The 57,671-nt window shown below is 46.3% G+C and carries 40 protein-coding genes (1 of these 40 running past the window's edge); 13 read left to right on the forward strand and 27 right to left on the reverse strand.

The features are described from left to right. Positions 1–143: 143 nt before the first annotated feature. The 6 genes from H5336_RS19475 to H5336_RS19500 all read right to left on the reverse strand — a co-directional run bounded on the left by H5336_RS19475 (position 144) and on the right by H5336_RS19500 (position 9,296). On the reverse strand, positions 144–1,769 hold the full coding sequence (locus tag H5336_RS19475) for an ABC transporter ATP-binding protein (protein ID WP_185236189.1): 1,626 nt from the start codon (positions 1,767–1,769) through the stop codon (positions 144–146). 37 nt (positions 1,770–1,806) lie between these two features. Continuing rightward, entirely contained in the window at positions 1,807–2,700 is an 894-nt protein-coding gene (locus H5336_RS19480) for an ABC transporter permease (RefSeq protein WP_185236143.1), read from the reverse strand. A 5-nt stretch (positions 2,701–2,705) separates the two neighbouring features. After that, positions 2,706–3,635: an ABC transporter permease gene (locus H5336_RS19485; RefSeq protein WP_185236144.1), complete on the reverse strand. Its 930-nt coding sequence runs from the start codon at positions 3,633–3,635 to the stop codon at positions 2,706–2,708. 4 nt (positions 3,636–3,639) lie between these two features. Beyond that, positions 3,640–5,271, reverse strand: a complete 1,632-nt coding sequence (locus H5336_RS19490; RefSeq protein WP_246439422.1) for a peptide ABC transporter substrate-binding protein — start codon at positions 5,269–5,271, stop codon at positions 3,640–3,642. A gap of 3 nt (positions 5,272–5,274) precedes the next feature. After that, positions 5,275–6,918 carry a peptide ABC transporter substrate-binding protein gene (locus tag H5336_RS19495; RefSeq protein ID WP_185236145.1) on the reverse strand — a complete coding sequence of 548 codons (1,644 nt, stop codon included), beginning with the start codon at positions 6,916–6,918 and terminating at the stop codon, positions 5,275–5,277. A gap of 362 nt (positions 6,919–7,280) precedes the next feature. Then, entirely contained in the window at positions 7,281–9,296 is a 2,016-nt protein-coding gene (locus H5336_RS19500) for a M3 family metallopeptidase (RefSeq protein ID WP_185236146.1), read from the reverse strand. Between the two features lie 223 nt (positions 9,297–9,519). On the opposite strand from H5336_RS19500, the gene H5336_RS19505 reads away from it, so the two are divergent. Next, positions 9,520–10,887 carry an HDOD domain-containing protein gene (locus H5336_RS19505; protein WP_185236147.1) on the forward strand — a complete coding sequence of 456 codons (1,368 nt, stop codon included), beginning with the start codon at positions 9,520–9,522 and terminating at the stop codon, positions 10,885–10,887. Between the two features lie 28 nt (positions 10,888–10,915). Here H5336_RS19505 and H5336_RS19510 read toward each other — a convergent pair whose 3' ends face one another. Both H5336_RS19510 and gloB read right to left on the reverse strand, forming a co-directional pair. After that, complete coding sequence (locus tag H5336_RS19510; protein WP_185236148.1) at positions 10,916–12,565, reverse strand: lytic transglycosylase; 1,650 nt, start codon at positions 12,563–12,565, stop codon at positions 10,916–10,918. Between the two features lie 123 nt (positions 12,566–12,688). Beyond that, complete coding sequence (gene gloB, locus H5336_RS19515) at positions 12,689–13,468, reverse strand: hydroxyacylglutathione hydrolase (protein WP_185236149.1); 780 nt, start codon at positions 13,466–13,468, stop codon at positions 12,689–12,691. 150 nt (positions 13,469–13,618) lie between these two features. Between gloB and H5336_RS19520 the strand changes: the two genes are divergently transcribed. Genes H5336_RS19520 through dnaQ form a run of 3 tightly spaced genes read left to right on the forward strand, consistent with a single transcriptional unit; the run spans position 13,619 to position 15,614 of the window. Further along, on the forward strand, positions 13,619–14,455 hold the full coding sequence (locus H5336_RS19520) for a class I SAM-dependent methyltransferase (protein ID WP_185236150.1): 837 nt from the start codon (positions 13,619–13,621) through the stop codon (positions 14,453–14,455). Positions 14,456–14,468: 13 nt separating this feature from the next. Then, positions 14,469–14,900, forward strand: coding sequence for a ribonuclease HI (gene rnhA / locus H5336_RS19525; RefSeq protein WP_185236151.1), 432 nt, complete (start codon positions 14,469–14,471; stop codon positions 14,898–14,900). Beyond that, on the forward strand, positions 14,901–15,614 hold the full coding sequence (gene dnaQ, locus H5336_RS19530) for a DNA polymerase III subunit epsilon (RefSeq protein WP_185236152.1): 714 nt from the start codon (positions 14,901–14,903) through the stop codon (positions 15,612–15,614). It abuts the gene before it with no gap. Positions 15,615–15,689: 75 nt separating this feature from the next. Here dnaQ and nhaB read toward each other — a convergent pair whose 3' ends face one another. Further along, on the reverse strand, positions 15,690–17,192 hold the full coding sequence (gene nhaB / locus H5336_RS19535) for a sodium/proton antiporter NhaB (RefSeq protein WP_185236153.1): 1,503 nt from the start codon (positions 17,190–17,192) through the stop codon (positions 15,690–15,692). A gap of 599 nt (positions 17,193–17,791) precedes the next feature. On the opposite strand from nhaB, the gene H5336_RS19540 reads away from it, so the two are divergent. The 4 genes from H5336_RS19540 to sohB all read left to right on the forward strand — a co-directional run bounded on the left by H5336_RS19540 (position 17,792) and on the right by sohB (position 22,369). Further along, complete coding sequence (locus H5336_RS19540) at positions 17,792–19,522, forward strand: FimL-related protein (RefSeq protein ID WP_313558026.1); 1,731 nt, start codon at positions 17,792–17,794, stop codon at positions 19,520–19,522. Continuing rightward, positions 19,509–20,306 (forward strand): NAD(+) diphosphatase, encoded by a 798-nt coding sequence (gene nudC, locus H5336_RS19545; protein WP_185236154.1) that lies wholly within the window; start codon positions 19,509–19,511, stop codon positions 20,304–20,306. Before H5336_RS19540 ends, nudC begins: the two co-directional genes overlap by 14 nt. Positions 20,307–20,584: 278 nt before the next feature. After that, positions 20,585–21,241, forward strand: a complete 657-nt coding sequence (locus H5336_RS19550; protein ID WP_185236155.1) for a multidrug transporter — start codon at positions 20,585–20,587, stop codon at positions 21,239–21,241. A 27-nt stretch (positions 21,242–21,268) separates the two neighbouring features. Further along, positions 21,269–22,369, forward strand: a complete 1,101-nt coding sequence (gene sohB, locus H5336_RS19555; RefSeq protein ID WP_185236156.1) for a protease SohB — start codon at positions 21,269–21,271, stop codon at positions 22,367–22,369. Positions 22,370–22,406: 37 nt separating this feature from the next. On the opposite strand, the gene H5336_RS19560 is transcribed toward sohB, so the two are convergent. The 6 genes from H5336_RS19560 to metH all read right to left on the reverse strand — a co-directional run bounded on the left by H5336_RS19560 (position 22,407) and on the right by metH (position 31,334). Further along, positions 22,407–23,573 carry a cation:proton antiporter domain-containing protein gene (locus tag H5336_RS19560; RefSeq protein ID WP_185236157.1) on the reverse strand — a complete coding sequence of 389 codons (1,167 nt, stop codon included), beginning with the start codon at positions 23,571–23,573 and terminating at the stop codon, positions 22,407–22,409. A 205-nt stretch (positions 23,574–23,778) separates the two neighbouring features. Next, complete coding sequence (locus tag H5336_RS19565; RefSeq protein ID WP_185236158.1) at positions 23,779–24,267, reverse strand: DUF934 domain-containing protein; 489 nt, start codon at positions 24,265–24,267, stop codon at positions 23,779–23,781. Beyond that, entirely contained in the window at positions 24,251–25,915 is a 1,665-nt protein-coding gene (locus H5336_RS19570; protein ID WP_185236159.1) for a nitrite/sulfite reductase, read from the reverse strand. Before H5336_RS19570 ends, H5336_RS19565 begins: the two co-directional genes overlap by 17 nt. An 897-nt stretch (positions 25,916–26,812) precedes the next feature. Further along, positions 26,813–27,019 (reverse strand): DUF2970 domain-containing protein, encoded by a 207-nt coding sequence (locus H5336_RS19575; RefSeq protein ID WP_185236160.1) that lies wholly within the window; start codon positions 27,017–27,019, stop codon positions 26,813–26,815. A gap of 167 nt (positions 27,020–27,186) precedes the next feature. Then, a complete protein-coding gene (locus H5336_RS19580; protein ID WP_185236161.1) occupies positions 27,187–27,480 on the reverse strand; it encodes a hypothetical protein in 294 nt (97 codons plus the stop codon). 158 nt (positions 27,481–27,638) lie between these two features. Then, the gene (gene metH, locus H5336_RS19585; protein ID WP_185236192.1) at positions 27,639–31,334 is read right to left on the reverse strand and encodes a methionine synthase; all 3,696 of its coding nucleotides are present in this window, start codon (positions 31,332–31,334) and stop codon (positions 27,639–27,641) included. 262 nt (positions 31,335–31,596) lie between these two features. Between metH and nfuA the strand changes: the two genes are divergently transcribed. Beyond that, a complete protein-coding gene (gene nfuA, locus H5336_RS19590) occupies positions 31,597–32,181 on the forward strand; it encodes a Fe-S biogenesis protein NfuA (protein ID WP_185236162.1) in 585 nt (194 codons plus the stop codon). Between the two features lie 162 nt (positions 32,182–32,343). Here nfuA and H5336_RS19595 read toward each other — a convergent pair whose 3' ends face one another. The 6 genes from H5336_RS19595 to H5336_RS19620 form a co-directional block, all read right to left on the reverse strand. Then, the gene (locus H5336_RS19595) at positions 32,344–32,754 is read right to left on the reverse strand and encodes a hypothetical protein (protein WP_185236163.1); all 411 of its coding nucleotides are present in this window, start codon (positions 32,752–32,754) and stop codon (positions 32,344–32,346) included. Positions 32,755–33,260: 506 nt separating this feature from the next. Then, on the reverse strand, positions 33,261–34,328 hold the full coding sequence (locus H5336_RS19600; RefSeq protein ID WP_185236164.1) for a 3-deoxy-7-phosphoheptulonate synthase: 1,068 nt from the start codon (positions 34,326–34,328) through the stop codon (positions 33,261–33,263). Positions 34,329–34,470: 142 nt separating this feature from the next. Beyond that, positions 34,471–38,004, reverse strand: a complete 3,534-nt coding sequence (locus H5336_RS19605; protein ID WP_185236165.1) for a UvrD-helicase domain-containing protein — start codon at positions 38,002–38,004, stop codon at positions 34,471–34,473. After that, entirely contained in the window at positions 38,001–40,793 is a 2,793-nt protein-coding gene (locus H5336_RS19610) for a PD-(D/E)XK nuclease family protein (RefSeq protein ID WP_185236166.1), read from the reverse strand. Before H5336_RS19610 ends, H5336_RS19605 begins: the two co-directional genes overlap by 4 nt. Positions 40,794–42,373: 1,580 nt before the next feature. Further along, positions 42,374–42,706 carry a hypothetical protein gene (locus H5336_RS19615; protein ID WP_185236167.1) on the reverse strand — a complete coding sequence of 111 codons (333 nt, stop codon included), beginning with the start codon at positions 42,704–42,706 and terminating at the stop codon, positions 42,374–42,376. Between the two features lie 44 nt (positions 42,707–42,750). After that, entirely contained in the window at positions 42,751–43,611 is an 861-nt protein-coding gene (locus H5336_RS19620) for an acyl-CoA thioesterase (RefSeq protein ID WP_185236168.1), read from the reverse strand. A gap of 77 nt (positions 43,612–43,688) precedes the next feature. Between H5336_RS19620 and H5336_RS19625 the strand changes: the two genes are divergently transcribed. After that, the gene (locus H5336_RS19625; RefSeq protein ID WP_185236169.1) at positions 43,689–44,288 is read left to right on the forward strand and encodes a DUF4823 domain-containing protein; all 600 of its coding nucleotides are present in this window, start codon (positions 43,689–43,691) and stop codon (positions 44,286–44,288) included. Between the two features lie 13 nt (positions 44,289–44,301). On the opposite strand, the gene H5336_RS19630 is transcribed toward H5336_RS19625, so the two are convergent. Next, positions 44,302–45,927, reverse strand: coding sequence for an electron transfer flavoprotein-ubiquinone oxidoreductase (locus tag H5336_RS19630; protein WP_185236193.1), 1,626 nt, complete (start codon positions 45,925–45,927; stop codon positions 44,302–44,304). A gap of 312 nt (positions 45,928–46,239) precedes the next feature. Here H5336_RS19630 and H5336_RS19635 point away from each other — a divergent pair, with 312 nt between their 5' ends. The 3 genes from H5336_RS19635 to H5336_RS19645 all read left to right on the forward strand — a co-directional run bounded on the left by H5336_RS19635 (position 46,240) and on the right by H5336_RS19645 (position 50,302). Further along, positions 46,240–46,989, forward strand: a complete 750-nt coding sequence (locus H5336_RS19635) for an electron transfer flavoprotein subunit beta/FixA family protein (RefSeq protein WP_185236194.1) — start codon at positions 46,240–46,242, stop codon at positions 46,987–46,989. Further along, positions 46,989–47,927, forward strand: a complete 939-nt coding sequence (locus tag H5336_RS19640) for an electron transfer flavoprotein subunit alpha/FixB family protein (RefSeq protein ID WP_185236170.1) — start codon at positions 46,989–46,991, stop codon at positions 47,925–47,927. The genes H5336_RS19635 and H5336_RS19640 overlap by 1 nt, the downstream gene beginning before the upstream one ends. 191 nt (positions 47,928–48,118) lie before the next feature. After that, the gene (locus H5336_RS19645; RefSeq protein WP_185236171.1) at positions 48,119–50,302 is read left to right on the forward strand and encodes a histidine kinase; all 2,184 of its coding nucleotides are present in this window, start codon (positions 48,119–48,121) and stop codon (positions 50,300–50,302) included. Between the two features lie 55 nt (positions 50,303–50,357). Here H5336_RS19645 and xthA read toward each other — a convergent pair whose 3' ends face one another. From xthA to H5336_RS19670, 5 genes are all read right to left on the reverse strand, one after another. After that, entirely contained in the window at positions 50,358–51,170 is an 813-nt protein-coding gene (xthA, locus tag H5336_RS19650; RefSeq protein WP_185236195.1) for an exodeoxyribonuclease III, read from the reverse strand. An 85-nt stretch (positions 51,171–51,255) separates the two neighbouring features. After that, positions 51,256–53,364 (reverse strand): carboxy terminal-processing peptidase, encoded by a 2,109-nt coding sequence (locus tag H5336_RS19655; RefSeq protein WP_185236172.1) that lies wholly within the window; start codon positions 53,362–53,364, stop codon positions 51,256–51,258. A gap of 1,463 nt (positions 53,365–54,827) precedes the next feature. Next, positions 54,828–55,610, reverse strand: coding sequence for a hypothetical protein (locus H5336_RS19660; protein WP_185236173.1), 783 nt, complete (start codon positions 55,608–55,610; stop codon positions 54,828–54,830). Between the two features lie 46 nt (positions 55,611–55,656). Then, complete coding sequence (locus tag H5336_RS19665; protein ID WP_185236174.1) at positions 55,657–56,040, reverse strand: DUF4280 domain-containing protein; 384 nt, start codon at positions 56,038–56,040, stop codon at positions 55,657–55,659. Between the two features lie 24 nt (positions 56,041–56,064). Continuing rightward, positions 56,065–57,671, reverse strand: the 3' portion of a protein-coding gene (locus H5336_RS19670) for a hypothetical protein (RefSeq protein ID WP_185236175.1). The gene runs 76 nt beyond the window's last position; only the last 1,607 of its 1,683 coding nucleotides appear in the window; the start codon falls outside the window, past its right edge; the stop codon is at positions 56,065–56,067.

Raw genomic sequence — 57,671 nt, forward strand, 5'->3', positions numbered from 1 at the left:
CGCAGCATGCAGTAGATACTACTCACCATGAAAAAAGTATCGAACCATTGGGACGCTGGCGTAGAAACCTAATCTAATGTCGTGAACAAGACATTTATTTACTGAAACTATAACCCGTTTAACATTTGCTCGGTTATAATTTCCTAAGATACGCTGGCTTGGATATCCAGATGCGGGATGGCACTCAAAAGCTGTTGTGTATATGTGTGTCGAGGGCTGTTAAATAGTGACTCTGTTTTTCCTTCTTCTACTATCTGACCAGCATTCATGACGATTATGCGGTCGCAAAGGTAGCGCACAACACTTAAATCGTGCGAAATAAACAGCATAGTTAAGCCGCGCTTACGCGTCAGCGCCAAAATCAATTCTAATATCTGTGCTTGTATGGTCACATCCAGCGCAGACACCGGCTCATCGGCCACGATAAATTTAGGTTCTGGCGCCAACGCGCGGGCAATCGCAATACGCTGGCGTTGCCCGCCAGAAAATTCGTGTGGGTATTTACGCATATGCTGCCGCTCCAAGCCGACATCATCAAGTAATTCGTTTATTTTTTGCAGTAAATTTTGCTTGGTCGCGATTTTATGCTGCATAAGGGGTTCGGCTAAGGTATCAAAAACAGTGTACCGGGGATTTAGTGATGCAAAAGGATCTTGAAATATTATTTGAAAATCTTTTCTTGCTAGGCGTAACTTGTTTTCGGTTAGGGTATTTAGCGGTATTCCAGCGAGCTTTATGGATTTAACATCACTTTCAATTAAACGAATAATGCTTCGTCCAAGCGTTGATTTCCCCGAGCCAGATTCGCCCACGAGGCCTAGAATTTCACCTTTTTTAATTTCAAGGCTTACATCGTCACAGGCCTTAAGCGCATGTGATTTTCGACTATAAAATGGCCCAGAAAGGGTTTGATACACCTTTGTCAGGTTTTCTACCGTTACTAAAGGCGGTTCGTTGGTAAGCGTTTTCGCTTCCGTTGGTTTTGCGCAGTCCGGTACTGCAGCAATGAGCTTTTGTGTGTAGGGGTGCTTGGGGTTTTGGAAAATTGAATGTGTTTCGCCTTGCTCAACCACTTCCCCGTTTTTCATCACCAAAATATTATCAGCAAGTTTTGAAATAACAACCAAATCGTGGCTAATAAAAATAACGGTAAGGTTGTGGGATTTTTGCAGTTTTTTAATCAGCTCTAGTATTTGAGCCTGAATAGTAACATCTAGTGCGGTAGTGGGCTCGTCGGCAATTAAGAGCTTGGGTTCTGTTATAAGCGCCATGGCGATCATCACCCGTTGGCGCATACCTCCAGAAAACTCATGGGGGTAGGCGTTTAAGCGCTGCTCTGCGTTTGTGATACCAACTTCCTCTAGCGATTGTAATGCGCGTACTCGTCCAGCACTCTTAGACCCTTTACCGTGTACCCGATAGGCTTCTATTAACTGATCGCCTATTGTCATATAGGGGTTTAGCGAAGTCATTGGGTCTTGGAATATTAAGCTTATTTTGTGACCGCGAATACGCAATAAGTCCCGCTCACTAAGCTGCAGTAGGTCTTGGCCTTCAAACATGGCAGATCCACTTTCTATCTTCCCGGGTGGCATGGGCACTAACCCAAGAATACTGTAGCAACATACCGATTTACCAGAACCGGATTCACCCACAATACCCAAAATTTTACCGGGCTCTACACTAAAGCTGACATTATTAACAGCCGTACCAACGCCTTCGCGGGTGTAAAATTTGGTGGTTAAATTGGATACAGACAATAAACTCATACAAAAACCATAAAGGGTTGCAACACGCAGAAAAAATTTAGCTCGACGATCTAGGGTCGAAGGCATCCCGCAGTCCATCACCCAAAAAGTTAAGTGCGAAAAGCGTAAGAGATAGAAATAAACTTGGGTAAATCAACAGCCAGGGATACTCTTCAATAGTTTCGACACCCGATGAGATCAATGACCCCCAGGAACTCTGGGGTGGCTGTATACCTAAACCCAAAAAGCTAAGAAAAGATTCCAATAAAATCACACTAGGTATTGTGAGTGTCGTATAAACAATCACCGGCCCAAGGATATTGGGAATAAGGTGCCGAGTCATGATTTGCCAACGGCTTAGCCCCATAGACACAGCCGCTTCTATAAATTCCTGATGTTTCAGAGCCATCACTTGGCCGCGAACAATACGGGCCATGGTTAACCATTCAACCGCGCCAATCGCTAAAAACAACAGAAAAATGCTGCGACCGAACACCACAGTTAGCAAAATAATGAATATGGTAAAGGGTAGGGCATACAGTACATCGACCAAACGCATCATGGCGTTATCGGTTTTACCGCCAATAAAGCCGGCCGTAGTACCCCAGAGAACACCAATTAACAGCGCTACCGCGGTTGCGATAAAGCCAACCATGAGTGATATACGGCTGCCATAAAGAATACGCGTTAGCTGGTCGCGACCGAATATGTCGGTGCCCATCCAGTGGGCAATAGAAGGTGGCGTTGCTCCTAAGTCTAAATCTTGTGTTTCGTATGAGTAGGGAGCAATCCAAGGTGTTACTAAAGCTAGGGTGATAATAATACTCAGAAAAATAAGGCCCGACATGGCCAGTTTGTTTTTCTTTAAGCGCGCGTAGGCATCCTGGGAAAGCGAGCGTCCCGCTTCGTAACCTTCGAGCTTGTCTTTTAAATAGGGCTTACTTAACAACATTGCAATTATTTACTCAGAGATTGACGCAACTTTGGGTTCATCCAGGCCTGTAAAATATCGGCTAAAAAATTGAACAGAATAATTAGTGAAGCAAAGAAGATAGTTGTACCTAAAATCATGGTGTAATCGCGATTAAATGCGGCCTGCAAATAGAATCGCCCTAAGCCGGGTATTTGATAAATGGTTTCGACAACAAAAGAACCCGAAAGAAGCCCAGCCGCAGCAGGCCCAGCAAACGCTACTACGGGTGTTAGTGCTCCTCGTAAAGCATGAAATACGACCACCTTAAATTTTGAAACACCCTTAGCCCTGGCGGTACGAATATAATCCTGCGACATAACTTCTAACATACCACCCCGAGTTAAACGGGCGATATAGGCCGCGTAAGCGGCCCCGAGTGTAATAGCGGGTAGCACTTTGTCGCCTGATGAAACACCCCAGCCCGAAACAGGAAACCACTCTAAGCCAATACCAAAACTTAGGATAAGTAGTGGTCCCAAAACAAAGGAGGGTAAACAAATACCGATCATAGCGATAGACATGGGTACATAATCTTGCAATGTATTGGGCTTTAGCCCCGCAATTACCCCCGACAGTATGCCTAGGCAAGCAGCAAACAATAGTGCGTACAAACCCAGTTCAATAGTGGTAGGCAAGCCCGTTGCAATAAGCTCTGTAACTGTACGTGTGGGGTACTTGTAGGATGGGCCAAAGTCGCCCTGTAATAAATTCAGCACATAGTCTTTAAATTGAACGGTAATGGGATCGTCGAGGTGGTAGCGTTTATTGAGGTTTTCGAGTACCTGCGGGGGTACCGCTCGCTCCTCATCGAAAGGCCCACCTGGCGCAAGGCGCACCAGGGTAAAGGTAATGAGGATAACGAAAAAAAGAACAGGTATCGCCGTTAGTAAGCGTATTGCAATATATTTCAGCACGGAATTACTTCACTTCACTTTCTAAAAAAACATATTTATATGGATGACGCTGTAAGACGTTGCCATACCAGCCCCTTACGTTCGGTTGAATTAGATTTATGTCCGTTGAAAAGTACAGGGGGATCACCGGCATTTCGTCTGCCAAAATTTTATTGGCTTGCTCAAACAAAGCAAATCTAGCAGAAGGTTGAGTTTCTTCTTGCGCTTGTAAAATGAGCCGGTCGTAATCGGCACTCTTCCAGCCACTATCGTTGTTGCCCCCATAAGACAGCATGAGTTCATAGAAGTTGCTTGGGTCGAGATAGTCGGCTATCCAAGCCTTACGCGAAACATCGTGATACAGGTTGCTCTGCGTATCGAGGTACACTTTCCATTCCTGATTCAATAACTGAGCATTAACATTAAGGTTTTGCTTCCACATCTGTTGTACCGCAAGCGCTACTTTGCGGTGGTTGTCGTTTGTATTAAACAAGATCTCAAATGAAGGGAAACCTTCTCCGTTTGGAAAACCCGCTTCCGTCAGTAATTTTTTAGCCAAAGCAGGGTCATATTCAATGTAAGTGTTAGGTTTGTGGCCATTGGGGTCGGGCGGAACAAAATGGAAGGCGGGCACTTCACCGCCTTTGGTAACGCGCTTCACCAGCGCATCGCGGTCCACGGCATAGGCAAGCGCTTTACGAACACGCACATCATCAAATGGTTTGCGGGTTGTATTGAGCACATAAAAATAGTTGGAGTAACCCGGATCTTTGTGGAGTACGTCTGGGTTTTCTTTTTCGAAAAACGCAATTTTTTCGATGGCCATTTGTGGCGAAAAAGTCATATGGATTTGCCCGCTTTTAAAAGCCCGAACTTCTGCTTGTTTATCTTCAATCGGCAAAAAGTGGATGCCGTTGAGTTTCACATTCTCAGCATCCCAATAGTGCTTTTCTTTTACGACTTCAATAACCTTGTTGATTTCCCAGCGTTTAAGTGCAAAAGGTCCATTACTGACCATATTCCCCGGCAGCGTCCATTTCGATACGGGGTTATCTATAACGCCATGAGCTTCAATTGTTTCTGGATGAACGGGGTAGTAGGTATGGTGCGCAAGCACCTCAAGAAAATAAGGGGTAGGGTTGGTCAACTTAACTTCTAAGGTGTGGCTGTCTAGTGCTTTAATGCCCACTGCTGAGAAATCCTCTGTCTCGCCCGACGCAAAGGCCTCGGCATTAACGAGATAAAACATCATGTAGGCATATTGGTTTCCCAAAGCAGGCGACAAGGCGCGTTTCCATGCGTACACAAAATCGCTGGCGGTAATGGTTTCGCCGTTCGACCACTTTGCGTTTGATCGAATGTTAAAAGTATAGGTGAGCCGGTCTTCTGAAATAGCCCAGCTTTCAGCCGTAGCCGGCATGGGCTCTAAGGTTTTAGGATGGAGGCTAGTTAAGCCTTCAAATAATGCCGAAATGACGTGAAAATCTGGATTGCCGGTGGTTATGCTTACATCGAGACTTTGAGGTTCAGACGCATTTGCAACATATAAAATTTTGTTTTGGTTTCCGTACTCAACATTTGTGAGTTCATTTTTCCCACAGGACATCACAAGTAGCGACGTTAAGCACCATAAAAAACCTGTTTTGACTTTACGCATAAGCTATTTTTCCCGTGCCGAGTAATCGATATAGATGGATTTATAATTGGGTACTTCTATGCTATTGAATTCCATACCCTTCACCTCAGGTGCGATCAGATAGCTGTAGGCATAATAGTAAATAGGGAACACCGGCACTTCACGGGTAAATATTATTTCCGCCTTTTCGAGCAGCGCCAAACGGGTTTCCACATTCAATTCTGTTCTGGCGCTTGCCAATAAACGGTCATATTCGGCATTACTCCAACCGGCTGTATTCATAACATGGGCGGAAGTAAAGCTATTTAGCATATCCATTGGGTCGGCGAAGGTACTGGAAGATCCGTCACGAGATATATCAAAAACATGCTGCCTGCGATTGGAAAGAAATACCTTCCACTCCTGATTGTCTAACTGTACATCTATATTAAGGTGTTTTTTCCACATTTGCTGAAGCGCCACAGACACCTTCCTATGGCCTGCGTCGGTGTTAAATGTAAGGGTTACAGGCGGAAACCCATCGCCGTTAGGGTAGCCGGCATCAGCCAGATATTGTTGCGCAAGCTTGGGGGCGAAACGAATGGGGGAGTCGGGGCTGTATAAGCGGTCTTTTGGCGAGAGCGTTAATGCCGGCGTTTGGCCTGCTTTGGCTATACGCTGAATAATTGAATCCCGATCTACCGCGTATGTGAATGCGCGGCGCACGTTGACGTTATCGAAAGGTGCTCGCAGGGTGTTGAAATTATAATAATAGGTTGCGTAACCTTGCACAATCACTAGCTTTTCTGGCGATTCTTTCTGGTAGGTTTGTATTTTTTCCTGGGGAATTTTTCCACCGTAAAGCAACTGAACTTTTCCGGAGCGGAACATACGCTCTTCGGTAGCCATGTTTTCTATGGGGTAAAACACAATCTTTTCTAGCTTGACGTTTTGCGCATCCCAGTAGTGTGGGTTTTTTTCCACTACGATCATTTTATTCAGCTGCCAATCAACTAAGCGAAAGGGGCCGTTACCCACCAAGTTTTTACCCTGTGTCCAGGCGCTTACAGGGTTGTCGAGTTCGGTGAATGCTAATAGGTTTGCTTTTTGTATTGGAGACGTTGACGCATGGGTGAGCCTTTTTAAAAAAAGTGGGTCGGGAGCTTTGAGTTTAAACTCCACTGTTTGCCGATCTAATGCTTTTACGCCCACTCGCGTAAAGTCGCGATGTTCACCTAAATGGTAGGCTTTAGCTCCCGCAATAGCGTAATAATCCTGCGCGAATGGGTGGCCAATATTGGCTGCAAAAATACGCTGCCAGGTAACCACTATGTCGTCAGCCGTTATTGGGCTGCCATCACTCCATTTCAGCTCATCTCTCAGTATGAACCTGTAAGTTAAGCCTCCATCGCCCATGTGCCAGGTATGAGCGAGCCCGGGCGCTGGTTGATTGCTCTGGGCATCCATAGTGAGAAGGGTTTCGAACAGCGCGGCAACCACCTTCATTGCCGGTACACCGACGATCAAATGTGGGTCTAGCGCCTGTGGTGCGGCGCCAATACTGACATGGAGCGTTTGTTCGGGGTTATGCTTGCTGGTATTGGACGGGCTGCAACTAGAAAAAAGAAGGGTAAGACCTGTAATTATCAGTAAAAGCTGGGTGGACTCTACGATCTTGCCGATGGCCATAGTTGGGGTCTCAAAGCATTAGTATGCAAAACAACCGTTTAAGGATGCTTTTTACGCAATTGGCAGACAAACGTACCTTCGTGGCATGGATACGCATCAAGCATGCCTGTTAGCTAGGCTTGGTCTGTAATTCAGTAGATTCTAAACGACTTTAATGTAGGCATCACTATGCCTTAACGCCTTTAGTGAGGCTAATTGATTACTGTGTCCACAATTGTGCTTAACATCGGTGTGGCGTTGGCACAAACCCTAGGCTTAAAGTGCGCCTATCCAGATTCAAACGCGCTCCATATGCGTACAAAAAGCGCTCAATAGAGGATGGGGTAGGTAACCCGAGTTTCCGTTGTGGTATTGCATCTGGCCTATTGAGCCGTAATAAGACGACGGTAATTTAACGGGCGGTCCAAAAAATTTTCTATCCTCAACTCAATGGGCTCAGCATTTATAGGCCTTAGTAGGTTTTCGAGGTAGAGCTGGAAAAACGCCGTACTGTTAAGTTGATGGGCATCGGCATAAACAAGTAAATCAGCCGCAACGGCTTGTGCCCAAAGGAAGCGGTAATAGCTTGAAGTCATATCCACTAACAATGTAAAGCTACAATATATACACGTATCATTTACGGGGGCGAAAGGTGAGTAACGCAATTGGCTGGATTCAAACATTTTGTCGAATTCAACCGTATCGGCCGGCTGTGAATAAATAGCCAGTGCGAAATGAGCATAATAGAGCTGCTGGCTAATGAATAATGCCTGACCCTTATGTTTTCGCTCTAGGATGTTTTGAAGCAAGTCTTTTGGTGGAGGTTGGCCATTATGGGTAAGAATGGTTTGAATGTTCGATTCCTTCCATAGAAACCTTTGTAGCATGTAGGGAAACACATCGGCTAAGTCCGTTTGAGCGGGTAAGCCTGAAAACACTATTTTGTCTTCGGCAATGTTAAATAATACGCTTAGGAGTTTGCCATACTGGAAGAATAAAGCGTTTAGCTGATCAACTGAAATCACCGTAGTCGACGGCTCTTCCGCTGAAAAACTGGCGGAAAGTACGGCAATGGCTGGTTGCCGGTTTTTCACACCCTTTTGCAAAGTAAGCGCACGCGTTTGATTTATTTTCCCGGCTCTGGCGTACAAATCAAAATAGATTTCACCAAGAGGGTTTCCCTCGCTAGCAACGCTGTAGGTTAAGACATGGCTATCCCAGACCGGTGCGTCTGTTTTTTCAATGGTTACATTGAATAACGATTCGGTTAGAGATAGGAGGTTATCCAGTAGAGATTGCAGCTTAAAAAACGCTGCTTTTTGATCAGCCGTAATGGCGGGGATGCTTTTTTTAAGGCTGGATATTAACCCATATTTTCGCCAATCTTCCACCACCGTAGCGTTGGGCGACGATATTTGCAGGGCTTTTAGGTACTCGTTGTATTCGTTTTTAGCCGTTGCTTCAATGCTGCTATGTACCTGCTCTAGAAACTCTAAGCTTTGATTTACATCCCTTAAGGTCAGTTTTGTCTGGGTGTGTTGCGCAGCCGATCCAAACTGCAGCAGCATAGCCGCATCTTCTCGATTGCGAATAATTTTATTGAGGATTTTGTTATTTTTCGGTGAACCTCGACTGAAATGATTTTTGTAGAGATCTTTCTTCATGCCGTCGTGTTTTATCGTCGACATAATTGCGCCGTAATGAGCGCTACCCGTTGGTACAACCAGGCGTCCCTCTTTATCTCGCTTTAATTGTTCAATGAGTTCATGAGCTACGCCGTCTAACAGTGCTTCTGACGCAACGGTAATGCTTTGATCATCCCGCAGTACGTTCCTCTTAAAATCGGAACTTAGCTCCGCTAGCTTGCTATCAAGATGCTGCAGCTCTTCGAGTGCATCATCGGATAAGTGAGCTCCAGCCAATTGAGCCGCGTCAATCTTAACTTTCAGAAAGTGCTCGTCCTGGGGGGTTTTAAAGGTGTTTTTTAATGCTAAAAGGCGACCATAGAGAGCCCGAGACGACTCAATTTGCGCTCGAATACGAACGTGTTTCCCTGCGCATTCGAACGCAGCCGCTCGGTACTCAGGCGTAGGATGTAAGTTACGGTAGACACTGGAGCTACCGGCAAGCCTGTCTAGCACAATATCAAGCTGATTGAATTTGTATACGAATAACTCAACTGTAAGTGCAGCCCCTGGGTCCTCCAACTCGTTTAGAAGCTTCCGGGCCTCGTGCAGCCATTGCCGGCAATCGGCTTGATATTGCCGGGCAGGCTCGTTTGGGTACCATAACCACTGCTCTTTCTGTACCTGTTTTTGCCCACTAAATACACAGCCAACGTTAAGCAGCAGCACATACACCAACACCATGTACTTGCTGAACGCGCTAAGTTTTGACAAAGATTCACAGCTACAACAGATCATAAGCGTAACAGAAAGGGAGACAATCAAAAGGGCTAAAAAGCGTGCCGTAACAGTATAGCGCTGTATCGGGATTGGTACGTCATAGCATCAGCCTTGAGCTACACTCATTTATATCTCCTTTATCTCCTTTATCTATATAGGGCACGCAATGGTAGCAAGGGGCCTTAAGGCTTGGACAGAAAAGCTCAGAAAACAGGATATGCCTGTTTTAGGCGATGTTATTGCTGAACTAAACGAGATTACCGGCGACGATGACGCCAATGTCAACCAATTAGCCGAGGTTATACTTCGCGACCCTCAGTTAACATCGCACGTTTTACGCGTCGCCAATAGTGTGCAGTATAACTATTCAAAGGCCCAAATAAATACCGTTAGCCGCGCAATCGTTTTGATTGGCCTAAAGGGTGTAAGAGCCATCTGTATATCCCTATTGGTTATGGACTCTCTATTGGGAGACCAACCCAAAGACCAACTCTTAAAGCTAATCGCTAGAGGCTTTCATGCCGCAACGCAAGCAAGAAACCTTATCCAAAAAACAGACGAAAAAGCAGCTGAGGAAGTATTTGTTGCAGCGCTTTTGTTTCACCTAGGTGAAATGGCCTTTTGGTCCACGGACGATGGAGACAAAAGCAACCCAGGCTTGGTGAGCGATGACCCGCGGACGCGCAAGGAAGCCATGGAGGATGAGCTGGGTACTACATTTAAAGCCATCACCCGAGAACTGGCAAAGCAGTGGAAACTGGGAGACACGCTGCAGGAATCGCTAAGTTCACGGGGGCCTAAAACCGATAAGGCCCGCGCCGTTGTTATTGGGGAACGGCTTAGCCGTGCCGCTCACTATGGCTGGAGTAGCCCACAAATTAAAAAGGTGCTTCGTGAGGTTATGGAGTACACCTCTTTTGATGCCGAAGGTGCGCTAACCATCGTGCGGGAAAGTGCCGATCAGGCAGCGGAAGTTGCACTCAATTATGGTGTTTCCGAAGCTTGCCCGCTGATCCCTTCTTCTCGAAAACTGGCAGCGGGCGAAACGATTAAACCTGTAAGCAAGATGCTTAAGGGCGATCCCAGTATTCAGCTGAGCATACTGCGAGAGCTATCGTCAGCCACCCAAGAAAGACTTGATGTGAACACCATTTTTCAAATGGTATTAGAGGGCATGCACAGAGGGGTTGGCCTTGAGCGTGTTTGCGTTGCACTCATCGAAAAGCATAAGCTTAAAGCGAAATACATGCTTGGCGAGGGCACAGAGCATTGGCGTAACAGTTTTTTGTTTGATATTGGCCCTTATACCGAAAACCTGTTTACCTATGTAATAGAGCGGGGCGGTGCACATTTTTTTAGCCACGAAATAATTTCTTCGAGCGCCCAGTTACTTAACCCGGAGGTCACTCGGATTATCGGTAAAATGCCTTCGTTTTTATCGGTGTTACAAATTGGCGAACGAAAGGTAGGGCTGTTCTACGCAGACCGCTGGACCTTTGGGGGCAAGCTTGACGAAGAACAATTTGAAAGTTTTAAACATTTCTCTAGTCAGGCGCAAATGAGCCTGACAATTCAAGCCAAATAACCTTGCTTAGGCACCAAATTATAGCGCACTAATTTACGCGAGTTACGTCCACAAAGAGCGTTAGCGATTGACCCGGCTGCAGGTATTTTGACGAATTTATACCGTTCCAACGCAGTATATCGTTTACTTTCAACTGAAATTTATCGGCAATTCGATGAAGTGAGTCGCCCTGACGCACCCTATAGGACACTTTACGGATAACAGAGCTTCGTTGTGTGTTTGCACTTGCGAGGTCTTTACTGTTCGTCCAGATGGCCAGTTTCTGTCCACCGTATATTGGGTCGGCTGGCGCCATGTTATTCCAGCGCGCGATTTTTTTTGTGGATACATTATAGCGCTGACCTATGGCCCACAGGCTTTCACCTTTTTGTACTCTATGATCAACCCGTGTACCTTTTTCCGTTTGTGCGCTAGCACTTTTGCGGTTATGCAGGCGCTGCTCTAGGCTCTGACTATAGTGACGAACATCGGCGGCAGCCACTGGTACCATTAGGGTATTTCCTGCTCGAATAAACGAATTGTTCATATTATTTATCGATTTAAGCGAACGAATACTAATTTTATATTTAGCGGCAATAGTGGATAGTGAATCGCCATTGCGAATAGTGTAGCGCTCCCAGGTCACGCGGTTTTCGCGTGGGATTGCATTCAAATTTTCAATGAAGGACTGTTCGCGATCGATAGGCACCAATAATTTATGTGGGCCCTGAGGGTCAGTTGCCCAGCGATTAAAGGCAGGGTTAAGGTGATAGAGTACATCCATATCAACATTGGCAAGCTCGGCCGCTTGCGCAAGATCGATTTGGGCTTCGGTATCCACCTGGGCGAAGTAAGGCTGGTTCGGGATTGAATGTAAGTCTAAACCGTATTTCTCCGGCTCACCAATGAGCAGTGAAAGAGCGATCAGCTTTGGCACGTAGGCCTCGGTTTCCTTCGGTAGCTTTAAATTCCAGAAGTCTGTGGGCTTACCCTTGCGCTTATTTCTACGCATAGATTTAGATACATTGCCCGAACCGCTGTTATATGAAGCAAGTGCGTGCATCCAGTCCCCACCAAAACGGGCATTTAGGTTCTCTAGGTAACGCAGTGCCGCATCCGTAGAGGCGGTAATGTCTCGGCGCCCGTCGTACCACCAGTTCTGTTTTAGGCCCATCATTTTCCCGGTGCCTGGGATAAATTGCCACATACCCGAAGCGCGACCATGGGAGTAGGCGAAGGGATCGAAGGCGCTTTCAACAATAGGTAGCAGGGCCAACTCCATTGGCAAATCACGTTTTTCGATTTCTTCTACAATATGAAACAAGTAGCGCTCGCCACGGCGTGCAACTCGGTTCATGTATTCTGGGTGCTTCGCATACCAATTAAGTTGTTGTTGAACGCGCTTATTCATGGGTTTGTCTAGCTGGTATCCGCTGCGAATACGCGTCCACAAATCCATCAATATCGGTTCCGGAAGGGCAGCGAACTCCTCTTCAGACAGGCTTTCGTCTTCCGGCGCCTGGAGTAAAAATGCGTGGCTCTGAGTGCTTGTGACGGCGTTCGGCGTACCTTCTGTGGCCGACGTCTTTAGATTGTAACAACCGGAAGTAAGCGAAAAAACAAATAAGAGTATGGCGAATTTTGTGAGGTTTACCGTGAATTGCTGGTAATTGGGTAGTGCCTTGATTGTGTTGAGCATTAAAAGGTAAATCTCAGTTATGTTAAAACGTATCAGTTAAAGCGTGGCGCGGTAGTTTACCGGTGCCATCTGTGATTGCATAGCCTGCGGGATGGATTGCTGCATTCTGTTTGCTGGCACAGGTTAGTACGTATCCTTGTATTGCCGAAGCCGGGTAAATACCTCCAGTTCATTACTCAAATGCGTCGAAAAATGCTTTTCCACCGACGCTATAACCTCTTTGTCACCACAGCGCAAAAATGGGTTAATTTTTAACTCTAGCTCAAGAGTGGTTGGCAGGCTTGGTTCGTCTCGAGCACGCCGTTGTTCAACGAAAGCTGTGTACTCAGGTACGTCTCGGTTACTGGGCATAACAGCTGCAGCGAAAGCCAGGTTCGCCAGAGTGTATTCGTGCGTACAATAGATACGTGTGGATACCGGTAGTTCCGCAATAGTATCAAGCGATGTTTTGAATTGCGCAGCCGTTCCGCCAAGTAGTCGCCCGCAACCCGCCGAGAATAAGGTGTCGCCGCAAAACAGGCTGACCTCATCGGCTTGCTGGAGAATGTAAGCGAAATGGATTTCGGTGTGACCGGGAATAGACATAACGCGCAGTGAAATCCCGTGTATAGGTGATACTAATTCACCGGCCTGCAGGGCATGGCTAACCTGAGGGATAGCGGGTGTGTCAGGCCCATAGACGGGGCACTGGTAGTATTCAGTCAGGCCATTAATACCATCGGTATGGTCCCAGTGCCGATGGGTAATGACTATGGCCCCAATGCGCTGCTGGTGCGCCTCCAAGTGGGCTATTACCGGTTGAACTTCACCAGGGTCTAGCACAACCACTTTATTGGAGTTTTGCTGTTCGAGCACCCAAACATAATTGTCACGGAGTATGGGGACTGCCTTAATTTCTACCATCTACACATTCGCTGTATCGCTGTTGCCTTAACGCCCAAAACACGAGGGTATTTACCCGTATAGTAATTCCTTGTGTTCGGCGGTTGCCTGGTTCAGTATAATTCTTGAATATTCATGCACCGCCTTACTTTAGCCTTTAGATTAGCCATCATGACTCCTCATAAGCGTGTTATTGCTCCGCTACATCAAACCATTGCCAATATCGCCGAGTGGTATGATACGCCACTTGGCAAGTGTGTACTTGCCGCTGAACAACAAGTGCTCAACGACGAACTGAGCTGCCTGTTTGGTTATCACCTGATGCAACTCAGTGTTCTTCCTCATCACCGGCTTTCTGAATCAAGCCGCATCAATCACTGCTTCACGCTAGCCCCCTCCGTAGTAGACGCTACCCGTGCCCGCGAGCAGCTGTGCGATGTACAGGGCCTCTCCGAGTTGGATGCCTTACCGCTAGCCGATGAATCTATCGATGTCACCATATTGCACCATGTCCTGGAGTTCTCCAGCAATCCGCATCAGGTGTTAAAAGAGGCGGCTAGAGTAACCGTTGCGCGAGGGCACATTGTTCTATTTGCCTTCAACCCTATTAGCGCTATGGGGTTGATGCAGTTGTGCTGCCAGTTTTTTAGCAAGCAAGCGATATGGCAGCGACGTCCGCTGCGCATTTCACGTATGCGCGATTGGTTAGAGTTTTTAGACTTCTCCTGCTTGGGCGTTCGCCACGTTTCGCATAACCTTCCTATCAACAATGCGCGTTACCTTGGTCACAGTCAGTTTGCCGAACGTAGGATCAGTAATCGGTTGCCGCTTAGCAATGTATATTGCATAGTCGCGCGCAAAGACAAAGTCGGGCTTACCCCGATAAAACCCGCATGGGAAAATAGCCGGTTCTTGGGGGCTCAACCTCTACCGAAGCGATCGATGAGTTCACGCTCGCCAGAATCGGCTCTTATACTGCCCCTGCGTCGTAGAAACAGAATTAAATAAGGTATATAACTTCTTGAAAAAAATAGAATTATTCTCTGATGGCGCCTGTAAGGGTAACCCAGGCCCCGGGGGCTGGGGTGTACTGTTACGCCATGAAGGAAAAGAAAAAAGCTTGTACGGTGGCGAGGCACAAACCACCAATAACCGCATGGAGCTACTCGCAGCCATTGAAGGCTTAGGCGCACTGAAAGAAACCTGCGAGGTTGTCCTAACTACAGACTCCCAGTACGTGAGAAAAGGCATTACCGAGTGGATCACCAACTGGAAGCGAAATAACTGGCGCAATGCTGCGAAAAAACCGGTTGCCAACAAAGACCTGTGGCAGGCCCTTGATGAGCAAGCGCAAAGACATAAAATTACCTGGAAGTGGGTAAAAGGTCACAGCGGTCATCGCGAGAATGAAATAGCGGACCAATTGGCCAACAAAGGCATAGAGGACTTATAGGTGAGGCAGGTCGTACTCGATACAGAAACAACCGGCCTCGAGCCGGAGCAAGGCCACAAAATCATTGAAATTGGTTGTGTAGAGTTAGTTAATCGTAAATTGACGGGCCGCCACTACCACCAATACATCAAGCCAATGCGTGACATTGACGAAGGCGCAATGGAAGTTCACGGCATTACTAACGAAATGCTCGAAGACAAGCCGGTATTCGCGCAAGTCGCCGATGAGTTTCTGACCTTTATAGGCGATGCTGAACTGGTTATCCATAATGCCCCCTTTGATGTCGGCTTTTTGGATAACGAGCTTAAATTGTTGAACCGTGGGCTTGCGTTAATCGCCGACCGGTGCGGCATACTCGATACCCTGGTGTACGCGCGGCGCAAACATCCTGGGCAAAAAAATAATCTGGATGCCCTTTGCAAACGCTACATGGTCGACAACTCTCAACGAGACCTCCATGGGGCACTGTTAGATGCGGAGATTCTGGCCGACGTTTATCTGCTGATGACCGGCGGGCAAACCAATCTAGCGCTAGGGGGGAACCAGTCTGGTTCCGGTGATCAAGAAGGGGAAGACCAAATTGTACGGCTAGACGTATCCCGACCAGCACTCAAAGTGTTAGCCCCTAGTGAAGAGGAACTCTCTGCCCATAGAGAAAAGCTCAGCACAATAGACAAAGCCTCTGGTGGAAATTGTGTGTGGCTAAAAAGTTAGATACCAAAGCCAAATAAGAAAATCCACACAATAAAAAAGGGCCCTCGGCCCTTTTTTATTGTGTGGAGGAGCCCCTTATACCATTTGGTAAACCGCAATAAAGCCAACAATACCCAAAACAAAGGTATAGGGCACAGCCATAATCACCATACGGCCATAGGACAACCGAATAAGCGGCGCTAACGCTGATGTTAGCAAGAACAGGAATGCTGCTTGCCCGTTGGGTGTGGCAACACTGGGCAAATTGGTACCCGTATTAATCGCCACAGCTAAAAGGTCGAAATGCTCACGGGTGATGGTGCCGGCATCAAGCGCATCTTTAACTTCAGTTATATAGACGGTAGCCACAAATACGTTATCGCTAATCATCGACAAAAAACCATTTGCGGCAAAGAACATTGGGCCTTGCAGGTTCTCATCCAAATCTAGCAGCATATGGGTAATTGGCTGGAAAAGGTGCTGATCGTGTATAACCGCAACGATTGCAAAAAACACCACCAACAGAGCGGTGAAAGGCAGCGCCTCTTCGAATGCATGGCCTATGCGATGCTCATCAATTACACCATTAAAGGCTGTGAGCATAATGATGACAGCTAACCCAATTAAGCCAACCTCAGCTACATGCAGCGCGAGGGCGACAACTAGAAATAGCGCACCAGCGGCCTGAATAATAAGCTCGCATTTTTCTCGGGTAGTGCGCTTCGCCGACTGCACCTTATCGAAATCCGTAAGAATTTTACGAACACTTTCTGGCAACTCCGAACCGTAACCAAAGAATTTAACCTTCTCTAAGACTCCGCAGGTAATGAGGCCAGCAACGAGGGTTGGCATAGATACAGGCGCCATTTTGAGGAAGAAAGTAATGAAATCCCAGCCGGCCTCCTCTGCAATCACCAGGTTTTGGGGCTCGCCAACTAGCGTACAGACACCACCCAAGGCCGTACCCACTGCGCCGTGCATAATTAAGCTACGCAGGAATGCTCGAAAAGCCTCTAAGTCTTGGCTATGGGTATCTTGGACATTACCGTCGTCTGAATGGTCATAGTCTCCACCTGATCCGTGGTGGCCTGATGCAAACCGGTGATACACCCCATAAAAACCCACCGACACTGCAATCAACACCGCCGTCACCGTTAACGCATCGAGAAATGCTGATAAAACAGCCGAAACCAAGCAAAACAATAGCGATAACAAAACTTTCGAGCGAATACCCAGAAGGATTTTAGTGAATATAAACAGCAACAGGCTTTTCATAAAATAAATGCCTGCAACCATGAACATCAGTAGCAAAATCACTTCAAAGTTGGCTGCCGTTTCATGGAAAACGCTGTCTGGCGAGGTCATACCAATAGCTACAGCCTCGATAGCAAGCAGCCCGCCAGGCTGCAATGGATAGCATTTTAACGCCATCGCTAGCGTAAAGATGAACTCAAGCACCAACACCCAGCCCGCGAGAAAAGGGTTAATGGCGAAAAGTACCGGGTTAATAATTAAGAAAGCAATAATGGTTTGCTTGTACCAAGTGCCGGATTGACCAAGAAAATTATCGGCGAAGGCGCTTAGAGTGTTTTGTGACATGAGGATAAATCCTTAAAGATCAGCAGGTATGGATAAAACGTCTGATTTTAGGCTAAACAGAAATAAGGATAGACCATTCCGGCTATTAAAGCGTTTATAGGATTAAGTGTATTTCTGCTGCATCTGTTGGTATTACCACCAAAATCAGTACAAAAGCCGAGCATCTATAGCTAAAGCATAGGGTGATTTCACAGGGCCGCGTAAAATGAACTATCAACTAGTAAAATGCAAGCATTATCAGTCACTTAGAGTGAGCCAAACGTAAAGTTTTACCGAGCGAGTAGTGGTGCGAGTATTTGTGAAAACGGTAAAGGTTTAGACTTGGCGCCGTGCTCAGCCTGGGTGCCAGATAATAGCGTGTGACAAAATCGAGATTTTCTATTAAGGTTCGAAGGTAACTCTAAGAAAATTAAAGACTTTTTGCCGATCCATATTATACTTAGATGGTCTTAGGGTATGGTCGCAGGCCGTTAACTTGTGCAAAGTATCGAGTAAATATTAAGTAATATGGTTATTATCACCAGAATCGTAATAACCCAAGCGACAGGCGCTTGGGTTATTTGCCAAAAGTTAAATATACAGTTGAGGAAAGTTGTATTGTGAAGCGGTCAACGGATGCTGTGAATTTTCAATCGTTGAACATGGTGCGGGAAGAACTCGTCGCTACAATCGAGGAGTCTGCGCGCACCCTAGAAAACTTTGTTAATCAGCAAGAGGACACCAAAGCGCTACAAAGCTGCATAGATGGTATTCGCCAGATCGTCGGGATTTTACGGTTAATCCAGTTTAACGGCGCGTGCTTGTTAGCTGAAGAGCTTCTCGTTACTGCAAACGATATATCTCCAGGTAACAGCGGCCCAGAGTACGATAAGCGTTTAGTCGTTATTTCCAATACATTCTTTGTTTTAACCAGATACTTAGAATACATTCAACAAGTTGAACGAAAAGTTCCTATCTTGTTGGTCGCTCAGATAAACGAATTAAGAAAGCTGCGTTCCGAGCCAGCCTTGACCGAATGTCACTTTTTTCATATAGACCTCGGCAAATCGCCACAGATACCGGCTTTCGATACGCTTGATACCCACGGTGAACCCTTTCAAAACACCGTGCGCCGCCTGCGTCAAATGTATCAAATTGGCTTACTCGGGCTGGTTCGGGAAAAACAACTAAAAAATTCTCTGGCCTTAATGCGAAGAGCGATGATTCGCATGCAAAGATTAACGGGTACCAAGCCCCCCCTTGCACTGCTGTGGTGGATGGCGAATATAACCCTCGACGCAATGAATGCACAGGGCATGGCCATCCTTGAAACGCGAAAATTGCTCTTTAGCCGAATTGACCGTGTTTTACGTCAGGTACAAAATAACGGCGAAGCTGCATTAAACTCGGCGCCGCCGCGAGCGCTCCTAAAAGAACTGGTCTACCTTATAGCGCTCTCAGGAAAAGATTCCGACGATATCCGCACCATTCGCAGTAATTACGGTATAGAGTCTTTTGCTTATAGTGACAAAGACCTTACCAATGAACGCGATGCACTCCACGGCCCAAGTGCTCATACCGTCATGTCACTGGCTAAAGTACTGCAATCCGAGCTTACCAACACCAAAAGAGTACTCGAAAGCGCCGCCCAAAGTGAATCTCAAAGAGTAGATGATATTGATGAATTTATAGCCAACCTGCATAAAATTGCCGAAATACTCGCAATTGTTGGCTTAACTTCGCCGAGCAATATTTTGCGCGAGGAAATTAAGCGAATTCAACTATGGAAAATGGCGGAAGATGGGCCTGATGGTTCGGAGCTTGCCGACGTAGCCAATACCATGCTTTACCTCGACAGTGCCGTACTCGCACTTGAAAGCGCCAAGCTGTCCGATGAAAAACTCGCCGAAGCTAACAAAGTCGCCCAACAGGAAATTGTAGCCTCAACTGAATTGTCAGAAGCAGGGCGCATTGTTATCGAGGAGTGTGAGGCGGGCCTTTCTTTAACAAAACGAGCTTTAACCTCCTTCTCGGACTCCAATTTTGATACTGGGCATATCCGTAACATCGCCAAAACACTCAACACTGTTCGTGGCGGCATGATTATGCTCAAAAAAGACCGCGCAGCCGATATTCTAGGGCAATGCGTTCGTTTTGTTGAGGACGTGCTAATGGATCCTGATCGCCCAGCTGCACTGAAAGAATTACTTGAAACCTTTGCCGATGCAGTGGTGGCCGTTGAATACTATTTAGACTCCGCCAGCATTAATTTAGAAATGGACGACACGGTTCTTAAAGTTGCCGAAGAAAGCCTAGAAGCGCTAGGGCATGCAGTCTATGGAGACGATTAAGCTCGAAAATCTGAACCTGCCAGCCAAGACCCAGTTAATTGTTGTTCTTAGAGGTAAAAAAATTCTTATCGGCGAGGTAAAGCAGCGCTTTATTTTCGATTTTACCGAGCTCAGCTTTCTATCGTCTTACCCCCTTCAGGTTCACAGATTAACTGAAAAGCTATTTATTCTTTGCCTTGAGGATGAGAGCATCTCGCTGCCATCATATCACTGGGTTGGCTTACGAGAATTATTGGGGAGCTTAAATATTGCTGACTTTAAGCAAGCCACTGGCGCTGTGCAAACAGCACATTGGCTTACTAGCCATCGCTTTTGTGGTTGTTGTGGGGCAAAAACGCAGCTCAACAAGAGTGAAGCCTGCTTGCAGTGCACCACGTGCAATACACAATATTTTCCCAGAATATACCCCTGTGTTATAGGGCTTGTAACCCGCGGTAACGCGTGCATTCTAGCTCGAGGCTCTAAGCACCCTCCAGAGCTATTCAGCACGCTAGCAGGATTTATCGAAACGGGGGAAACAGCCGAAGAAGCATTTGCTCGCGAAGTGGAAGAAGAGGTTGGGGTGAAGGTTAAAAATATTCGCTACATTGGCTCTCAGCACTGGCCGTTCCCTGCACAATTAATGCTAGGGTTTGAAGCAGAATATGATTCCGGCGAACTCGAAATTGACGGTAATGAAATTATAGAAGCCGGCTGGTTTAGCTGCGAAAATTTGCCCTCAATCCCCCCAGAGAGTACGATCTCGGGCCAGATCATTCGAGGTTTTGTAGCGCGCAATACTTAAGACACTCTTGGGCACCCCTATTAAAAGCTTTTTCCTTTGGCTTTGCGTGCGGATTCATACGTAAGGCAAAATTTACAGGCATGCTGGTGGGCTTGCAAAAGATTATAACGCCGTGCATGGATCGAACGCAAAGGCCCGGAGGCTGGGGCCTAGCAAGCCTTAATGCAGGGTTGTTCTGCTTGAAAAGACAACCAACTTGTCGTTGCGCAGATCGCCTTGCTCTTACGCTTTCTCGACCGCGTAGTGACTAAAATCAATTAAAAGAGGTGCCCTTTAAAATGTTATATAGCGGCTTCGTCGGGCTAACCATTTTATTATCGTTGGTAGCTATTTATTTTGGGCTTAAATTCATTGGGCGGGGTGCTTGGCTGCTCGCTTGGATGCGCGGTTGCGCCGGTATTGGGCTCCTAGTATTGGCTGGCCTACTCCTGTTAACAAGCTTAGATTTACTGAGCTACACACAGGTGTTAACCAGTAAAACCCTCGGTACTATTAGTTTCGAGCGCAAAGACGACCAATACTTTAAGGGTACCCTGACGCTAATAGTTGAGGGTACAGAAACAGAATATGAACTTTATGGTGATCAGTGGCAAATTGATGCACGTATAATAACCTGGACCGGTATGCTACAAATGATGGGTGCCAAACCTGGCTACAGATTAGACAGATTAAGCGGTCGTTACTACTCGCTAGAAGATGAGCACAGAAAGAAGCGTAGCGCCCATCAGCTAAGCTCCAGTGAATATTGGGTGGACATATGGAGTTGGTTACAGTCCAGCGGTGGCATGGTGCCTCTAATAGAAGCTAACTACGGCAGCGCCACCTATTTACCCATGGAAGACGGGGCTTTCTACGAGATAGGGCTTAGTGCAAATGGCCTTTTAGCAAAACCCATGAACGATGTCGCCGAAAATGCAATAAAGCGTTGGCGTTAACAACAAACCCTATTGTGGAGTAACATCTTGGAATTCCTTGCAGACTACGGATTATTTTTTGCCAAAACATTAACGATCGTTGTGGCTTTGGCTGTCATCATTACACTAATTGCCGCTTCTAGCCTTAAAGGCCATGGCCAATCGAAGGGCCATATAGAAGTTACAAAATTAAATGAGAAACTCGACGATATTGTTGAGGGCATAAAATCAGTTGTACTTCCAGCAGACGAGTTAAAACTTGCCGAAAAAGCACGAAAAAAAGAAGAAAAAGAAGAAAAGAAAAAAACGAAGGCCAAATTAAAGGCCGCAAAAAAACAATTGGCATCAAGCACAGAAAATGAAAACGAAGAGTCCAACTTAACTGAAGAGCCTGTTAAACGTTTATTTGTAACCGACTTTGACGGTGACATAAAAGCCTCAGCTACTGAAGAATTACGTCAAGTTGTCACGGCTATTCTTTCTTTGGCCAATCAGAATGACGAAGTTGTGGTTCGCCTGGAAAGCCAAGGCGGTATGGTTCACAGCTACGGCCTGGCCTCCAGTCAACTTCGCCGAATCACAGATAAGGGTATTCCACTAACCGTTTGTGTCGATAAGGTAGCCGCAAGCGGCGGCTATATGATGGCGTGTGTGGCCAACAAGATAATGAGCGCGCCTTTCGCCATTATCGGTTCCATTGGCGTTGTTGCTCAACTACCTAATTTTCACCGATTACTGAAGAAAAACAACATTGATTATGAAATGTTTACGGCTGGCGAATATAAGCGAACCATAACAATGTTTGGAGAAAACACCGAAAAGGGCCGCAAAAAATTTGTAGAAGACCTAGAAGATACGCACGAGTTATTTAAAGACTTTATTAAAGACAACCGTGAAGCCGTTAACGTGGATGATGTTGCAACCGGAGAAATCTGGTTTGGCAAACGAGCGCTAGACAAAAACCTTATAGATGGCCTGCAAACATCTGATCAATATTTACTTGAGGCATGTGACAGCAGCGAAGTGTTCGAAATAAAATTCGTAGAGAAAAAAAGCATTGCCGAAAAGTTGGGCTTAAACGTTGAGGCTGCGCTAGAGGGTGCATTCACCAAAATACTGCAAAAACTTAACACCCGTATATTCAATTGACGCGAAATTATCGCTACGTTTCCAGTAGTATCAGCCCCTAATCCCGCCGCAGTTTATCGGAAACTGCGATAGGGTTGGGGAAGTTAAAGATTACGATATAGCTCGATATTACGAAGCTAAAAATAGCCGCGGTCTGAATAAGCAGTGATGCTTTCTCGCCAATCAAGTTGGTAGATACGGCTACAAAAACAATCAACAAAGAAAACTCACTAATTTGGCCCAATCTGAAGCCAATATCCCATGCCAAGCTTTTCTTTTCGCTCTGCTGCCGTAGCAACCCATAAAAAATGACGGGCTTCGCTACCAAAATTAGGCTCGCATATACAACTGCAGCAATTAACACCTGCGGCAACAACGCAATATTGAGCTGCGCACCTAAACTAAAGAAAAACAGCACAAGAAAAAAGTCTCGAAGAGGCTTAAGGTTTAAGGCAATATATTGCGCAATAGGACTCGTCGCTAGCGAGATACCGGCAATAAAGGCACCAATTTCTGCCGAAAGGTTACATAGCTCAGCGAGTTCAGCCAACCCAAGGCACCAACCAATAGCAACAAGAAAGATATATTCATGAAACCGATCGAAGCGAGTTATCAGTTTTAATAGCACATATTTAACGAACAGAAACGCACCTAAAACGAGTAATGGCAGTGCAGCCAAGGCCAACACCAGCTGCTTAACTTCTACTCGACCTTCATCACCGCTTAACAGCACTAGGAGGCAGAAAATTGCAATAAAATCCTGCAGAAGAAGCAGGCCGATCATAAGTTCGCCAGTATGCTTGTGATGAAGAACAGTGGTTGGTAGTAACTTGATCCCAATAATGGTGCTGGAAAACATGGAAGCCATACCAATAATCAACGACTCAGTTACAGAAAAGCCGAACGCGAAGCCCACACCAGCGCCGATTAGGGCAAAAGCGGCACTGCTGATCAGTGCAATATGAGTGGCACTTCTAAGTACCGAAATCAGGGCTTTAGGCTGCATATCCAGCCCGAGCAAGAAAAGAAGAAATATTATTCCTACCTCGGCCATTTCAGCGATATGACTCACTTCAGTTATAACCGAAAAACCAAAGGGACCCAACGCTACACCTAAGACAATATAGGCAACAATCAGCGGTTGTCGGGTATAGAGTGCAAATGATGCAAGTACCGCTGCGCCACAAAAAATGGCAAAAAACGCACTGAAAATATCGCTGTCCATAGGGAAATTTGAAGCCCAGCAGAGTGGAGTATGCTTTTAGTTTAGCATTTATCGCTGTTAGCGGCGGTGGCGTAAATTTAAATTAGGCCAAAAAAAATGCAAAAAGACGAATGAAGATAGAGAGCAAAGGGCGGTAAAATAAGTGCAGCCAAGGAAATTGCCTGCACTTTTATAGCGCCGACCCAAAAATAGGGGGGTAATGGGTCTAGCTACGCCGACGAAAGAGCGGCTGAGGCTCATCCACGCCCGCCTGATATTGCTCACTAAAAACCGACAAACTGTTTTTAACAGATTCGACAGAGAAGGTATCGGGTATCTCAAAACTGGTGAAACCACAGCGAGAAAGGTAATACATTTGGTCTTGAATGAAGTTACCTATAGCGCGGATATCACCCTGATACTCATATTGTTCACGTAACGTTCGCGCTAACGAAAAGCCGCGACCATCGGTAAAAACAGGAAAGTAGATGGCGACCATATCTGTGCCCACCAAGACATCACTAAAAGTACTGGCGTCCTCATCTCCCTCAACCCAAAAAGTGATATTTTTGCCATCTCTATTTTGGGATTTGTAGTCAGCCAATGGAACAATGCACGCGTGCGTGGCTAGTGTCTCTTCTGTACAGTCAGCTGAATCTGACAAAAACTTCCAAGCGTTGGAAGCAAGTTCTCCTTCCTTAATTAGCTTTGGCATAAACTCGCTCCTTAAATCTCTCAATTCCGACTCTGTTATAGGTTTCCCCAAACTCTTCACCTTCGACTCTGCTTTCAACGTACACATCGACTAGCTTGCGTATAACGGCAGTCATTTCTGCACGTGAAAAAGAAGGGCCGAGTACCTTGCCCAGGGATGCATTTGTACCAGCATTACCGCCAAGTTGGACTTGATAGAACTCTGAACCTTTTTTATCTACACCTAAAACACCAATATCACCGATGTGATGATGGCCACAGGCGTTCATACAGCCTGATATATTCAGGTTTAAATTACCCAGGTCATAGAGGTAGTCAAGGTCATCGAACTCGCGCTGAATAGCTTCCGCAACTGGGATAGATTTGGCGTTAGCCAAGGAGCAGAAGTCGCCACCAGGACAACAAATTATATCGGAAAGTGTACCAATATTAGCCGTGGCAAAACCATTTTCCTTCAGTGATTGCCATAAATTGTAGAGCTTACCCACAGGCACATCCGCCAGCACAATATTTTGTTCGTGGGTTGCTCGCACTTCTCCGAAGGAGTAGTTATCGGCAAGGTCGGCAATGGTTTCGAGCTGTGCGTCGGTTATATCACCGGGGGCAACACCGGTCGGTTTAAGCGACAGCGTTACGGCTCGGTAACCCGATACGCGATGTGCGGTTACGTTTCGGCTTAACCAATTGGAAAAGGCTTTGTTATTTTCAGCTTGTGAAGACAGTAGGGCGGTTGCTTCTACTTCGTCCGCCGTTTCGTAATCGGGTTCTGTAAAGAAACTTTTTGCTCGATTAATCTCTTTGTCGGTAAGAAGCGTTTGGCTGTCACGAATAGGGGCCCACTCTTCTTCTACCATGCGGGTAAATTCTTCAACACCTTTAGCTTTCACCAAAATTTTAATGCGCGCTTTGTATTTGTTATCTCGACGACCGTATTTGTTGTATACGCGAAGTATCGCCTCGAGATAGGTGAGGATATCCTGTTCGGGCAAAAACTCACGAATGACACTGGCAATAACAGGCGTTCGCCCAAGGCCGCCACCAACAAGAACGGTAAAGCCAGTGGCGCCACTTTCGCTTACCACCAACTGCAATCCTATATCGTGAAATCGAATCGCAGCACGATCTTGTTCGGTTCCAGAAACGGCAATTTTGAATTTGCGGGGCAAAAAAGCAAACTCTGGGTGGAAGGTCGACCATTGACGAATAATTTCGCAGTAGGGTCTTGGGTCTACGTATTCATCGGTGGCAACACCGGCAAACTGGTCGGTGGTTACATTACGAATACAGTTACCGCTGGTTTGCACTGCATGCATTTCAACTTCGGCTAGCTCTCCAAGGATAGAGGGTACCTCTTCGAGCTGTGGCCAGTTGAGCTGAATGTTTTGACGAGTGGTTACATGGCAATAACCTTTATCGTAGTGGCGAGTAATGTGTGCGAGCTTGCGCAACTGCTTCGAATTCAGCATGCCGTAGGGCACAGCAATGCGCAACATGGGTGCAAGGCGCTGCACATACAAACCGTTTTGAAGCCGCAAAGGTAGAAATTCTTCTTCCTTTAATTCGCCAGCCAAAAACCTCTGGGTTTGACCTTTAAATTGGGCTACTCGTTCGCGGATGATGGTGTGGTCATGTTCGTCGTAAACGTACATTAAAGTTTCTTACCTAAATAGATTCTATTGGCAAAATATCGAGGAGATTACGCCTCTCAATTGGCGTTAACCACAATAAAGCCAAGGGTTATTTGAACAAAAAAAGGAGCGAAATAATACAGGAAATCAATGTCACTCGCGAGTGCTATCGAGTGTAACCAATTTTCTTCAAAGCATTCCTCTGAAGGAGGTTTAAGCGCCATATAGCAACATTCTAATCGGCAACGTCACCAATGAGTTGGATCGATAAATTTTAACAAGAAAGTGTAAGCTGGGAAAATGTGCCATAGCGGGTGATACCGCGGAAAGGTGTCGTCAATGGCGAACAATCCAGCGTCATACGGGTGCTTAAAACCTTACAATTACTCATGTATTTACCTGCTTGCAGGGTGAGTTAAACGTGCTGATAGGTCAAAAAAGGGAAGGTATTGCACCATAAACGTGATTCATGCGCCTAAACCGTGATAAATGTCACACTTATATAGAGCTAATCGTCATAATTAAGTATTATTACTTGATAGGTATAGATGGATGAGGTTGAATACTTGTGAGGGGGAATGAACCACAGCGGTTAGTTCCTATTATCGTACTCGACAACTAACAAAATAAGGAGAGACGATGGAAGAAGATATCCAAATGATGGAAACAGGTGACAGCATTGCAGATGCCGTTGCCGCCGTTGCTCTAATTCTGATATTCGTGACAACTTGCGTTTTCTGGATTAGCGGCCAGTAGGGCTGCAATATGCAACGCTAAAGGATTCTAAAGCTGACGCCTATTGATTACTCATAGGGCTCAATATTGAAAACCCGCCCAAGAGGCGGGTTTTTCTTATCGACTGAATCTATCCACTCAATCTATCCACTCAACCTTTTTATTATTAATTGGCTAGCCCTGCTAAACCACGAGGCTAACAATCCCCACTAGTACCGCTACAAAAATCATAGTGAAAACGATGCCAACAAGAATATAGGGCATCACGCTGCTCTGAGAGAAATCAAGCTCTCTGTTTTTGTCGCTTTGCACACCAAAAGCGGCAGCTGCGGCTGTTTTAAGCAGTTGTAGAAAGCTGGGTGATTGCGGCGGTTTAATGCTGTTGGTCATGGGCTATATATCGAGTACCTATTGAATTCTCGGTATTCTGCCAGAGTTATGTGTTCAGTGGGAGGCTGGCGCACAATTATGCGCCAGTTTCAGTAACCGCTGTGGCTTAAGGCGTGTATTTAGGCGTTAGGCATCGCTGCACGGAAAACTGCGCTCTAAGTACGCCTTTAATAAGCAAGGCTAACGTAATGTGCAGAATCAGTCCCTTGGCCATCAGCGTTAGAAAGATATTTTTTCGCCAAACCGTACTTCTCATTGGCCGCATTGAGCTTTGCGTAACAATCTTTTCGCTCTAAGCCACTAGCTGCAGCACATTGAGTTCTTAACTCTTTGTACTCCGAGACTATGGCCTTAGCACTTTGATCGCTAAGTGCGACGCTTTGCGGCGAAGCGTGGGCGCAAAGTGTGGCAGTAAAAAACAACCCTACGATGGACGAAACTACAAATTTACCTCTATACATACGTACTCCATTTACCAGAAGGTTAAAAATTGGCCGTCTTGATAAATGGAGCATAGGACAGACCTTGCTTTCTAGTACTTATGTAGTAAGTAATGTGACGCATATCGATATTATTGGCATCGATTGCCACCTTGCCCCCAAACCTATCTCCCCTAGGCTTAGTAATCTAAGTTGGGTCGTAGCCATTTCTCGATTTCTTCGGCTTTTTTGCCTTTTCTACGGGAAAGAGCTTCTACCTGATCACGCCCAATTTTGCCCACATTGAAGTAACGTGCCTCTGGGTTTGCAAAGTACCAGCCGGAGACGGAGGCGGCGGGAAACATAGCATAGTGCTCGGTTAACTCAATTCCAATTTTAGCTTCGGCATCCAGCAGCTCGAAAAGCGTACCCTTTTCACTGTGATCTGGGCAGGCCGGGTATCCGGGCGCTGGGCGAACCCCCTGGTAAGCTTCCGAAATAAGGTCGAGATTGGAAAGCTGCTCATCCGTTGAATAGCCCCAGTACTGCGTTCGAATATCGTGGTGTAACTTTTCTGCAAATGCTTCCGCCAATCTGTCGGCCAGCGCTTTAACCATAATGGAGTTGTAATCATCGCCTTTCTTTTCGAATTCATTCGCTAACTCATCAGCACCAAGCCCAACGGTTACCGCAAAGCCCCCTATGTAATCTTGCTTACCGCAATCCTGGGGAGCTACAAAATCGGCCAGCGAATAATAGGGGCCATTGCCATTGGTTTTATCGACCTGTTGGCGCAGGTGGTGAAGGCGAGCAAGTGGGCTGCCATCGCCGCTAGATAGCACGAGGTCATCATCGTCAACACTGTTCGCTTTCCAAAAACCAAACACTGCTTTCGCTGTAAGAAGCTGTTTTTGGATAATGTCTTGCAAAATTTCCTGAGCGTCTTTAAACAGCTCTGTAGCGGCTTCGCCTACAACAGCGTCTTTTAGAATGGCTGGATATTTACCGGACAGATCCCAACTGATAAAGAAGGGCGTCCAATCTACATATGGCACAAGCTCCTCTAAAGGCACATTGTCTAAAACTTTTGTGCCCTCGAAGGTTGGCACTACAGGATTGAAAGCATTCCAATCAATTTGGAATTTGTGGGCAATCGCTTGGGCATAACTGAGTGATTTACGCTTGTTCTTTTGGTTTTTTCTACGTACACGTACTTTTTCGTACTCGCTGCTCACTTCCTTTATGAAGTCGTGTTTTTTTGTGTCTGACAGCAAGCGGCTTGCCACGCCAACCGCGCGGGAAGCGTCAGCAACGTAAATGGTCTGATTGAGGTTAAACTCGGGGTCTATCTTAACAGCCGTGTGGGCTTTCGACGTTGTTGCGCCACCAATAAGTAAGGGCAGGTCGATATTCTGTGCTTGCATTTCACGCGCTACTGTCACCATTTCATCCAGTGAAGGGGTGATCAGCCCTGATAAGCCGATGATATCGCACTTTTCTTTTACCGCTGTTTGTAAAATCTTGTCATAGGGCACCATAACGCCAAGATCTATAATCTCAAAGTTATTGCACTGCAAAACCACGCCCACGATATTCTTACCGATATCATGCACATCGCCTTTAACGGTGGCCATTAATATTTTGCCGTTTGACCGTGATTCTGCGGTTTTTTCTTCCTCTATGTAGGGCTGTAAATAAGAGACAGCTTGCTTCATAACGCGAGCCGATTTTACAACTTGCGGCAAAAACATTTTCCCTGCACCGAATAAGTCGCCGACAACATTCATACCATCCATTAACGCGCCTTCAATAACATCGAGCGGGCGGGTGGCTTCTTGACGCGCGGCTTCAGCATCTTCGTCAATATAAGTGGAAATCCCTTTAACCAGCGCATATTCAAGCCTTTTAGTAACCGGCTGCTGGCGCCACTCTAAATCTTCTTTGTGTTCGACTTTGGTCCCGTCTCCCCGGTACTTTTCAGCAACGGCTAACAGCGCGTCGGTGCCATTTTCGTTTTTATTGAGAACGACGTCTTCCACTATTTTTTTAAGTTCGGCTGGCAAGTCGTCATATATTGCGAGTTGCCCAGCGTTGACGATTCCCATATTCATTCCCGCTTGAATAGCATGAAACAAGAATACGGAGTGAATGGCTTCGCGGACAGGGTTGTTCCCGCGAAACGAAAAGGACACATTACTGACGCCACCTGACACGCCTGTGCCCGGCAGATTTTTGCGTATCCACTGAGTGGCCTCAATAAAATCGACCGCATAGTTGGCGTGCTCTTCAATCCCCGTAGCGACCGCAAAAACGTTCGGGTCGAAAATAATATCTTCCGGGGGAAAGCCTGCCTGCTGGGTCAACACATTGTAAGAGCGCTCACAAATTTCGATTTTACGTTTAGCCGTATCAGCCTGGCCTTGCTCATCAAAAGCCATAACAATTACGGCCGCACCGTACCGACGGCACAACTTTGCCCGCTCGAGAAATTCGGCTTCGCCTTCCTTAAGGCTAATGGAGTTAACAACTGGCTTGCCTTGAATACAACGTAGGCCAGCTTCAATTACATCCCACTTAGATGAATCGACCATAATCGGCACGCGCGCGATGTCGGGCTCGCCGGCAATGAGATTGAGGAAATGCGTAATAGCCGCCACGGCATCAAGCATACCTTCATCCATGTTTATATCGATTATCTGCGCGCCTTCATGCACTTGCTGTTGGGCTACTTCGAGTGCCTCGGCGTATTTTTCTTCAAGAATTAGGCGTTTAAATCGTGCAGAGCCGGTAACATTGCAGCGCTCACCCACGTTAACGAATAACGACTCGCGGGTAATAGTGAAAGGTTCCAGCCCCGCCAAACGGCAGGCCTGCTGTATTTCCGGGATTTTACGTGGTGCATGGCCCGACACCACTTTTGCAATAGCCTCTATATGTTCAGGGGATGTTCCGCAACAACCGCCAATAATATTCACATAACCATTGCGTACAAAACCTGCAACAATCGCTGCCATCTCTTCAGGGGTTTGGTCATATTCGCCAAACTCATTTGGCAAACCAGCATTGGGGTGTGCCGAGACAAAACAGTTTGACACCCTAGACAACTCTTGCAGGTAAGGCTCAAGCTCACGAGCGCCCAGCGCACAGTTGAGGCCGATCGATAGAGGCTCGGCATGGTTAAGTGAATTGTAAAATGCCTCTGTTGTTTGTCCTGTAAGCGTACGGCCAGATGCGTCAGTAATAGTACCCGAGATCATAATGGGCAATTGCTCACCCAGCTCATCAAACACCGCTTTAACCGCAAACACAGCAGCCTTAGCGTTGAGGGTATCGAATATGGTTTCAATAAGAATAATATCGGAACCGCCAGCAATCAGCCCTTTGGTAGACTCCATGTAATTGTCTACCAATTCTTCAAACGTCACGTTACGAGCACTGGGGTCGTTAACATCGGGAGAAATGGAGGCTGTCCGGCTGGTGGGGCCTATAACACCCGCGACCCAGCGGGGGCGGTCAGGGTTTGCAGCAGTAAACTCATCGGCCACCTGGCGTGCTAGACGGGCGGAAACTTCGTTCAACTCATAAGCGATAGCTTCGAGGGCGTAATCCGATTGGGAAAGCCGGGTGGCGTTAAACGTATTTGTTTCTATGATATCGGCACCCGCAGCAAAATAGGCGCGGTGGATATCTGCAATAATATGCGGTTGGGTAAGGCTCAATAAATCATTATTACCGGTTAGATCCTGATGATACTGGGCAAAGCGTTCGCCTCGGTAATCTGGCTCCTGAAGCTTGTGCCGTTGAATCATCGTTCCCATAGCGCCGTCAAGTATAAGAATACGCTGCTGAATGGATTGACGAAGTTGCTCGGCTCGTTTTAGCTGCTTTGGATTCATGGATAAACCTTTACTGATATCGTTCTGCTTCATCTATATCAATATATTTCGATATAGCTTTGTCGGCGCATGCTACCAGAATAGGGGCTGCAACGCACCTCGTAGCATAGCCCTTAATCCAGCCGATTTATGGCTCTCCAGCGCTATAATAGTGAAGGTGATGTTTTTTAATGGCTGGATCAGCTAATATACCCCACTAAATCACTCAGGTATTCACTCAACTTCCTTACACGGGAAGGCAATATTTGCTATTGGACTATTAATGCTGAACGTAACAATTACGCCGTCTGGGCAAACCTACTTGAAAGAGTTATTAGATAAACAGGATTGTGAAGGTATTGGGATACGCATGTTCGTTTCTAACCCCGGTACGCCGCAAGCGGAAACCTGTATCGCCTATTGTCGGCCCGGCGAGATAAATGAGGAAGATCATACGCTTGAAATGAACGGTTTTACCGCATACTTCGAGGACCGCAGCGTACCGTTTTTGGATGAGGCCAAAGTAGACTATGCCTCAGACAAAATGGGAGGGCAGCTAACCATACGAGCGCCCAATTCCAAAATGCCTAAAATTAATGACGATAGCCCGGTTGAAGACAAAATTAATTACCTGCTCCACAACGAAGTAAACCCAGGCTTGGCTTCCCACGGCGGAAACGTGAGCCTTGTGGAGGTTACTGAAGAGAAGTTTGCGATATTAAAGTTTGGTGGCGGCTGCCAAGGCTGTAGTGCTGTGGACGTAACCTTAAAGCAAGGGGTTGAGAAAACACTGGTAGAGAAGATCCCTGAGCTACAAGGTGTAAGGGACGTTACCGATCACACGGATAAATCCCAAGCCTATTACTAAGCCTATTTATTACTAAGCTTAATGCTATCGAGGCCGCTAAGGGCTAATTTGTGTGGTAGCTAAGGCCAAGTTAAAGCATTCTATACAGCGCTCAAGATCCGTCTTGATGCGCTTTTTTTTCGTTGGTAGGAAAGGCTGGAGTTTATAGAAGCGGGCTAGATGCTATTCGCCGTCAATAAGGTTTTCGCTGTGTTCAAGCAGCATCTCGATAAAGTCGAACTGGGCGGAACCATTAAGCGTTGATCGTCGGCAATCGATGATCAATGTATCACTCCAATCAACGTCATAGCGATCCAGCTCCAAAACACCATCGTGACGACGACTAAATCCAATGAGCAGGGTTCTCTCTGGCTCTGAACGAAGTATGGTTTGAATGTTTTGAAGGAAGTTTTGAAGCGTAACGAAGTCTGTAATTTGGTCGCAGATTTCCATCGGCGCAAAGATGTAATCGAAACCAGACATTTCAGCTATTCGAATATCAAACCAGTCCGACATAGTGTCGTACATATCGGATATAGGGTGGCTAAGCTCGCTTGCCGTATGAATGTAACTAGCATTCAATAGAGTGGTCATGAATCAGTACCCCAAAAATTATTAGTGGTTGCAGACACACTCCCTGTTTTTCACGCGCTTTTTCAAAAGTAAATAAGCCCGCTGATCTAATCCCTATTTTTTAGCTGGTGTAACCTCAAAGCCGACTAATGTATTCATTACCTTAATGCATAACAAAGTATATGCTTTAGCTGGTCGAGAAATTACCAGTAAACCCTATAAAAATCCACCACTTTTGACCGGTAAAAATGGCGCTTTCCATAAAAAAACTGGCACAAACACTTAGTTTCTCCTATGTATGGCGCATAGAACACCAACATAAAGTGTGATCATATTTGCGCCAATCAACAAAAGTACAATCAATACAGGCTGTTATGACAGTTTTGTTATGTTTTTTCTAGCTTTAGCGATACACAACAAGACACAGAACAAGAATTGATGTTTTATACGTAAAAATACCAACCCTAGAAAAAAGAATGGCACAAGTTCCGGGTCGAAACATTGCGCCATATCATGCGTGCGAGGCTTTAGGAGAGGCGGCTGGAAAGCGCTGTTTTAAGCTTTTCTGAGGTGCTAAGCAGCATATCTTCGGTAGTTTGCCAATCAATGCAAGCATCCGTTACGGAAACACCGTACTGAAGGTCGTCTAGGTTGGCAGGAATCTTTTGATTACCGGCACCGATATTACTTTCAATCATCACCCCAATAATGGACTGATTACCTTCCAGGATCTGATTGCTCACATTTTCCATAACCAGTGGTTGTAACTCATGGTTTTTATTGGAGTTCGCGTGACTGCAGTCGATCATAATGTTGCTGGCAACACCGGCATCCGTAAGCGCTTTTTCACACATCGCAACACTAACGGAATCGTAGTTTGGCTTACTATTACCACCGCGAAGTACCACATGCCCATAGGCATTACCGCGCGTGGTAATCACCGAAACCGAGCCATGCTTATTAATACCTAGAAACCGATGGGCGCTGGAAACCGATTGTAAGGCGTTAATAGCAACGGTTAAGCCTCCATCAGTACCATTTTTAAAGCCAACCGCGGATGATAGACCGCTGGCCATTTCACGGTGCGTTTGTGATTCTGTTGTGCGCGCCCCAATCGCAGACCAGCTAATGAGGTCTTGCAAATATTGAGGAGAGATCGGGTCCAGCGCTTCAGTTGCCGTAGGTAAGCCAATTTCAGCGATATCGGACAGAAGCTTGCGCCCAACATGCAGGCCATCGGCTATTTTGAACGAGTCGTTCATATAAGGGTCGTTGACTAAGCCTTTCCAGCCTGTTGTGGTACGTGGCTTTTCAAAATACACACGCATCACAATATAGAGCGAATCCTTTACCTGATCCGCTAGTTTTTTCAGGCGTTTAGCGTAATCAATAGCCGCTACTGGGTCGTGAATTGAGCAGGGGCCAACGACAACAATTAGACGGGGGTCTTTTTTATCGAGGATATTGCGGACGGTCTCCCGTCCAGTGTTCACAGTTTCTAAAGCAATTGCCGAGAGTGGCTGTTCTTCCTGCAGTTGCGCAGGGGTAACGAGCACTTCCTGTGATACGACATTGAGGTCTTGAATATTGGACATAGGTCGATCCGGGTACTGACTCTTAGATAAGAATTTTTAGGTTTAACAAAACAGGCCCCTCTAGGGGCCTCTCGCGTGTGGGTCCATTGTAATGGATTAAGGTAACTAAAGGGTTGAATGGCCCTATAAAAAATGGCAATTATTAAGGAATATCCGCATATAACGCCAAATAGTCGATGGTTGGAAAATACAAAGCGCACTGGTATTCGCTAATGTCCCTGTGCTGCGCAAGAGAATCTCTTTCGCGTAATAGCGTGAGATAAAACTCAACTTGCTCTCTATGTAAAGCCTTCGCAGCCGTTATAAATACCTGCAGGTCTTCCCCAGCGGCAGGAGAGCTGGTTTTGTAATCGACAATCCAGCGTACATTGTTGCTGTCTATAAATGTTCTGTCGACGACAGCAATTTTTGCCGTGTCGCCGTAGCTTAACCGCAGCTCACAATGGCTATCACGATGCCGGTTATTGAGTAACCACAAGCCCGTTTCGCTTGTAAGAACGGCTTCCAGTGTTTCTGCCATGGAATCACAACAGCCGAGCGCCATCTCTTCGGTTAACCCAAGTTGCTGAAGCTGCGCACGCCAATAATCCGTTAACGCTGACAAACTCGGGACAAACGCCTGGGAGGCGCCGTTATCATGCAGCATTTTTAGCGATCGATGGAGCACAGTACCCAAAGCACGCACACGGCTATTCGCCGATGACTCAAAAGCCAAAAGGGTTAGCTCAGCAGCTTGGTTGTCATAATCCGGTAATGTCCATAGCTCTCGATTTTTAGACACTATCGATAATGGCTTAAACGTTATTGGCAGCCGCTCAATATAGGTTCTGATGCGTTTTCGCGGTACCTTGTTCACCGCTTCCTCTACGTGTACGGCCGATTCAACAATAAATTCAGCCCCGGCTGTTTGCCAAATTCTGGATAAAAAGCTGGAGCGTGCGGGCATCACCGGCTGCTCATCTTTATCGAGTTTTAGCTGCCCACTCAAAAATAAGCGCGCGCGAGCACGCGTACATGCCACATAAAAAAGGCGTGTTTCTTCATATTCGCTTCTTCGTTTGGCCTCGTTACGCAGTAAAGCCGTTAAAGGATCGGCTTCAGTTTCAGTGGAAGCGGCAATGGGGCTTAACAATAAACTGGCACGATCGTTAGCCAGCTGGCGTTCGTGCCAATATAACAAGGCGGGTGCATCGGGTCGGCTATGTTTATGCAGGTTGGGTAGAAACACGGTATCAAACTCTAGGCCTTTCGATTTATGCATGGTCATTACCTGTACTGCTCCGGGTGTTATTTCCGGCTGGGCATACAACTTTTCAAATGCGCGATCAAATAATTGGCGGTCCACTATTTTTCCGCCCTCGCAATGTTTACTTAACAATGCAAGGTAACCGTCAGTATCTTTCCGTTGCGATTCACTGCTAATTAACTCAGCTCCACCAAGCTTTAGCCAAGTGGCCTCGACAAGCTCTCTGGTCGATCGGCGCGAGATCATCGCCAAACTACTGTGTAGCGCCTGGTAAAAACGCGCCAGGCAGTGATGCCCATCGCCGCTAAGACGGAGCTCTGTTATAGCACGCTGTATTTTGCTAACAACACTGGAATATTTCGAGTCTGCACGCTTCGCTTCTAGGCCCTTGTTTCCAAGTCCTTTGGTGTCTGAGGACTTCGGTTCCGAGCAAGCACGGCTGAATAACGTCGACAGATCAAAATTATCGATGCCGCACCAAGGCGCGCGTATAAGCGTGAGCCAAGCAACGTTATCGGATGGATTTTCAAGAACACGGGTAAGGGCGTACAAATGCTGGATCCAGGGACGGGACTGCATAGGATCGATTTCAACTGCACTGTAGGGAACTCCGTGTAATTTCAACGCTGGCAATATATGAATCAGGTGATTTCGACTGCGTACAAGTATGGCTATCGACTGTGTAGGGTCTTGCTGTATCAAATGCTGTACTTGATCGGCCACATACGCAGCCTCGATTAAACCGTCCTCATCATCGGTAAAACCTACACATTTTGTGTAGGACTGGCTTTCACCTTTTGAAGGTGTAAACGCTTGAGATGCCGTGTAACGTACCGCACCTCGGCCAATATTGTCTGTAGCAGGGAAGGCTCCTTGAAAATGCTTATTGACCCACTGGATAATGGTGTCCGTTGAGCGGAAATTAACATCCAAATCAGCCTTTGTGCATGATTTCCCACCGAGCCCATTCTGTCGCACGTCAAGAAATATACCCACATCGGCATTGCGAAACCCGTAGCACGACTGCATTCCATCACCGACAACAAACAGTGTTTTACTATCGTCGTATTCCCACTCGCGTAATAACAAGCGAAGTAACTCTAACTGCGAATGAGAGGTGTCTTGAAATTCATCCACGAGTATATGTTTAAGAGAATAATCAAGCCTAAGCGCTAGGTCACTCACATCGCTATAGCTGCCTAGCGCAGCCTTAGCTCTCTCGGCTACATCAATAAAATCGACACTGCCTTGTTGCTGAAAAACAAGCTTTAAGTGTGCAACCAAAAGCGGTAGTAAATCAAACAAGGCTCTCAACGCGCCCCACTGCACAGTGGAATAATGCAAGTTGGGAAAAATGGCAACCAGCTCCAAATTGTCCCGCACTCCGTCAATCGACGATATTTCTGCGATCAGCTCTTGAAAGCGTTTTTTCTGTTGAGTAAAAAGCGCCTTTTGTTGTTTGTCGCCAGGCGGAAAACCATGGTTCTTGGTTAACCGTTTTAAGAACTCGTGTTTTGCCGTTAATGTAACGCTGGTAAGCGGCTTCCAGAACGTCGTTAAACCACTTTCCAAACACGTCTCTGCCGGAAAGGCAGTAACGCCCTTAAGCTTAGCGCCCTCAGAATGCGGTAAAATTTCAGTAAGATTAGAGCCAGCAAAATCCAATAGTTCGCAAAGTTCACTTTCATAAACCTTTAATGCGCTGCCAAGTTCTTCTAAAATGTTCTCCGCCCAAGCGGCAAGATTGCTCTCCAATTGTTGCTTTAGGTCATCGTGCTCGTTGCCGCTTATGTTGCCGGTTAATTTATACACTAACGGCAACCACTGATCTCGGGCATGCAGCAGGCCACTGAGTAAACGCGCTACACGATCGATGTCACAGTTAAGGTGGGTATACAGCGTTTGTAAAGCCTCAGGCCAAGCATTGCTGCTGCAGTTTTCTATAAGGGACTGCGCCGCCTGGTCGTAAGCGACAGAAGGGTCCTCTAGCAGCTGAGCTTTGCCACCCACAGCACTCATCATCGGCATTTGCTGTACAAGGCTGCCGCAAAAACTGTCTATGGTTTGGATTTTTAGTCGATGCGGTGTGGAGAGTAAATTCCAATGTCGGCTACGACTATTTTCGCATGCCGTCTTCGCCAGAAATAGCAGTTGTTGTTGATGAGGCTCGGCTATGCTTTCAATCTCATTTTTACTCAGGCCCTCTGCCTGCTCTAGGGCCGTAATAATTCGCTCTTTCATTTCCTGCGCGGCTTTACGCGTAAAAGTAATGCACAAAATTTCTTCGGGCGCATCACACACGGAGAGCAAGCCAAGTACACGTAGCGTTAACAGTCCGGTTTTTCCCGACCCGGCAGGAGCAGAAACAGCAAAGGATGTGTGTGGTGATATAGCCGCAGCCCGTGCCTGCGCATCTACAGGAGCATTCATTTGGCATCCCCCGTATTGTCGAGTTCCATCACATCCGGTGCTGCAGGAGCCAAATATTCCCAAAATAATAGCCCTGCAGGGTTTCGGCTCACATTGGCGACGTAGCCTTCAGCAATTTCCGTTGTGCTCGCACTTAAATCAGTAGACCACCATGCAATAGCCGCATCCCAATCGCTGGGTAGATCGTAGCGCTTTAACAATTCCGGTTTCGTCAGGCCTTGCAACTCAATCGCGCCGTTTGCTATACCGGAGTAGGCAATAGTTTTGTTGTTGACCTCCATATAGGCAACGCCAGCAAGATAAGTATCTTGCTGCAGGCCGTGAGCGTAGAGCGGCAATTGCGGACTAGGTAAAGGAGATTTTTGTAGGCCAGCCAAGCTTGTAGAACCGCTTTTATAATCAATAACCATACTGTTGGCCTGAGCGCTTTCGTGCGTTTGCACCGCGTCCAAGCGGTCTAGGCGAGTCTGGTACACGTAGCCTTCAACATCGATACGCATACTTTTTTCTATCGCCGTAACAGTAAAGGGCGCACGCTCAAGGTCAATAGCAATAGCTTGTTTTATTACCACCAGCGTTTCACTTTCATATAAAGATAACGCGTCGGCATAACTATGGAGATTGTGGCGTGCCATCAATTTTTGAAGCTGACGGTGTATCTCATTAGTAATAAAAGTGTCGATTTCACTTTCAGATAATAATTTTACCGCTTCAGAATCAACGTAAGTTTTCCAAAAGACGCCCAATACACCGTGGATCAAGCTACCTTTGATAAAGGGCGGAATGCCTAGGTAGCGGCTTTGCTCACCCTTTACGCCGAGGTCATATACCGCAAAAGCAAAAAACGGGTTGGCATTATGGAGTTGGAGCCTATAACTGCCCCCTCTCACAACACTGCCTTTTTCTAAGGGAGGACCATAGGTTGTGTCTACTTTTTCCAGAACTTGTTCGAACGCTACCGCTTGATCAATACGACTATCAATATCGCTTTTTACTTGATGAGCAGTGGTAATGCGCTTATTTGCAACAAGTGACGCCAATAGAGGGCTGTATTTTTGAGCTTCATCCACCTCGTTTACGCTAAAATAACTCAGTTGCGCCGCCGGATTGTCATCGCATAATTTATGCAGTAAGTTCTGTGCGTAACCCAGTTCGCGTTCAGGCGTAGCCCTTGGTGTAGAAAATTGTTTTTGCAATGCATAGGGAATAAGCGGGTTTGGCTCAGGTGCCGTAGGGTAACTATTTTCGGTTAACCCGATAATTCTACAGTGATCAAATGTTGACCCGGCGGCCTCGAGAATCCCCAGAATCTGTATAGGGCGTAACGGAACCTGCACGTGAAAAACTGAATCTCCAGCAAGATTTTTTAAAAGTGTTACCCAAGCCGAAAATGACATCACCTTGCTGTCACTGGCCTGAACGAGCATTGGTTCTAAACTTTCAATCAACGCCAATACCTGCCGAAAGCTTTCAATGGCCTGATATTCTCGGCTGTTAATTGTACGCGGGCCAGGCCAACGTAAAAATTCCAGCGTTTCAATCGTGAATTGCCGCCACTCTGTAGGGGTTTTCTTTTCCCGTGCATGGCGTAACGCTTGGATAAACTGCTGAAAACAATAAAAATCGGATGTGCGACTGCGTTTTGCTTCAGGTGTTTCGTCCGCTTCAACTTCGATTTCTACTGTGCGTTCGGCATTTTCCAGTGTAGATAGGTACAGTGCTTTAGAAAAATTGATCCCAGCATGTTGGGATAGGGCTTCTGCAGCGCGCAACCGTGCCTCAGACAAACCTTGCCCCCAATAAACGCAAAGATTTATAACACTAATGTCCTCTAGTGACGGCTGTTTCGTTTGCAACGACAGCAAATCAAAAACTGCACGTATAACCGGCTCGTCCAAAAGTCGGGGGCTTGCGGATATATCATAGGGAACACGTGGCGTATCGATGTGCGCGTTACTAATGTATTCGGGGTCAAAACAGCGATTAAAGCGCTGCTCTATTATTTGCCGGGTACTGGCAAGGTTGGGCACAACCACAGCAATTGTTGCGTTAGGAGGCAGTGAAGGTAACAGCCTTTCACACCAATCAGCAGCGGCATCAATTTCCTTTTCAAATGTTTCATATTGGCGCAGTTCGATACCTAGGCCAAAATCCGTTGACTGGTTTTCAGTTAAATGACCAAGAGTACTTGAAAAATGAGCAAGCAGTTTTTGCCATAAAGGACTTATTTCGGTAAACCCTAAAAGCTTTACAGCACGAGGCTTGGCGAGAAAATTATGGTGATAGGCCGAGTCAATACACGCTATGGCGGCTTCTTTTAAGAGCCAACCGTTAGTGCTGCAAAGTGCTTCCAATTCGGCTATGGCAGCAAGCAAAAATGTTGTTTCGGCGCTCTCAAAGTTTGCTATTTGGTCGAGTGGTAACTGCCACTGTTGAATTAATCGCCGTGCCTCCATAAGGTTTTTAGCCAGTGCTTGAGGGTTTACTATCTCTGCCAGCTCTACGCCAAAACCTTGCGCTCTTTTAGCAAAAGCGGGGGATTCCAATAATTGTGTCCAAAGTAGCTTCTCCTGCTGGTCATCGATTAACTGAGAATCACAGCCTTTGTAACCGTTATCTTGCAACACCAGCCACACTTCTCTCATCCAGCTGTCTATTGAATATACATTTGGCGCCTCTTCAGCACCAAAACTCCCGTTATCGGCACGGTGTAACTGACGCAGATGGTGCCTTTGCAAACGTTCATTAGCCGTGAGCACAAGGCTTTCACCAAACGGATTTCCAACCATAGTTTTAACTACCGCCATAAATTCAAAGAATAAAAGTAAATGTAATATAACTTAATGATTCAAAGCACGGGGCTGCGCCCATTCAATACACAATACATGTTGATTTATTACAATTCTGTTACTAGGGGGGTTCGCAGGTTAGGAGCGACTAACGCTTTATGCACATGCCCAAAAAAACGTGTCGAAAACCATGCCAATTCGGTTGAAATCCACGCTAGGCCTTTATTTAATACATTAAAAACTCCGTAAGCTATTGATTTATATATATAAAATATAATTGATCAAAATATAACCGCGTCGCGAGAGCCCAAGGATTTCCGGGCTTTTTACGTGGTTCCTAAGGTAATGTCCACCAACTTATCCACAGGAAATGTGGACAATTTTTTTAACTAGAATGACGCGATTTTTAACCTAATAGTTACAAAAATGACTAATCTCCTTAGACTAATTTTTTTTAAATTTACAATTCTCTATTCTTTGCGACAAGATGCCCTCCAAAAGGCGCAACGAGGCACTATGGTCTTAGCCCCGACCTCACACTTGTTGCCGGAGGGTGTGGCAACATCGACAACCTAGCGATAATCGATTAAACCTTCACCTGCCAAGTGCGGAACACCGATTACTCCTCATTCGTACAGATGGCTACGTAACTTACAAGGCCGTAACAACGACGCGGAGAAAGGGGTAAAGGTGCGCTTTCATTACCCCATTCGAATAGCTCTCGATGTACCGGCTCATGCCGGCTACCCAATAATTACAATCAAACCTACGTGGCGTTGCCATAGATTTTCGAGGATTGGCTTATATAAGCAAGCACGTTGGCTCTCGAGCCAGTAGTGGAGGGCATTTAGCGCGAAACTTACCGATCATGATCGCAGCCATAGTGAGTTCATTTACTCGATCGCTAGCCTGTGTAATTATTTTACTGGAAGCGCAAGTTTAACCCCAAGCAACAGTTTTGTACGATCGTGTTTGTTTTGCCGATCAAACCTATCGGTATCGGCATAGATTGTTTAAGCGGGGCATACGGCTTATTGCGATCAAGCCAGCTTGGAATACCCGCTCATAAGAAAAGATAGTGAACGAGAAAACCTTTTAGATTGGTACAAAAAAGTAAGTAAGCTAGCGGCAATAAAACTTGTGTGGCTGTTAAAACGATAGTTACAGCAATAGTTACAAAAATAGCTACAAAAAAGGTAAGCATAAAAAAAGCCCGACGTTTCTGGGGGGAGACCGTCGGGCCAGGACCATTAGGAGTGAAACATTAAGGATTAAAAATCCTCAACGAGCTACAGGAGCTCTACCGGTAACTCAAACACTTGGGGGGGGATATGCGCTACCGGTAACTACAAGTATCGAAGAAATCTCAGGTTATTCCACTTCAGAGGCAGATTATTTTTAAATCATTTCCTAATAGAAACGGTGCTGAAATTGATCCAAAGCTATATGTTACCACTACACATTCCGTAAAAGCCTAGCGGGGCTAGGCTCACAGGTTAGTGCATGTTCAGCTCACAGGTAATCATGCGTAAACAATTTTTCATCTAACAAAATGGAACCCCGGCTAAATTGTTCAAACCTTATACAAACTCAAAAAGACTGGAAACAGGGGGTATGGACTGTAACAAACGTTTTGCTGTGGAAGAGCGTGAAAACCAATTATCGAGATTGTTCTGGATGCGCCGCAGGTTAGGGCCACTAGAGTGGAAGGCCCCGGTTACGGGTTCGTAGGCCATACTGTGATCAGAGACGCTCAATTTCGCAAGCTCATTCAGTTCGCCGAATATGGTGGTAATTAAATCAAACACGCAATCTTTACGGTGTATGTCGCTTGTTTCCCAATAGGCATTGGTTAAGGCAGACAACAAATCTTCAAGGGCAATGACTGCGTCAGATATGGCAATTTTGCTCATATTAATGCATCCAGTAGTGAATTTGTTTTGAGTATAGACCCGAACTAGTCCTGCGGAGCAGGTCGAATCAAACCCTCCTGGGCGCACGTCAATATAAGCTTACCTTCCATCGTAAATACATTGCTATGCGCGAACCCACGCGCGGCCCCAGCCCAAGGGCTATAACTGTGACACAGCAACCAATCGTCCGCTCTAAAATCGCCGCTGTGAAACCACATTGCATGATCGATACTGGCAGGGAACACCTTGTTTGAATATATAGAAATACCATGGGGCAATAGTGATGTAGCCAATAACCCAAGGTCTGAAGCATACGCTAGAGTACAGGTATGATGGATTTGGGTGTCCGGCAACGGGCTGCTGGCTTTTAACCAATAATAGGCTTCCGCTGGCCGCGATTGCGACGATTGGAATAGGTCTTGATCTACGGGCAACAGCTTAAACGGGTAAACCTTGTTAGGGTTATCGGGTGCAGGAATAAGCCCATCATCCGCTGATCGCAAGCTTAAAATGTCCTCAGGCATTGGCACATCGGCAGGGAAGGGCGCCTGATGATGGTAACCCTCTTCAGGGTGGTGAAACGAAGCCGACATATTCAAAATTGGGCGCCCAAATTGACGAGCAACCACTCGACGACTGACAATTGAGCGTCCGTCACGCACTTCTTCAACATCATAAATAACCGGAATATCACTTTTACCGGGGCGCAAAAAATAGGCGTGAAGGGAGTGGGGGAGCGCGGCTCCCGCGTTGCCGTGCTGAGTTCGGTAGCAAGCGAGCAATGCCTGGGCCAACACCTGCCCACCAAACAGGGTTCCCTTGAAGTTTTCCTGATGGTGTATGTTTCTGAACAGGTTGGTGTCCAATTGTTCCAGCTGAAGAATGTCTTCAAGTTCTGACTGCATAATAAAACCTGTCAATAAGTTGGGCATGCTGCCGATAAACAAACACATAAGGCCAAAAGTAAGCCCAGGAGTTACACATGTATTCTTTGCGACATTTCAAGCTCGGTTTCATACTACTTTTACTGCTTCAGCAAGGCTGTACTGCCAACTATGCCGCATCTGAATACAGCAAAGTGAAACAAGTGCTTAGGCTTGAAGACAGCCATCTAATTGTGCGTAAAAATCAATGGCGCTTATCTACCGATACGCCTGTATTTATAGCGTACTCCGCAGTAGAGCAGCCAAACTACCGAAACAAACCTGAATTACGGCGATCAAAATACCAGCTACAAACGGCCATGGAAGACGCCTTCGTAAGACGTTATGCCAAGGTACAAGCTTCGCCAATGCCTTTGACCTACGCCAAAGCCCTAGAGAGCGCACGCGCTAGTGGCAGCCGAGTACTTATCTACCCACAATTACTGGAGTACCCTAAATTTGAAGACGGGCGACCTCCATTAGCTAAAACCCATACGGCAGAGTTTCGGGTTCTACTCGTTGACACACTCACCGACAAGGTGCTTGATGTCGCCACTATCAGTGCCCGCAGTGAGTTGGCACTAGGAAAAGAAATTGAAGTTAGCGATTTGTTCACAGAGGCGTCACGCCTCTACGTTAAACAACTAACTGGCGCCTGATAAAAGCAACGACTTACATGTTTGGATAATTCGGCCCACCTCCACCTTCAGGTGGCACCCAGGTAATGTTCTGCGCCGGATCTTTAATATCGCAAGTTTTACAGTGAATGCAGTTTTGCGCATTGATCTGGAACCGCGCGTTGTCAGAATCGTCCTTAATAATTTCATATACCCCAGCCGGACAATAGCGCTGTGCCGGCTCGTCGTAATCCACAAGATTGGTGCCCGTAGCAATGCCTAAATCGGCCAGTTTTAAATGACAGGGTTGATCTTCTTCGTGGTTGGCATTGGAAAGAAATACAGAAGAAAGCTTATCGAAACTCAATACACCATCTGCCTTGGGGTAGGGGATCTTCTTGGCAGCACTGGCTTTGACGAGCTGTTCATGGTCGGGTTTTGTATCTTTTAGCGTCCAGGGGAGCTTGCCGTTAAATAAATTGATGTCAACAAAAGCATAGGCCGAACCTACAAAGTTTCCCCATTTATGTTGCGCGGGGCCAAAATTGCGCTGTACGTAAAGCTCCTGGTATACCCAGCTATCGTTAAAAAGTTTCTCATATTCTATTAGCGTGTCTTGCTGCCGGTTATCGGCCAATGCATTGGCAATGCACTCCGCCGCCAGCATGCCGGATTTCATTGCCGTGTGTGTGCCTTTAATTTTGGCAAAATTCAATGTACCGGCATCGTCACCAATAAGTAAGCCGCCAGGGAAGTACTGTTTCGGCAGCGCTTGTAAGCCACCTTTTACCAATGCTCGGGCACCGTAGGCAATACGTTCGCCATTGTTAAGATGTTTACTCAATTGCGGGTGATGCTTATAGCGCTGAAATTCATCATAGGGGCTGAGGTGGGGGTTGGAATAAGACAAGTCCACTACCAACCCAACAGCCACCTGCTGATCTTCCATATGATAAAGAAAACCGCCGCCGGGGCTACCGGATTCACTTAACGGCCAACCAGCTGTGTGCACCACAAGGCCGGGCTGATGCTGTTCAGCGGGTACCTTCCACAGCTCCTTAAAGCCTATGCCGTAGTGCTGTGGGGTTTTCCCTGCATCAAGAGCAAACTGTTGGATTAACTGTTTGCCTAGGTGACCTCGGCAGCCTTCTGCAAAAATCGTGTAGTGCCCATTAAGCTCCATTCCCGGCATGTAGGTATCTTTTTCGGAGCCGTCCGCGGCAACACCCATATCACCGGTAACTATGCCTTTTACGGCGCCTTTATCGTCAACCACTAGCTCGGCGGCGGTAAAACCTGGAAAAATTTCGACACCCAGCGATTCAGCTTGCTCCGCGAGCCAACGACAGAGATTAGCGACGCTAACAATGTAGTTACCTTTGTTGTGCATGGTTTTAGGTGCAAACAAGCTCGGAATAGTTGCACTGGCCTTGCTGTTCCGTAGAAGAAGTACTTCATCACGGGTTGTGGGCTGATGAAGTGGCGCGCCGTTATCTTGCCAATTGGGAAACAGTTCGGACAGTACGCGGGGCTCAAAAACTGCACCGGACAAAATATGGCCACCTACCTCAGCGCTTTTTTCAACAACGCACACGCTTAAGTCTGCATTGATTTGCTTTAATCGGCAGGCGCTACTTAAGCCGGCGGGGCCAGCGCCAACAATTACTACATCATACTGCATCGATTCTCGTTCCACGGCATTCCTCACTTTGTTTGCCTATGAGTATACGTTCGCCATTACAGGCCAACCAATACCATTTTTCGGCGTAGATTCTGGCAATAGCGCCCAAGCGCCAAGGTGATCTGATGTGTCATCAAGGTTATTGTTTTAAGTGCTTGTCCTACTATCGACAATAGCATAGCCTTCCCAAGACTCGCCTATAATTCAGTAGCAATAGCAGTAGAATTATGTGTGATAACAGGCCCAAGCAATCACCGTATTTCAGGGCAAATAGAAACCGACCCCAAAGAAAAATCAGGAGCTTCAATACGTATGAAGATTCTCGTGCCAATAAAGCGTGTTGTTGATTACAACGTAAAAGTACGACCTAAATCCGATGGAACCGACGTTGATCTTGCCAACGTAAAAATGTCCATAAACCCGTTCTGCGAAATTGCAGTAGAAGAAGCCATTCGCATTAAAGAAGGCGGCGGGGCAACAGAGATTATTGTAGTGTCTATTGGCCCAGCAAAAGCACAGGAACAATTGCGCTCGGCAATGGCCTTAGGTGCAGACAGGGCAATACTGGTTGAAAGTGACACGCCGCTGGAGCCGCTAGCCGTTGCCAAATGCTTAAAAAATATAGTCGACAAAGAGCAGCCTGGTTTAATTTTAATGGGCAAACAATCCATCGACGGGGACAATAATCAAACAGGCCAAATGCTGGCAGCCCTGTGCGGATACCCGCAAGCAACCTTTGCCTCACAGGTTACGGTTACTGAGAATACCGCAACAGTAACACGCGAAGTTGATGGTGGGCTGGAAACGCTTAAAGTTCAGATTCCTGCGGTTATTACCACGGATCTACGCTTAAACGAACCGCGGTTTGCCGCGCTACCCAACATTATGAAAGCGAAAAGAAAGCCATTGGAAATGCGGCCGCTTAGCGATTTGGGTATCGATACAAAGCCACGCACCCAAGTACTTGCTGTTGAATCACCACCAGAACGCAGCGCCGGAATAAAAGTGGCCGATGTCGACGCCCTAATTGAAAAACTTAAAAATGAAGCGAAGGTGATCTGATGAGCGTATTAATAATTGCAGAACACGATAATAAATCGCTTAAAGCGGCCACCCTGCATGCGGTTACTGCAGGCAAGCAAATAGGCGGCGAAATTCATATTCTGGTCGCGGGTTACCAATGTGACGAAGCCGTTAAGCAGGCTGCTGCGGTAGAAGGCGTAGCAGAAGTACTTCAAAGCTGCGCCGATTATCTAGAGCACCAACTGGCGGAAGATATAGCACCGCTTATTGCGTCACTCGCTGAAAACTACAGCCATATACTGGCACCGGCAACAACCTCAGGTAAAAACTATTTGCCACGTGCAGCGGCGTTAAACGACGTTCAGTTACTTTCAGACATTATCAGTGTTGAGAGCGACGATACCTTTAAACGCCCAATTTATGCAGGAAACGTCATTGCCACAACCAAAAGCCTAGACCCCATAAAGTTTCTCACGGTGCGGGCTACAGCCTTTGACGCTGCACCCATGCAGGGCGGCAATGCAAACATTAAAACCCTAGAGGCTGCCAGTACTTCTAGTAGCTTATCGAGCTTTGAAAGCCAGGAAATAGCCACATCAGACCGACCAGAGCTCACCTCTGCGAAGGTTGTTGTATCCGGTGGACGAGGCCTGGCAAATGGCGACAACTTCAACCTGCTTTACGCGCTTGCCGACAAACTTAACGCAGCGGTTGGCGCCTCGCGCGCAGCCGTGGATGCCGGATTTGTTCCTAATGATATGCAGGTAGGGCAAACCGGTAAAATCGTAGCCCCGGAGCTCTATATTGCCGTAGGTATCTCTGGTGCCATACAGCATTTAGCCGGTATGAAAGAATCTAAGGTGATTGTTGCGATCAATAAAGATGAAGACGCGCCCATATTCCAGGTAGCAGATTATGGCCTGGTTGCAGATCTATTTGAGGTGCTGCCGGAGCTTACCGATAAACTGGCGAGCTAATACGACTCCACTGGTCAATCGGGCACACGGGCGTACAAATAATAACCATGTTTTTGTGCGCCTCAGTAAAGTACTGACTAAATTGTGGCACTATGTTGTGGTAGGAAGTTGTGGCACCCGCAATAGGGGGAGTAAAATGCCAAACGGCTTTGCCTGCACCCACCCGAACAATTCGTCAGGAACCATCCTTCATGTTCAATTTTTTTCTGCCCTCTAGCAAGGTCCAAAAAGACCGTAGTATTATGCGCGAAACCGACTCGCGCATGGCAAAGTACAGCAGAAGAGGGCTGATCTTTAATTTCTGCGCGTATCTTATATGCCTAGTAGGTGGTCGCTTTGTCGATGAAAATCGTGATCTAACTATTACACTAACTATTGGTTTACTATTTATAACCATCGTTCGTGGCTTCTTTCTTTTTCGTTTCGATCAACTATACCCCCGGGCGCCGCAACGCTGGCGGCAGAGCTACTTTATTGCAACCCTACTGGGCGCATTCTGGTGGGCCGTTATTTTGGTTAGCATTACCTTAAAGCTGGGTATGCAAAATGAAGCACCGCTATTATGGTTGTATACCGTTGTGTTTTTTTCCACCACAGCTCACGCGTTTGCGCCCTACCAAAAATTCCTTTCTTACTATCAATTTGTTGGCATTGTGCCGGCGGCTATTTCTGCTTTATTCGTGGACAACCTAACCGCGTACCTTTACGGTATATTAATGTTGGTTTTCTATTTTGTACTTGCCCACCAATGTCGACTTATTTCCGAGAATTATTGGGAACGACTGGAAGCCGCTTACGCACTTGCGCGCAAAACCCAGTCAATGGAAGTTGAAAAGCGTGATACACGAGCCAGTGCGCAATTAAACCGTGAATTCCTTACGTACCTCAGGAACGACTTGCACGGCATCTTTGTGCAGTCTGCGGAAGCGTTAAAAGGGCTAGACGAAGGTAGCGTAAACCGCATGGCGTTTCGCCAGTGTGAACGCGACTTCAAACATGTATTCCTCAATGTAAGCGACTTTAACAGCGTACTGAATAAAGAACTTAAATTGGCAAATAAAGTCTTTAATATCCGCCATGAATTACAGCATATAGTGGCAGAATATATTGATGACGCTGAAGCCAACGGCATTAGAATTGAAACGGCTTTGTCTCCAACCCTGCCCATGCGCCTTAAAGGCGATGCATCGCGCCTGGCTCAAATTATTCGCACACTGTTGTCACTTAGTATTCAGTCTATTGAAAAAGGCGTAATTCTTGTTGAAGTAGAATTTCTACGCGAATACGAAAATGCAGGCGAACTCTACATTAATATTTCCAGCTTCGATGCAACCTTAAAAAAACGTTTACTGAGCGAAAACATCCCACAACAGGCAAAAGTCAACTTGGCGCTTGCGGTAGCGAAAGGCTTGTCGGATATGATGAACGGTGGCATTGAGATAAGCGACATACCTAATGAAGGGATCCTCTACCGTTTTGATGCTAAATTCGACGTAGCAGAACAAGCAGGGCATCTTGATTTCCACAAAAACTCGTTTACGGGTCGCAGCGTAATGTTGATAGAAAGCGACAGACGCATTGTAGATATTAAACGACGAGAGCTTACTGCACTGGGGTTCGATGTTTACACCGAGGGGCAGTTTAAGCGAGCACTACAGCAGCTTAGTCAGAGCTATAAAGACAGCCGCCCAATTGAATCAGTGTTATTTTATTACGAAGAAGGGCAAACAGAAGCCAGCGAATTTAGCCATGCAATGGCGACCCACCCCGAACTACGCAACACACACCAACTTGTTGTGGCCACAGACCGCCAACAAAAATTAATGCTTAACCAAGGCTTTACCGATAACGCGTACTTACATTACGTAAATAAACCTGCAGGTCTTTTTGAATTGGAGTCAACTTTTAAAGAGGTTTACGCTATTTTAGACGAAGCTGAAATATCCATTGAGGACGTCCCCGTAGAAGCGCTAAATGTTGAGCGTAAAGAAATGCTGCTGATAAGCCGTAGAGAGAATGCCGAGGTACGCGTAAGAGAAACCCTGGAAGGCTTGAATTTTGAGCTCACAATAATTTCAAAAGAATCAAAAATACCAGCGGCCGTTAAAGCAAAAAATCCCGCTATGGCACTAGTTGATTGTGATGAAGAGCCGAATTTCATTCGAATTGTAGACGCAATTAGAGCAATAGAAACCGAAGAAAAAGCAGAGTTTTACATTCCTATAATTGGCATAAGCTCATCATCCAGCGAGTCTGAATCTACGGCCTACGAATTGGGCGTTGATGATTTTATCGACATGTCCAACACCAAAAAACACCTGCGAAGTGTAGTAGAAAATTGGCTGGCACTTACAAACGATATTGATGACCAATAACGTCATGCATGCTGGTTGCGTGCAAACACAACCAGCATGCATTAATGTGTTCAATCTATAGCTTAAACTCAGACCAGATAGGGCAGTGGTCCGAAGGCCTTTCCATAGCGCGAATATCGGTATCAATACCTGAAGCAACACACTTGTCAGCCAACGACTTAGTTGCAAGAATTACATCTATTCGTAAGCCCCTTCGTGGCTCTCGCTCGAACCCACGGCTGCGGTAGTCGAACCAGCTATAGTGGCCATTATCATTACCGTTTACAGATCGGAATGTATCCGTAAGCCCCCAACCTTTTAAACGCTCATACCACTCACGCTCTTCCGGCAAAAAACTGCATTTACCGGTGCGTAACCAGCGCTTTCTATTATCTTCTCCAATGCCAATATCGTTATCTTCCGGCGATACATTCACATCACCTATAACCAACACTGCGTCAGAGGGGGAAAAATTAGTTTCCAGATACGCCTGCAAATCAGAATAAAAATTGCGTTTATTTGGATACTTTACCGGGTGTTCGTTACTTTCGCCTTGAGGGAAATAACCATTCATTACTGTAATTAATTCGCCATCCAGCTCAAACTCACCGACCACGAAACGGCGCTGCGCATCTTCATCATCCGTTACAAAACCTTTCTGCACATTTTTAAACGGGTGCTTAGATAACAAAGCAACACCGTAGTGGGTCTTTTGGCCAAAATATTCTACGTGATAACCCAATGCTTCAATATCAGCAACAGGGAAATCAACATCTGTTACCTTGGTTTCCTGCAAACCAATAAAATCGGGGGCGTATTTATCTACCACAGCTTGAAGCTGATGTAGGCGAGTGCGAACACTATTAACATTAAATGAGATACATTTCATAACGGAGTTAGAGGTAGCTAGAGGGAGGGGCAGGGTAGCCATCAGAAACGGCTACCCCTATTTTCTATTTTAACCGATCAAGTGCTTAGAAGCTTGAGGCTTGCTGTACATTCTTTTTGTTTGACAGACGAATCATATCCATAAGAATATTACCCGTTTCGATAAGAAGCGTATCGCCTTCGGTATCAATACGATTTTTTGGGGTAGAGGATGCCTGCTCCTGCTCTTGTTCGTCATCAAACTCTTTTTCACTTTTTTGGAATTCATCCAGCGTTTTATAGGGCTTTTCGCCTTTAGCAACACGCCGTTTGTTATCAATATTCATTGCCTGTTTTTCTAAGCGCTCTTTTTCGGCTAGTCGCGCGACTTCATTTAGCGAAATTGTTTTTCGATTTTTATTCTCTTCCATAATGGTTATTTGATCGAGAATAAAATTAAAATCAGGGTCGTTGGCTACGCGCTTGTTGTGCTCCTGAGTAAGCACAGGAATTAACGCGGTGAAATCAAAATAAGCGTCGTGCGGTACTGCACGAATTTTATCCCAGGGCAGGGCATTGTCGTAAGCGGATTCACCCACTTCATCTGAGTCAATTAATAGTGGCAGCGCAATATCGGGAATAACCCCACGGTGCTGGGTACTTTCACCCGACACTCGGTAAAACTTAGATTCCGTTATCTTCAACTTACCCTCTAATAGAGGTGTCACAGATTGAACAGTCCCTTTACCGAAAGACTGGGAGCCCACAATAAGGCCACGTTGGTAGTCTTGAATAGCACCTGCGAAAATTTCAGAAGCCGAAGCGCTTAACCTATTGACCAGCACAACAAGTGGGCCACGGTAACGAGCCTTGGAATGCGACCGATTGTGACGGTTAATTCGGCCATCGGGCGAGCGTATTTGAACCACCGGGCCAAGGTCTATAAACAAATCGGTAAGTCGCGTAGCCTCATGCAGTGAGCCACCGCCATTGTTACGCAAATCGAGAATAACACCATCTACGTTTTCTTTTCGCAGTTCATCCAGCAATACCAATACGTCTTGCGTACTACTTTTAAAGTTAAGGTCGCGATTGTTGTAGGCCTCAAAGTCGATATAGAAAGCGGGCAGGTGTATAACACCAATTTTGTATATGTTATCGCCGTCTGTAAGTTCAAGTACGGCCTTTTGTGCGGCCTGATCTTCTAGCTTCACTTTACCACGCTGAATACGAATAGTTTTCGGCTCAACGGCCTCAGAAGATACAACCTCCAACTTAACCACAGTATTCTTGGGGCCACGTATGAGGTTAACAACTTCATCAAGGCGCCAGCCAACCACATCGACCAACTCACCATCAGCTCCCTGGCCCACAGAAACAATTTTATCGGCGGCCTTAAGCTGGCCTTGTTTATCGGCCGGGCCACCGGCGACAAGCCTTACAACCTTGGTAAACTCATCCTCAGAGTGAAGTACGGCTCCTATACCCTCGAGAGAGAGAGACATATTAATATCGAAATTTTCGGAGGTGCGTGCGTTCCAGTAATTCGTATGCGGGTCATAAAGTACAGTAAGCGCGTTAACCATTGTCTCAAAAATATCTGAGCTGTCTTGCTGCTTCACCCGATTAAGTTGATTCTTATAGCGACGGTGAACGGTCTTTCGCGCTTCCTCAACGGTTTTGCCAGAAAGCTTTAAATTTAACAGGCTAAGCTTAATTCGCTTGTACCAAAGCTCATCGGCCTCGGCACGGGTTTTAGGCCAGCTCGCCTCTTCGCGATCAAGTTCTATAGAATCACTCTGGGTAAAGTCAAACGGAATAGATTCATCTTCAAGCGTTTCAAGAACCGCCTCTAACCGAGAAACCAAGCGCTGGCGAAAGGTATGGTATACCTCGAAGCCGGGTTTAAGGTTGCCTCGCTTAAAAAAATCGTCGTAATTTACCGCATTTTTTTGGAATTGCTGAATGTCTTTTTGGTAAAAAAACATACGGGCAGGGTCTAGTGTGGTGAGATACTCCTCCAGAAAACTGCGTGAAAGCGTGTCATCGACAGCCTGCTCACGGTAATGCCGAGATTGAAGCTTAGTGACCACGTCCTTTACCGTTTCCGCCTGTTTTTGGGTGTGCTCAAGCGGAGCAACAATGGAAGCTTGCGAACATAATGTGAACAGCAGCGTTAATACTGGCGCTGTTCGGGTGAAAAAGTGCAATCTCATACTAACGAAAACCTGAATATAAATGCAGCAATTAGTGTTTCTACGCCAAACGTCTGCAAACTATAGCATAGAGTGAGTAATCAAAAGAGTTTAAGCGTGCCCGATAGTTCCACCCAATATAAGCTTTTTGAGCCGACCTCAAAGGCAATGATATGCCTGAAACATCTGAAGCTGCTCGTTGAAATAACCAGACACATAAAACGGTTGTTCCAATAAAGCCAAGGCATAGAGAGCGTTTAAAGCTAAAATTCATAGAGGTTTTATACCTTGCACCTAGTGTTTTTGCAGCCATAAATGCACAAAACCCCCCAAGTTTGAGAACTGGACGCGAACTTTAGACTCCCAGATGCACAAATTTAAGGCGCAGGCGTAAAAATCTCCCACCAGAAAACTTGTATTTCTTAATACGGCAACCGCGTCATCGCGGTTCACATGGCGTCACAACCAACATAGCCGCAATTACAGGTGATATTCAAACAGTTGCACTAATTAGCCCTAGGGGGTTGCCTCATGACAGCGTACACGCTAGAGCCTTGAGCCTCGACTAATAACCATCGATAGGAAGCTAGCCTAGTCCAGCTGGCTAAGCCAATAGTGCGCAGTGAGCGACTGATAGGGTATCGCCTTAAGGGTATGGGCTCGCCGCACTTCCGATAATTGCCCGTACACCCAGCTATACAGGGCCTCCTGCGCGGTTTCTGGTAGCCTCCACGCTGTGGTGGCTGGTAGAAACCGAGTAGGGCAGCTCTACCTAGTCCATCGAGTATGTCCCGTATCGTTTTTTGAGCAGAGAATTTCTGTGACCTTGTAACAGATAAACCACATCATTCGGTAATGGCCTATCAAGCCCGCTAGGGTTGATCGATACACAACCGCACGGCTCTGAGCTTTCAAAAATGCGCAGCATTTGAAAGCGAGCTGTACGGCAAATACGCACAAAAAAGGTACTTTAAGAGCCTGGCAAATGGAATATGTCTTTCCGTCACCTGGACAAATTCATCTGCCCAATTTGCAACCATGTTACAGATTGCTTTTGCTAGGCTGGCAGTCTTCTACCGAAAGGAAAAGAGGGCGCGTAGCGCAATGCGGTGATGAAAATGTTTTGTGTTTTATCCACCGCACTCGAAGTGCTGTTTCTGCCATACGGGGTACTGTAATACCCCGTATCACTCCCTTGAAGGGAGCTTACCTAGCTTTCTTCGCTCCCTAACCCTTTGATCTGTATAGATAATTCGAGCTTTCAGGCTCGAATTATCTCACTCTCAATGATGTGGATTCGGAAGGTCTTCCAACCGAAAAAGGGTATTTGGCTAAATCACATTTGTCGCAGCTCTTTAGCAGTATTTAAACCATTGAAGCAAGCAGGTGATATTGAACACCGTTGCTCACTAATCCTCGATAAGTGCTAGGAAAAGATTGTTATTCTAGACTGGGCACAATTATAAGCATGCCTTCAATTACCCTCATTTATTGCGTGCAGCGAAATAAATTTGGCTGCCTGGCTCACCACACTCTAGCAGTAGCTCGGCGACAATCCTGTCCATTGCCTCAGTCAAGGCTTTCACATTGTGGAGGAACCTCAGAAACTGCATAAAACGCGACGCGGGTAAGCTGAGTAAGGCTTTGCAGTAATTGTTCTTTGATTCTAACTGTGTACGCATCGACAAGGATGTAGAAAATCGCATTCTGCAATCGGCAACCGTCGTGAACTCATTATAGCCAGGGAAATTTTCCATGCGACTAAAGATAATATCTATTTGTTGATGGCTATTGTTATGCCGCAACAAATGTAATACGCGGTTCAGATTAAACAATAATTGCATTTTTTCACCTTCACTAGTTTGGCTCAGGCGTTCTGCGTTCACGGCAATAACAATTCTTGGTGGACGAATCCATGAGCCTTTTAATCGCGCCAAGTGAAAACGGGTTCTTGGTGTGTCGTGATCGAGCAGTGCGGTGGGTATTATTTGAGCGCGAAGTTGTACGCCCAATATACCTTGGTCACAATTAGAAACAAGAGATTCTTTGTCGCTGTATTGATCGCCGAGCACTAACAGTTGCGTTGCTGTATTAAGTTGATACACAACATATGAAATCAAGGCGGCCACAGAAATTACCAGCAATACCGCAAGCGCCCGAAAATACCATGCCTCGTATGTGCTCAGAAAAATTAGTAGAACCATCGCACCTGCACTTGCAAAAATACCATATGCAAACAATAGAATACTTAATCTTGGTACGTTCATAGGTTTTTCTCTTTACCATTGTCTTGGTGTCGGTCGCTCGAAGCCACTAGGCCTCTACAATAAGCTGACCCGCTTGTTTAATACTAATCATACCTAGCCACGTACACATCAATTGGCTATCGTCGGTGAGTATTGGAAAGTTCGCGAGCAATACTTTTGGATTTCCGGCTATCCAAGGGCTTACTGTCATGGGTACGCACGGAGCGGGGGTTGGCACCCCTAAAGCCGCCGCTGTTGTGGCGATAACCGCTGGGTTAGTCGGCGCACTACACATGCCAAACGGCGGTACATTTGTTACAGGAATAAAATCCATAATTGTAGCGCCTGGCGTTCCTTCCATTACTCGGTTGGTGGGTAACACATTAAGGGTTGAAGGTGCTACGCCAAAAGTGCATTGCATCATCGCGCCACTGCATACGCATTTAGGCATGATTGCTCTCCTATAAAACTATCTCTATTGCGCTTCTTTGGTTTGTAAAATAATGCTGCCTTCTTCTAAGCGCACAAGCTCGGTATCATTTTCCTTGTTGCGTTTAATCGCCAAAACCGGTTTGTTGTCTTCATATATGTGGCTAAGCGAAGTTTGGTCTTGGCTGTTTTTACCGAACAATATATGGTTACCCTGTGTTGCCATGGGTAGTTGCACGCCGTCTCCCCAGCTAAGAACTTTGTGAATATGTGCTCGATATAGGTCTAGGCTTAGTAACAGTTTGGTGTCACGATAAAAAGGAAAGTAAAAGTGGCTGTTAAGAAAGTCCGGTTCTAACATCACTTTAATTGTAAGGCCCCAAAGTGGAATATTTACTGCATATTCGAACTGACCGGTAGTATCATTGCTGGTAACGTCAAAAGTTTTATCGCCATCTGCTCCCTGCTTACTAACAACTAGCCCTTCAACGTATAGGGGGTAGGCTGGCTGACGGTACTCTGGCAGGGTTGGCTGGGGAGCGTCGCTTTTGTGTGCTTGTGCGTGGCATTGCAAATGGTATTGAGTAAATAGGAGGTCGATATCCTTCTCGAATGAACTATCAATGGCTTTAGCGGAAATAAATACGGCGTGAGTACGGTAACTTTTGTCAGCGTAGAAGAATCTACGTCCATCGACATCACTGTTAAATTGTATTTCGCAGCCTGGCCAAAAGTTTTGTAGAGGCCATTGGCTAAACTGCACACTCAGCTGCTCGCCTTTAACTCGCAATTTGTTACGTTCAAGGTCTTTTCTATCGGAAAATCTGCTTTCGATACTTTGTCTTAATAGTATATCGTGTTTAATCCCCTCAACCGCACTAGTGTTTTCCAGCTCGCTTTGCTCGTTGTTTTCAGCCAATCCGTTCAATAAGCTAGTGTTAGAGCGCTTGTGCTCGGGCCATCGTGTATTTATGTGGCTTATTTCATGTGGTAAAAACGGTGTGCAGATCTGTAATTCCGGTTGTTCTGCACTTAACAGATAGCTATTCAGCTGATAGTCATAGCTAAAATAACCGTTATTACGTTCACTATAATCCATCAAAAATTCATAAAAACTGGCTGTATTTTTTACTCCTGTCTCTCCAGTATTACAGTGTTCGGTATTGCCCAGCGCGAGGCAAATCATCGGCTGTATTTCCTCGGCGGGTGCGAAATCAATGGCCAGTTCTATGGGGGCGGTTACCTGAGTATTGATAACCGATGACATACAATCATCGACATATAATTCACTGGGAAAGTGCTGCTGCCATAATACTTGTGCGGGGTCAGAAAAGTGAATTTGATAATATCGGTAAAGCACCGGTGCGCCAGACACCTGCTGATATGCCTGTTCCTGCAAAAACTTTTCCGTCACCAAGCCCTTTATGTTAAAGCCATCTGGCGGAGGGTCTGGTAGGTTATGAACGGCAGATATGCCAAGTTCGACATCGATTAAGCTTTCTGTACAAAAGGCTTCCAGTAGTTCATCTTCACGTTGGTCGCTCGGCAAATAGAACCCCAGCATGCCAGAAAATCCATAACTAAAGGCCTGTAATTCGCATTGCTTTATGTTTGCACCAGGAACGCTATAAGCATTACCGTCTACAGTTAGTG

It is taken from the genome of Teredinibacter franksiae (assembly GCF_014218805.1).
Lineage (GTDB): Bacteria > Pseudomonadota > Gammaproteobacteria > Pseudomonadales > Cellvibrionaceae > Teredinibacter > Teredinibacter franksiae.

Excerpts from the sequence above, each read along its gene's own strand:
- H5336_RS19475 (WP_185236189.1), bottom strand. The coding sequence starts at position 1,769 with ATGAGTTTATTGTCTGTATCCAATTTAACCACCAAATTTTACACCCGC.
- H5336_RS19480 (WP_185236143.1), bottom strand. The coding sequence starts at position 2,700 with ATGTTGTTAAGTAAGCCCTATTTAAAAGACAAGCTCGAAGGTTACGAA.
- H5336_RS19490 (WP_246439422.1), bottom strand. The coding sequence starts at position 5,271 with ATGCGTAAAGTCAAAACAGGTTTTTTATGGTGCTTAACGTCGCTACTT.
- H5336_RS19495 (WP_185236145.1), bottom strand. The coding sequence starts at position 6,918 with ATGGCCATCGGCAAGATCGTAGAGTCCACCCAGCTTTTACTGATAATT.
- H5336_RS19505 (WP_185236147.1), top strand. The coding sequence starts at position 9,520 with ATGCCTGTTTTAGGCGATGTTATTGCTGAACTAAACGAGATTACCGGC.
- H5336_RS19510 (WP_185236148.1), bottom strand. The coding sequence starts at position 12,565 with ATGCTCAACACAATCAAGGCACTACCCAATTACCAGCAATTCACGGTA.
- gloB (WP_185236149.1), bottom strand. The coding sequence starts at position 13,468 with ATGGTAGAAATTAAGGCAGTCCCCATACTCCGTGACAATTATGTTTGG.
- H5336_RS19520 (WP_185236150.1), top strand. The coding sequence starts at position 13,619 with ATGACTCCTCATAAGCGTGTTATTGCTCCGCTACATCAAACCATTGCC.
- nhaB (WP_185236153.1), bottom strand. The coding sequence starts at position 17,192 with ATGTCACAAAACACTCTAAGCGCCTTCGCCGATAATTTTCTTGGTCAA.
- nudC (WP_185236154.1), top strand. The coding sequence starts at position 19,509 with ATGGAGACGATTAAGCTCGAAAATCTGAACCTGCCAGCCAAGACCCAG.
- H5336_RS19550 (WP_185236155.1), top strand. The coding sequence starts at position 20,585 with ATGTTATATAGCGGCTTCGTCGGGCTAACCATTTTATTATCGTTGGTA.
- H5336_RS19560 (WP_185236157.1), bottom strand. The coding sequence starts at position 23,573 with ATGGACAGCGATATTTTCAGTGCGTTTTTTGCCATTTTTTGTGGCGCA.
- H5336_RS19565 (WP_185236158.1), bottom strand. The coding sequence starts at position 24,267 with ATGCCAAAGCTAATTAAGGAAGGAGAACTTGCTTCCAACGCTTGGAAG.
- H5336_RS19570 (WP_185236159.1), bottom strand. The coding sequence starts at position 25,915 with ATGTACGTTTACGACGAACATGACCACACCATCATCCGCGAACGAGTA.
- H5336_RS19575 (WP_185236160.1), bottom strand. The coding sequence starts at position 27,019 with ATGACCAACAGCATTAAACCGCCGCAATCACCCAGCTTTCTACAACTG.
- H5336_RS19580 (WP_185236161.1), bottom strand. The coding sequence starts at position 27,480 with ATGTATAGAGGTAAATTTGTAGTTTCGTCCATCGTAGGGTTGTTTTTT.
- metH (WP_185236192.1), bottom strand. The coding sequence starts at position 31,334 with ATGAATCCAAAGCAGCTAAAACGAGCCGAGCAACTTCGTCAATCCATT.
- nfuA (WP_185236162.1), top strand. The coding sequence starts at position 31,597 with ATGCTGAACGTAACAATTACGCCGTCTGGGCAAACCTACTTGAAAGAG.
- H5336_RS19595 (WP_185236163.1), bottom strand. The coding sequence starts at position 32,754 with ATGACCACTCTATTGAATGCTAGTTACATTCATACGGCAAGCGAGCTT.
- H5336_RS19600 (WP_185236164.1), bottom strand. The coding sequence starts at position 34,328 with ATGTCCAATATTCAAGACCTCAATGTCGTATCACAGGAAGTGCTCGTT.
- H5336_RS19605 (WP_185236165.1), bottom strand. The coding sequence starts at position 38,004 with ATGAATGCTCCTGTAGATGCGCAGGCACGGGCTGCGGCTATATCACCA.
- H5336_RS19610 (WP_185236166.1), bottom strand. The coding sequence starts at position 40,793 with ATGGTTGGAAATCCGTTTGGTGAAAGCCTTGTGCTCACGGCTAATGAA.
- H5336_RS19615 (WP_185236167.1), bottom strand. The coding sequence starts at position 42,706 with ATGAGCAAAATTGCCATATCTGACGCAGTCATTGCCCTTGAAGATTTG.
- H5336_RS19620 (WP_185236168.1), bottom strand. The coding sequence starts at position 43,611 with ATGCAGTCAGAACTTGAAGACATTCTTCAGCTGGAACAATTGGACACC.
- H5336_RS19625 (WP_185236169.1), top strand. The coding sequence starts at position 43,689 with ATGTATTCTTTGCGACATTTCAAGCTCGGTTTCATACTACTTTTACTG.
- H5336_RS19630 (WP_185236193.1), bottom strand. The coding sequence starts at position 45,927 with ATGCAGTATGATGTAGTAATTGTTGGCGCTGGCCCCGCCGGCTTAAGT.
- H5336_RS19635 (WP_185236194.1), top strand. The coding sequence starts at position 46,240 with ATGAAGATTCTCGTGCCAATAAAGCGTGTTGTTGATTACAACGTAAAA.
- H5336_RS19640 (WP_185236170.1), top strand. The coding sequence starts at position 46,989 with ATGAGCGTATTAATAATTGCAGAACACGATAATAAATCGCTTAAAGCG.
- H5336_RS19645 (WP_185236171.1), top strand. The coding sequence starts at position 48,119 with ATGTTCAATTTTTTTCTGCCCTCTAGCAAGGTCCAAAAAGACCGTAGT.
- xthA (WP_185236195.1), bottom strand. The coding sequence starts at position 51,170 with ATGAAATGTATCTCATTTAATGTTAATAGTGTTCGCACTCGCCTACAT.
- H5336_RS19655 (WP_185236172.1), bottom strand. The coding sequence starts at position 53,364 with ATGAGATTGCACTTTTTCACCCGAACAGCGCCAGTATTAACGCTGCTG.
- H5336_RS19660 (WP_185236173.1), bottom strand. The coding sequence starts at position 55,610 with ATGAACGTACCAAGATTAAGTATTCTATTGTTTGCATATGGTATTTTT.
- H5336_RS19665 (WP_185236174.1), bottom strand. The coding sequence starts at position 56,040 with ATGCCTAAATGCGTATGCAGTGGCGCGATGATGCAATGCACTTTTGGC.